We start from the raw sequence: 56762 nt of genomic DNA, 5'->3' as shown, positions 1-56762 counted from the left end.
CCGACGAGCGCAACCGGAACGGTCTGTGCTTGCACCGCAGTGAGGTTGACGGCGAAAAAGAACTCGTTCCAGGAGAAGATGGTGCAGATCAACGCCGTTGCTGCGATTCCTGGCGAGACCAGAGGCAAAATAACCTCGCGCACCGAGGTCCACAGCGACGCACCGTCCATACTGGCGGCCTCGAGCAGTTCGCTGGGAACTTCGAGGAAGAACGAGCGCATCATCCAGACCGCGATCGGGAGGTTCATCGCTGTGTACAGGATGATCAGCGCCCAGATGTTGTCGAGCAGACCGATGTCGCCGACGATGACGTACAGCGGCACGATCGCCGCGACGACGGGGAGCATCTTGGTCGATATGAAGAAGAACAGCACGTCTTTCGTCTTCTTGACCGGGCGAAGCGACAAAGCGAATGCAGCCGGAACACCGAGCAGCAGAACAAGAGACGTCGAGACGATCGTCGCGAACGCCGAGTTCAGCAGTGCCGTTCCGATGCCGCTGGACAGCACCGCGCTGTACTGATCCAGTGTCGGGGTGAAAAACAGCTTGGGCGGGTCGGAATAGGCGTCGCCCTCCTGCTTGAAGCTGGTGATGACCATCCAGAGCACCGGGAAGAAGAACCCGAGACCGACGATCCAGGCCACGACCGTCCAGATGGTTCCGGTGCTGAAACCTTTCTTGCGCTTGACTACCTGCGTGTCGGTGGTGGTGCCGGTATCTGTTGCAGTACTCATCAGGCTGCCTCCTCGTTCCCACTGAAGCTCTTGAATATCAATCGAAGTGCGAGGGTGCTGACGAGGATGGTGGCGATCACGGTCACCACACCCATGGCAGCGGCCTGACCGATGTCGAAGCCGAGGAACGCACGTTGGTAGATGTAGAACGGAAGGTTCGCCGAGGCAACACCAGGTCCGCCCGACGTCATCATGTAGACGGCGTCGAAGGTGTTGACAAGGTAGATCGCTCCGAGCACGGCACCGAGTTCGATGAATCGGCGCAGATGCGGAAGCGTCAGTTCACGAAACAGCGAGAACGCGCTTGCCCCGTCTACTCGGGCAGCTTCGGAGATGTCCTTGGGCATGGACTGCAGACCCGCGAGGATCAGCAGCATCATGAACGGCGTCCACTGCCAGACGAGATTCGTCATGACCGCGGCGAGCGGAAAGCGCGAGACCCAGTCGATCTGCCCGACTCCGAAAGGTGAAAGCGCGAAGTTGATCAGCCCGAAGACCGGATCGAACATCGTGGTCTTCCAGATCAGCGCTCCGGCTACCGGGGTCACGAGGAACGGCGTGATCAGCAAGGTTCGAATGAGGCTGCGACCGATGAATTTTCGGTCGAGCAACAACGCCAGGAACAGTCCGAGGATCACCGAGATGATGACGGTTCCGACGATCATGATGACGGTGTTGAGTGCCACCTCGCGGAACTGACTGTCCCTGAATACATCCACGTAATTGTTGAGCCAGTTGAACTTTCGTGATCCCGGGCGAACCAAGTTCCACGACTGAGTGGAGTAATACAGCGTGAACAGGAACGGGATCTGGGTGACGATGATTGCGAACACCATTGCCGGCAGCAGCGGGCCGCGGCGACGCCAGCCTTCAGCGCGCGTGATCGTGCGCGGACGCGGAACGAACTTCTCGGAATCGGTGTGCGTCAACCGTTCTTCGGTCGTGGTCATCGCTGGCCCTCCTGATACGTCTTACCGACCACTTCGGCGTATTGCTGCGCTTGTGCGAGCGCATCGTGGACGCTGACTCGTCCTGCCACTGCTGCACTGACCTGTTGACTGACGCGTGTGCCGAGGTCCTGGAACTCCGGGATCGTCAGGAACTGCACTCCGGTGTATGGGACCGGGTCGACCGTCGGGTTCTTCGGATCGGCGCCCTCGATGGACTCGAGCGTCAACGGACCGAAGGCCGCGGCTGCTTCCTTGTACTCGGGAATATCGTAGGTCGAGAGACGGCTACCGGGAGGTACACGCTCCCACCCCAGTTCGTTGCCGACCTTCTTCAGGTACTCCTTGCTTGTCATCCACGAGACGAATTTCCAGGCATCGTCGGGATGCTCCGAGGTCGTGGGGATGCCGAGTGCCCAGGAGTACAACCAGCCGTTGTCGCCCTTGACTTCACTCGGAGCCTTGGCATAACCGATATTGCCGACAACTTTGCTGGCGGTCGGGTCTTCGAGAACCGAGACTGCGGAGGTGGCGTCGTACCACATTGCGGTGTTTCCCTGCGAGAGCTGCGTGGCGCATTCGCTGAATCCACTGGTAGCAGCGCCGGCCTGGCCGTGCTCGCGCACGGTGTCCACGTAGAACTGGACGGCCGCCTCGACCTGCGGGCTGTCGAGCTGTGCGTTCCAGTTCTCGTCGAACCAGCGGCCACCGAACGCGTTGATGACGGTGTCCAGCGGCGCCAGAACCTCACCCCAGCCGGGCTTTCCGCGCAGGCAGATACCGGAAACTCCGCCGTCGGGATCGTCGAGCTTGGCCGCGGCGTCGGCGACCTGCTCCCACGTCGGCTCTGCCGGCATCGCGATGCCGGCAGCCGCCATGAGGTCCTTGCGGTACATCAGGAACGAGGACTCACCGTAGAACGGCACGGCATACATGCTGCCGTCGTAGGACAGCGATTCCTTGAGCGTCGGGATGAAGTCGTCTTCGTCGTAACCCGGCGTGGCATCGGCATATTCGGAGAGGTTGTCGAGCCAGCCGTTCGCGGCCCACTGCGGCGTCTCGAAGTTACTGATCATGACCACATCGAATTCACCGCCACCGGTTGCGACCGATGCGGTGATCTTGGCACGGGCTTCGTTCTCGGACAGCGACACGAACTTCAGATTGATGCCGGGATTGTCGGCCTCGAATGCGGGCGCGAGCGAAATCGCGTCCGTCATCTGCGAGTTCGACACGATGGCGACGGTGATGGTCGTGCCATCACTGCTGCCCCCGATCGAACCAGCGCCGGCGCAGCCGGACACAACCAAGGTCGTCGCGAGCGAGGCCGCGACGGCCACTTTCGGTAATACCTTCACTTAACTTCCTTCCTTCGTCTGCGCCAACAGCCAGCGCGCACTTTCGATGTCGGTAACCAGAACGGAAGCGAAGCCGCCGCGTAATGCACCGAGAATTGCCTGGTGCTTCTTGACCCCACCGGAGATCAACATTGCTCGGTCACAGTCGCGGATGGCATCGAGTCCGACCGATACCGTGCGCTCCGGTAGCGAGCCACCCGTCGGTGTCCCGTCAACCGAGAAGAACCTGCCTCCGATCTCTCCCACTGCGCCCAAATGCTGCAGTTCGTCGAGAATCTCGAGATCGATGAAGCTGCCCTCGAACAACGTCGTGGAGGTGGAAACGGGACCGAGGCCGTACATCATCACATCGGCCTCGGTCCCGGCTTGAAGGGCACGCGAGATCACCGAGTCCTGCTGCAAGGCAGTTACTGTCGCCGGATCGGCATACAGCGGTGCATTGAGCCGAACCGGTTTCGCCTGCAGGTAGTCGGCGCAGCGGCCGAGGGTGTACTCCACGCCAGTTTGGTAGTCGGCCGAACTCATCGAGCCGTCGAGTTGAACTACCTGAGCGCAACGCGCGCCGCGAGTCTTGAGCGAATGCGCGACGGCGACGGTTTCCGGACCCCACGTGAATCCCACAGTGTCCGCGCCCTGCAGTCGGCGCGAGAGCATCGCCCCCGCCGCGCGACCGAGCGATCCGTATCCGTTGTCGGTGCCGTCGATGACATCGGGAACGACGAGGGCCTCGGTGAGTCCGAACATTTCTTCCAGCCCGCGCTCGACATCGGCGTGGACGGTGCCCTGTAGCTCGTCGGGCACATGAATCTCGATGGTCACGAGCCCCTGGGTGCGCGCTCTGGCAATGAGCCGGCCTGCGGTCGGGCGTGAGACACCGAGTTTGACGGCGATCTGCGCCTGAGTGGCGCCTTCGAGGTGATACATCGACGCCGCGCGTAGGGCGAGCCGCAGGTCGTCGCTCGACTTGGACGAGCGGTGCGAGTCCGGCACCTCCGGAACCGATGTTGTCATGACGCCCCTCGTCGAGTGTGAGCATATGCTCACAGTGTGTTCTTCTGCTCATTAAGCTAACATTCAGGTGTGATCTACACAACACCCACCTCTCGCGAGTCGCCGCCGCCACAGACGATGCAGGCGAGCGTTCTCACAGGTCCCCACGAGATCCGCTTGGAGGAACGACCCGTCCCGACGCCTGCGGCCGACGAGGTTCTGGTCCGAGTCACTGCGGTCGGTGTCTGCGGATCCGATGCGCACTACTACCGCGAGGGACGCATCGGCGATCACGTCGTGGGTGGCCCACTCGTGCTCGGTCACGAAGCCGCCGGAGTCGTCGTCGCCGTGGGTTCGGGCGTCGCCGACACGCGCATCGGGCAGCGAGTCTCCGTCGAGCCGCAGCGTCCCGACCCGACCAGCGCCCAGTCCAGAGCCGGCCGCTACAACCTGTGCCCGGCAATGGAATTCTTCGCGACACCGCCCATCGACGGTGCGCTGGCAGAGTACGTGCTGATCCAATCGGTGTTCGCGCATTCGGTTCCCGACGAGATCTCCGACGAGGCAGCTGCCCTGTTCGAACCGCTGTCGGTGGGCATCGCATCGGCGCGCAAGGCCCGCATCACACCCGGCTCGAGCGTGTTGATCACGGGCGCAGGCCCGGTCGGACTGGTCACCGCGCAGGTTGCGCGAGCATTCGGCGCGACGACAGTCATCGTGAGCGACATCGACGAATCACGTCGAGTCAACGCAGCAACGTTCGGTGCAACCCAGGTGATCGATCCGGCCGTCGACGACGTGCGGGCACTGGAAGTCGACGCATTCATCGACGCGTCCGGTGCCGCGCGGGCCGTCGTCGACGGAATTCATGCGGTGCGGCCGGGCGGTACCGTCGTTCTGGTGGGAATGGGCGCGTCCGATTACGCCGTGCCGATCTCGCTCATCCAGAACCGCGAACTCGTCCTGACCGGCGTGTTTCGCTATGCCAACACGTGGCCGACGGCTCGCGAGCTCGTCCTCGCCGGTCTCGTCGACCTCGATTCGATGGTGACGGCTCGATTCGGACTCGATGGCGTCGAGGATGCCTTGAACGCAGACAAAGTAGCCGGAAGCATCAAAGCCGTGGTGATCCCGGGCTTGAAGAAGGAGACGAACGCATGAAGTTGAACGCACACACCCTCGACGACTTCATCGAAGACGTCGAGGTACCCACTTACGATCGCTCCGACGTGACCGTCGGCATCGTCCACTTCGGCGTCGGCGGATTCCACCGCGCACACCAGGCCATGTATGTCGACCGGTTGTTGCAGCAGGGCGAGGTGTCGGACTGGGGCATCTGTGGGGTTGGAGTTCTCGAACACGACCGACGAATGAAAGATGTCATGGAGGCACAGAACTGCCTCTACACGTTGGCGCTCAAGCATTCCGACGGAACCTGGGACACCCGTGTGATCGGCTCGATCGTCGAATATCTGTTCGCGCCGGACAACGCCGAGGCCGTCATCGAGAAGATGGCAGCGGAGACGACGAGGATCGTCTCGCTCACCATCACCGAGGGCGGTTACAACTTCTCGGCGACGACGGGCGAGTTCGACGCCGAGAACCCTGCCATCGTCGCCGACCTGGTCGACGGCGCGACGCCTGCCACCACGTTCGGTCTGGTCACCGAAGCTCTTGCGCGCCGCAAGGATCGGGGACTGAAACCGTTCACGATCATGTCGTGCGACAACATCGAGGGCAACGGCCACATGGCACAGTCGACGTTCACGACGTTCGCGCGCCTGAAGGACCCGTCGTTGGCAGACTGGCTCACCGCCGAGGGAGCGTTTCCCAACTCGATGGTCGATCGCATCACGCCCGTGACCACACCTGAGGTGGTGCAGGGACTTTCGGAGCGGTACGCGATCGACGATCAATGGCCGGTCGCGGCCGAGCCCTTCACGCAGTGGGTGCTCGAGGACAATTTCACCCTCGGCAGGCCGCCGTTCGAAGACGTCGGCGTACAGGTGGTGGACGATGTGACGCCGTACGAGTTGATGAAGCTGCGGTTACTCAATGCCAGCCACCAAGCTCTCTGCTACTTCGGCTACCTCAGCGGGTATCGGTTGGTGCACGAGGTTGCGCAAGATCCGTTGTTCGCCACATTCCTGTTGGCATACATGGACAACGAGGCAACCCCGACGCTGCAACCCGTGCCGGGAATCGACCTCGGCGACTACAAGAAGACGCTGATCGAGCGGTTCTCGAACCCGGAGATCCGCGACACCGTAGCGCGACTCTGCGCGGAGTCCTCGGACCGAATTCCCAAGTGGCTCTTGCCCGTGATTCGCATGAACCTCGACAGCGGCGGCGAGATCGTACTGTCCACCGCCGTCGTGGCGAGTTGGGCCCGCTACGCCGAGGGCATCGACGAGCAGGGTGAACCGATCGAGATCGTCGATCAGCTGAAAGACACACTCGTCCCGATCGCTCAGAAGCAGAAGGACGATCCGACGGCGTTCATCGCCAACCGCAGCGTGTTCGGCGACCTGATCGACAACGAGCGGTTCGTCGCCGAGTACACGAAGCAGTTGGCGTCATTGCACGAGAACGGTGCGCGGGGGACGCTCCGCGCCCTGTGAGTGGAAATACGTTGCAGGGGACGTATTTCCGCTCACGTGCGGGCGAAGCTCGCCGTCCCGACCGTCCAGTCCGCGGCCTGCTCGCTCAGCGTGAAGCCCAGGCCCGGGCGATCCGAGAGATGCATTCTGCCGTCACGGGTTTCGAGGTGCTCGTTGAATAGCGGGTCGAGCCAGTCGAAGTGCTCGACCCACGTCTGCAGCGGGTAGACCGCCGCCAGGTGCAGGTGGATCTCCATCGCGAAGTGCGGTGCGAGCTGCAGATTCTTGTGCTCCGCGAGCGCTGCAAGCTTTAGGAACTGCGTGATGCCGCCGATGCGCGGGGCGTCGGGCTGCAGGATGTCGACGGATCCGGCCTCGATGAGCCGCACGTGCTCGCCGACGCTGGCCAGCATCTCACCCGTCGCAATCGAGGTGTCGAAGTTGGTGGCGAGCATCGCATGCCCCTCGGCGTCGTACGCGTCGAGTGGTTCCTCGATCCACACGAGGTCGAACTGCTCGAGAATGCGGCACATACGGTTGGCGGTGGGGCGATCCCATTGCTGGTTGGCGTCGACCATCAGCGGCACGTCGTCGCCGAGGCGCTCACGCACAGCGGTGACGCGTGCAATGTCGGTACGCCAATCCGGTTGTCCCACTTTGATCTTGATGCCGCCGATACCCGCGGCGAGTGATGCCGTCGCATTGTCGAGTACCTCTTCGATCGGCGTGTGCAGGAATCCGCCCGAGGTGTTGTAAGTCTGAACCGAGTCGCGGGTCGAACCGATGAGCTTGGCCAGCGGCAACTGCGCACGCTTGGCCTTGAGGTCCCACAATGCGATGTCGATGGCGGCGATGGCCTGCGTCGCGACGCCGCTGCGGCCGACAGATGCGCCTGCCCATTGCAGCTTGGTCCAGATCTTGCCGATGTCGTTGGGATCCTCGCCGATGAGAACCGGGGCGATCTCCTGAGCATGAGCGAACTGGGCCGGCCCGCCCGCGCGCTTGGAGTAGCTGAAGCCGATGCCTTCGTGGCCCTGCTCGGTGCGGATCTCGGCGAACAGGAACGCGACCTCGATCATCGGTTTCTGGCGGCCGGTCAACACCTTGGCATCGCTGATCGGGTTCTTCAGCGGGAGCGTGATCGACGACAGCTTCACGTGAGCAATGCGATCGATCGTCGCGTCCCCGGCAGCGAGTGCCTTGATCGCGGCGTCGGGTGCAGTCAACCCGCTTGTCGGCTTCGAGCTCGCGGCGGTTTCCACAGCAGGTGGACGGAAAGAGGTGGACACTGCTCAGTCTCCCTTGATCAACGGTGTTGGTGCGCTACCTCACACGGTATTCCTCCGATCAATTCAGGTCCAACACCAATTGTGCATCCGCTGATACCTGAACTGCATCGACCGAGGGGCACGACCGGGCTCCTAGTCGACAAGTCGTTCACCGGTGACGATTCCGAATAAGTGAGTGCGCTCGGCGGCGTAGGACAGTGTCACTGTCTCGCCGCGCCGAGGAGGAGTGCGGCCGTCGGCGCGCACAACGATGGGCTGTTTGATGCCGTTGATATCGGCCTGGCCGTACACGTAGGCGTCGGCGCCGAGTTCCTCGACGACGTCGATGGTGACCTCGAGGCCTTCCCCGGTGGTGATCGCGAGGTCCTCGGGGCGAACACCGAGCGTCACCGAACTTTCACCGATGCCGGCGACGGCCGATCGCGGAACGGGGACAACCTGACCGCCGAATCGCACTCCACCGTCGACCAACGGCAGTTCGAGCAGATTCATCGCGGGTGATCCGATGAAGCCGGCGACGAAGACATTGTTGGGATGCTCGTACATGCGGCGCGGGGTGTCGCACTGCTGCAGCACTCCATCCTTGAGAACGGCCACGCGATCACCCATCGTCATGGCCTCGACCTGGTCGTGCGTGACGTAGACGGTGGTGGTCGCGAGGCGACGCTGGAGTGCCGAGATCTGCGCACGTGTCTGAACGCGCAATTTGGCGTCGAGGTTGGACAGTGGCTCGTCCATCAAGAAGACCTGCGGCTTGCGGACGATGGCACGGCCCATGGCAACACGCTGACGCTGACCGCCGGACAGCGCTTTGGGCTTGCGGTCCAGGAACTTGGTGAGGTCGAGGATCTTGGCGGCGTCCTCCACTCGGCGTTTGATCTCCGACTTGTCCTCACCGGCGATACGCAGGCCGAATCCCATGTTCTCGCCGACTGTCATGTGCGGGTAGAGGGCGTAGTTCTGGAACACCATCGCGATGTCGCGATCTTTGGGTTGGAAGTCGGTGACGTCCTCGCCGCCGATGGTGATGGCGCCGCGGTCGACGTCTTCGAGGCCCGCAAGCATGCGGAGCGAAGTGGATTTGCCGCAGCCCGACGGACCGACGAGGACGAGGAATTCGCCATCCTCGATCGCGAGGTCGAGGCTGTCGACGGCTGCCTTGTCGCCTCCGGGAAAGAGCTTGGTGACGTTCTGGAACGCAACGGTTGCCATGATGGGTGTCTCCTTCACCGGCAGGAACGTGCCGGACGATCCGAGTGGGAGTTCGAACGTAAAGTTCATGTATGTGAATGTGAGTCAAGATGGTGACTTCATTTCGAAGTATGTACTAACGTGATCCGCAGCACAAGAGATTCTGCGAAGAGAAACGAGCGAACATGACACGACTGTTGATCACCGGCGCCGCCGGCAATATGGGAAAGATGCTGCGGCCCTTGCTGCGTCGCCCGGACCGTACGCTGCGACTGTTCGACATCGCCGAGATCACCGACCTCGACGGCGACACCGAAGAGTTCGTCCAGGGCTCCGTCACCGACCGCGCTGCTCTGGCCGCCGCAGTCGAGGGGGTCGACGCAATCCTGCACCTCGGCGGGTTGAGCACTGAGGACTCGTGGGCCAACATCTTGTCGATCAACGTCGACGGCACCCAAGCGATCTTCGACGCCGCAATCGCCCACGGGGTCACCCGCGTCGTCGCCGCGTCGAGCAACCATGCCGTTGGATTCTGGACGCACGACGAGGCAGGTGGCGAACCGCTTGCCGGCGACGTCGCCCCGCGTCCCGACGGCTTCTACGGCTGGTCGAAAGCTGCAGTCGAGGCGCTCGGACGGCTGTACCACGACCGCTTCGGTATCGACGTCGTCAACCTTCGCATCGGATCGAGCTTCGAGAAGCCGCCGAACTACCGGGGCCTCGCCAGCTGGATGTCGCCCGCCGATACCGCGCGCCTCATCGAGGCGTCACTGTCCGACAGCGCAAAGGGATTCCACACCGTCTGGGGGATCTCGAAGAACTCGCGTGCCTGGTGGTCGGGCGCCGAGGGTGCCGCAATCGGGTACGAGCCGCGCGACGATGCCGAGCAGTTCGCCGAGGAATTCCTCGCCGCGCACGAGTGGAGCTTTTCGGATCCGATCCTCCAGCGGGTCGGCGGAGCGTTCTGCGACCAACCACTGGGGCAGAGAATGCACTGAGCTGGCTGGGGCTCACTTCGAGGTGACCGAATGCCCCATTCGGTCACCTCGCACTGTCCAAAACCCCGAAAATTACGACGAGTATTGCGCGATGATCGAGCCCAGCGCATCGAGCTGCGGCCGGTTGACGAGTCCGAGGTGGTACAGGTGCAATTCGTTCGCGCCCGCGGCTACGGTGGCCGCGACATGGGCTCCCACCTCGTCGAGCTTCTTTGGCGGCAGCACCGACACGTATGCACCGACAGCGACGTTCTCGCCGACGAGCGCCCGTGTCTTCTCTACCACCGCAACGGTTTCGGCTGTCCCCGGCCACGCGGAGACGAGGACGGCGTCGACCTCTCCCCTGGCGTTCGCGGTCAGGGCAGGCGAGGGTCCGGTCTTCCACGGATCAGGGTGGCCGTGGAGGGTGATGTGCACTTCGGAGGACTCCGCGCGCACCGCCGCGAGTACCTCACGTCGCAGGGTGTCGGAGTCTGCGTGGCGCACCGCGAGGACGGCGTCGGCTTCCTCCGAGCTCAGGACATCGGTAATCGAGGCACCAGGCAACAGCGTTCCGTCGGACAGGGCGTCGACCCCGTCCCGAAGTTTTGCGACGATCTTGTCGGCATCGACACCATGCTCTCCCCATGCTGCGAGCTCGCGTGCGGTGCAGCTGATCGACATCAGAGAGTCGCCGACGCCCGGGTACGCACCGTCGGTCTTCTCGTGCGGTCCGACGTGGGCGAATCCCAGCTGACCGGCGGCCTCGATCGAGACTCCACGGAGGTCGACGCCTCGAACAGCCTCGCCCGCGAGGGTGCGTGCGTACGCGACGATGTCGGGGTGACCGGGAGAAAGAGCGTACGGGTACCGGTCTCCGAAGCAGTTGACGACGGTGGCGTCGGGATGAGCGTGACCGACTATCGTGCTGTGCGACAGCACGATCCACGCGTGCACATCGATACCCGCATCGTTCAAAATTCTGGCGGCATCACCGAAGGCATCCTCGGATCCTCCCCAGGCGGCTGTGCGGGCGGCAATCTTCAGGCCGTCCCACGCCCCTGGGCGCAGCGGTCGATACAGCGCGGCGTGGTGGGCATCGACCACCTTGTGCTGCGGATGCAACGGCGTCGCGGCGCGAGTGGAGTGGTAGCTGGCAGCAAGGGCGATCTCGCGAATGCCCAGTTCCCGGGCCCGTTCGACGAAGCAAGGATCACCCAGCACGTCCCAGGGATAGGCGTGCGCAACGATGCGATCGACAGTGTTCTCGGACATGGATAGCCCCTCAGGATTAGTTCAACACACAGGACGGAGTTCACACATGGGAACACAACACGAGCCCAGCTGTCCACGGTCGGACCTGCGTCGCGACATCCTCCGCGCCCTCGGCATGCCCTCCCACCTGCACGAGAGCAGCCCAGGTGTCACCTACGGACGCGCCTGGACCCGCGACGGCATCGACGGCGTCGAACTGACCTGGAACTGCCAGTCCGGGCACCGCGCCCCCACCGAAGCCTGGCTCCTGACACCCGCCGGAACCACAGTCACCGAGCTTCATGCCGTCCTGCTGCTCCACGGCCACGACGGCATGAAGTTCTACGGCAAAGAGAAGGTCGCGGATGGACCGGACGGCATCACCCCCGGAGTCGTCGAGCTACGCAAACGCGGGTACGACGGCCAGGCCGTGGCCGCATCACTCGTCGGCGAAGGGTTTGCCGTCCTCGTCCACGACGTCTTCCCTTGGGGCAGTCGCCGGGTGCGCTGGGACGATCTTCCGGCCCGCGCTCGACAAGCGGACAACTACGAAGCCGCAGCCCGCGAACACGAGCACGGACTCGCCAAGGTCGCTGCCCTCACCGGCACCTCCTTGGCCGGCCAGGTACTTCAAGAAGACCTCGTCGCCCTGGAAGTCCTACGCACCCTCACACGTCGGAAAATTGCCGCGGCCGGCTTCTCCGGGGGCGGCGCACGGGTCGCGCATCTTGTTGCATCCGCGGACCTCGATGCAGCCGTGATCACGGCGATGATGAGCACGTTCGACGACATTGCGGCGGGTCACGCCGACGACACCACCTGGTTGATGATCACCCCTGGCCTGCCTGCGGTCTGCGATTGGCCGGACGTGGCAGCGTCAGCGTCGCCGATGCCGCTCTTGGTCCAATTCGCCCTGGCAGACACCCATTTCGGCCTCCAGGGAATGCGCGACGCGGAAAGCATGCTCCAGCGGGCCTACGACGGCGCCGCAACCCTCACCACCGAATGGCACGAGAGCTGCCATCGCTTCACTGCCGAGATGCAGCGATCGACCGCCCAGTGGCTTCGATCGACCGTGTGACTCGCCACGCTTGACATGTCTTGTGACTGCCGTCATAGTAAATCCAGTAATTCACATAGCAGACGCGAGTTCATATACGTGAACGGATGAGAATGAACGAGAAGAACCCGAATTGCGCGCGCACAGCCGGATTCACGCGGTTCGCTCAGCACTTCCCGTCACCCTGAATTTCGTCCCCACCGCATCTTCATCCCCACCGCATCTTCGTCCCCCGCATCTTCTCGCCCCATGAAACTTCCTGTCGGACCCAGACTCGTCGGCACCCGCCGGCCCCGAAAGCTTCGGAGCGTCAACCATGGTCACCACAATTCCCCCTCGCACAGGAGGGAAGCAGACACCCAGCGCCTCCCCCGCGCCGAGGACCCGTCGTCGACGCAGGATCTCGGCGCCCTACATCCTGATCGCTCCGGTCGTCATCCTGCTCGCCGTCTTCATCTTCTACCCCGTCGGCAGTGTCTTCTACTACAGCCTGCAGTACTACAATCCGACGACGCCGTGGGACAACGGTTTTGCCGGGCTGGAGAACTTCAAGCTGATGTTCGCCGACGACCTCTTCTGGAACAGTTTGGTCGTCACCGCCAAGTGGGTCGCGACCCAAGTCGTCTTCCAGCTGATCCTCGGGCTCGGGCTCGCGCTGCTGGTCAACGAGGTCTTCCGAGGCCGCGGATTGGCTCGTGCTCTGGTGTTCTCGCCGTGGGCAGTGTCCGGCGTTCTCACCACCGGCATCTGGCTGTTGATCTACAACCCGTCGACCGGTCTGTTCAAACTTCTCGGCAACATGGGCATCGGCGACGGCACGGCCGCTCCCATCGCAGACCCGGACACCGCGTTCTGGGCCACCAGCGTCGCCGAACTCTGGCGCGGCGTACCGTTCTTCGCGATCCTTATCCTCGCCGAGCTGCAGAGTGCGCCGAAGGATCTCTACGAAGCCGCGAACGTCGACGGCGCGAACCGGTGGCAGCGCTTCCGCTTCGTCACCCTCCCGCACCTGAGGGCAGTCATCATCCTCTCGACGCTTCTCCGCGGCGTCTGGGAGTTCAACAACGTCGACCTGCTCTACACACTCACCGCGGGCGGGCCCGCGGACGTCACGACGACGTTGCCGCTCTACGTCTCTCAACTCGCCACCACCGCACAGGACTTCGGATACGGCTCGGCGCTGACCACCGTGGCATTCGTAATCCTGCTCTTCTGCTCGATCCTCTACTTGCGCCTGAGCAAGTTCAACAGCGACAAGGCCTGAGAACATGACCACTACTGCCGATCGCCCGGTGATCCAGAAGCAGGACACCGAATCCTCCGACCAACAGCGCGTCTACAAGAAGAAGCCCCGAATCTTCAGCGTCGGACTTCCACTGGCGATCTACCTGCTGTTCACGCTGGTCCCGTTCTACTGGATGATCGTGTTCGCGTTCCGCCCCGCCGGGTCCAATTCGATGCTCCCCTGGCCCATCACGTTCGAGCACTTCGACACTGTCTGGAACACCCTCGGCTTCAGCTTCTTCTTCAAGAACAGTCTGATCGTCGCCGGCCTGTCGCTCGTACTGACCACCTTCGTGGCACTGGCAACAGGATATGCACTGGCACGCTTCAAATTCCGCGCCAGGATTCCTCTGGTGATGGCGCTGCTCTGCAGCCAGTTCGTCCCCGGCGCGATGCTGCTGATCCCGCTGTTCCAGGTTTTCCGCGAAATGGGTCTCGTCAACAACCTGTTCGGCCTCATCGTCGCCGATACTGTCTTCCAACTCCCTCTCGCCGCAATGCTCATGGCGGGCTTCATCTCTCAGATCCCGGTGGAACTCGAAGAAGCAGCGATGGTCGACGGATGCTCCCGGCTGAAGGCGTTCCGCATCATCATCATGCTGCCGCTGCTGCGTCCCGGCCTGATCGCTGTCGGATCGTTCGCCTTCATCGGTAGCTGGAACAATTTCCTGTTCGGCCTGATGTTCATCTCCAGCCAGGACAAGTTCACGCTCCCCGTCGGATTGAGCTACACCATCGGTTCCTACAACGTCGACTTCGGCGTATTGGCGGCCGGCGGCCTCATCGCCGCGGTGCCCGTCGTCGCAGTCTTCGCCGTCATCCAGAAATACCTCGTCCAGGGCCTCAGCGCCGGAGCGGTGAAGGGCTGATCATGAAGAACACCAATCTCACCCGCCGGACCTTTTTGGTCGGCGCCGTCGCTACCCTCGTCCTTGCCGGCTGCAGCTCCGAAACCTCCCTGCCCGACGGCGCCCTCGGCGACCCGAACAACGGCACCCTCACGTTCTGGGACAACAACGCCGGACCGGACCGGACTCCGTTGTACGAAGAACTGATTCGCCGTTTCGAAGCGGGGAATCCCGGGATCGATATCGAGTACGTGGGGCTTCCGTCGGACAGTGCGCAGCAGAAGTACCAGACCGCTCTTGCCGGCGGTTCCGCCCCCGACCTCGGCATCGTGTCGACGGCTTACCTTGCACCACTCGTTGCACAGAACGCCGTCATTCCGTTGGACGACTTCATGGCAGCCTCGCCTCAGACAGCCGACTACGACCCGAAAATCATTGCCTCGGCCATCGAATCCGGCGGCGGCGAGAACCTGTACGGCCTGCCCTACACCAGCAACAACGCAACGCTCTGGTACCGCGCCGATTGGTTCGACGAAGCAGGCATTGCACCGCCCGGTACCTGGGACGAGTTCTACGACGCCGCCGCCGAACTCACCGACAAGGACCAGGGCCGCTACGGGTTCACCATCCGCGGCGGCGGCGGTTCGATCTACCCGTTGCTGCAGCACATGTTCGCCACGACCGGTATCGAGAATTTCTTCGACGGTGGCGAGTCCACGGTCAACCGGCCAGAAATGGTCGAGGCCATCGAACGGTTCGCAGCGCTCTACGACGTCGACACCCCCACCGCGGATGTCAACAACGGCTTCCCTCAGATGGTTGCCAGCTTCGGCGGTGGTTCGGTGGCGATGATGCAGCACAACCTCGGCTCGCTCAGCAACCACAAGAAGGCGCTCGGCGACAAGGTCGGTGCCGTCGCACTTCCACTTGCGGACAACGGCGTTCGCACGGTCATGACCGATCCGTTTCCGTCGTACACGGTCTTCAAGAGCAGTCAGCACCAGGCGGCAGCGTGGAAGTTCCTGGAGTTCATGACCAATCCGGAGTCGCAGGCGTACTGGAACGAGAATGTCGGACAGATCCCGGTCAACACCGTTGCACGATCCGCTGATTCGTTCAAGGAGATGCAGTCCGTTCAGGCTGCGCAGGCAGCTCTCGATGATCCGAAGACCGTCCTCGTCACGCCGCCCGACTACCTGCCCGATTTCGGCAAGATCGTCCAGGTACAAATGCTCGGTCAGTGGCAGAAGGTTTTGATCGGCCAACTGAGCGCGCAAGACTTCGCTGACGACTTCGCCGAGAAGCTCAACCGCAGCAAGGCCAAATACGATGCCCGCCAGGGTAAATAGGGGATCAGACATCATGTCCAGCGTCATCACGGAAGTTGCCGTGCAGGTGTTCAAGACGGAGGCGCGCACTGCGGTCGACTCGTACGGACACCGTCACCCGGGACCATCGATCCAGACGATGCAGGCATTGCTTCGCATCACCGACTCCGACGGGGTCAGCGGTTACGCCGTCGGCAAGCCCAATTACCTTCGCCAGGATCAGGTGGAGCAGTCGTTCAGATCGGTACTGATCGGAGCCGACCCACTCGCCCGAGAAGCCATCGAGAAAAAGTTTGCCATTCGTCAGCGCACCAAGGCCGTCGAGCTCCCCGAGCACACGCTCAGCTATCTCGACCAGGCATTGTGGGATCTCGCAGGCAACAAGTTCGACACCCCGGTGTGGAAGTTGCTCGGCGGCGCTCGCAGCGAGGTCAAGGCGTACGCCAGCACGATGTGCGGTGACAACACCGAAGGTGGATTGTCCTCACCGCAGGACTACGCCGCCTTCGCCGTCTCCCTCAAGGAACGCGGATACAAGGGCATCAAGCTGCACACGTGGATGCCGCCGCTACCGGGCGCTCCCGACGTCAACCGCGACATCGAGGCCTGTGCCGCGGTGCGCGACGCCGTCGGGCCCGGTTTTTCACTGATGCTCGACGGCTACCACTGGTACTCCCGTACCGAGGCGCTCTCACTCGGGCGCGAGCTGGACCGGCTGAAGTTCGACTGGTTCGAAGAGCCGATGGACGAGTTCTCGCTGCGGTCCTACAAATGGCTCGCGGATCAGATCGACACCCCGGTGATCGGCCCGGAGACCACCCCCGGCCGGCACAAGTCGCGGTCCGAGTGGATCGTCAACGAGGCCTGCGACATCCTCCGAGTCGGAGCGATGAACGGCGGCGGCATCACACCTGCGCTCAAGACGGTGCACATGGCGGACGGCTTCGGTCTGAACTGTGAGATCCACGGCAACGGTGCACCCAACCTCGCACTCGTCGGCGGGGCATCCAACATCCAGTGGTACGAGCGCGGGTTGTTGCACCCGCACACCGACTACGACTGGGTCCCGCCCCACCTCGAGTCCATCGTCGACCCCATCGATGCGAGAGGAATCGTGCGCATGCCGGAGCGACCAGGATTGGGTGAGGAGTACGACCACGACTACATCGCCCAGAACCTCGTCTCCGAGTATTGATGTCTATAGGTGAAACTCGGTTCCAAATGAGGGACACTGTCATCATGGTGAACGATGTGAGAGACGGTCTACCCGCTACCGCCGCGCCGGAGAGCCAGCCGGTGAAGTCCGCGGAACGCACCATTCACATCCTCGAGACGCTCGCGGCGTCGCCGACTCGCATGAGTCTCGGCGAGTTGCAGGAGGCGTGCAAGTACCCACGATCGTCCTTGCACGCGCTCTTGCGCACCCTCAAGGAACTGCGGTGGATCGAAGCCGACGAATCGGGCTCGCGCTACGGCATCGGCACCCACGCGCTGCTGACCGGCACGTCCTACCTCGACAAGGATTCGGTGGTCGGGCGGGCTGCGGCAGTGCTCGAAGACCTGCGCTCGGATGTCCGGCACACCGTTCACTTCGCGCGCCGTGACGGAGACAGTGTCATCTACCTCGCCAGCCGAGGATCCAAACTCGAAGTTCGCCGCATGCACCGCGTCGGCCGCAAACTGCCGTGCCACGTCACTGCGTTGGGTCAGGCTCTGCTCGCGGAGCTCACCACCGACGAGGTCACGCAGCTGCTCCCGCAGAAGTTGGAGGCGTACACCCCCAACACCATCGTCGACCGCGGCGTTCTCATCGCCGAGCTGGCCGAGGTCCGCAGGCGCGGATGGTCCTTGGAACAAGAGCAGGGAACCGTCGGCGTCGTCTGTATCGCGACGGTGGTGCCGTACCGCATCCCCGCATCCGATGCGCTCAGCGTTTCCATGCCTGCCGAGGTGGCGTCGTATCCCGGCGAGCTCGAGCGTATAGCGGGGGTACTGACCAAGCACGCCGACGCGTGGGCGCGGGAGCTCCGGGCCGAAGGGGTGCGCTGACGCCTATGTGCGCGGAAATACGTCCCCTGCGACGTACTTTCACTCACATACGGGAGATGTTCCGAGCGATATCGCCCACCCGCCCGACGAACGTGTGGCGGGTAACTCCGGACGAGTGCGGGGTCATCAGAATATTCGCAAGGTCTTCGAAGGGAAGCGAACTCGGCTTTCCGATGCCATCCGACGTCGGGTACCGGTACCAGACGTCGATGGCCGCGCCTGCGATTGTTCGGTTCGACAGAGCGTCGAACAGCGCCTGCTCCTGAACCAGCGGACCGCGCCCGACGTTGACGAGAATGCCATCGCTGCCGAGTCTTCTCAATTCGGCGACGCCGATCATTCCTCGCGTTCGGTCGGTGAGCGGTGCGGACACGACAACGATGTCAGCCCAGTCCATCAGCGTTCCGAGCCATGACCCATCAGCCGACCATTCGAGGCTCGCGGACGATGCATTCCCGCTACCGGTCACGGCGGCCCCATGAGCGCCGTAGGCCTCGAAAAGCTGCCACGCGCGTTGACCGATGTGACCGAACCCGACGAATCCGATCCGCGCACCGTTCAGAGACAACGGTTGCGGAATGGACGGGTCATAGACCGAGGTTTTGAACACGGCCGTCCGCAAGGCTCGGTCCTGCTCCAAGAATCTACGACGCAGCATGACTGCGCTCGCGACGATGTATTCGGCGATGGAGTTCTCGTGGTGAAAGGTGTTGCACACCTGAACTTCCGGACCCAGAGCCGAGCGATCCACGTTGTCGGTTCCGGCACCGGCGACGTGCACCATTTTCAACCGAGGAGCAGCCTTGCCCATCGCGGCGCTGAACCGCCCGCCGACGTAGACATCGGCGTCGGCCAGCTCTTCGACCGCCAGAGTCTCCTCGAACGGCACCACCCACACGACCTCGGCATCATCCGGTAATGCAGTCTCGAACTGCTCCTTGTGCGGGAGGACATTCCGATCTCCGACTACTACTTTCATCGAAGGAGCGCGGGCCGCTTGCTGTCAAAGGCCCACCCGTCGATCAGGTACTGCATGCCGATCGAATCGTCGCGCGCACCCAGGCCCTCACGCTGGTAGAGCTCGTGCGCAGCATCCACCTGATCCCAATCGAGCTCCACACCGAGACCCGGCCTGTCGGGAACCGTCAGGTAGCCGTCTTCGATTTCGAACGGCGCCTTGGTGACGCGCTGACCGTCCTGCCAAATCCAGTGCGTGTCGATGGCGGTGATGTCACCCGGCGCAGCCGCAGCGACATGGGTGAACATGGCCAGCGAAACGTCGAAGTGGTTGTTGGAGTGCGATCCCCACGTCAGACCCCAAGCGTCGCACAGCTGCGCGACACGGACCGAGCCGTTCATCGTCCAGAAGTGCGGGTCCGCGAGGGGGATGTCGACGGCGCCGGATCGGATCGTGTGTCCCATCTCGCGCCAGTCGGTTGCGATCATGTTGGTGGCCGTCGGAAGTCCCGTGGCACGTTTGAATTCTGACATCACCTCGCGGCCGGAGAACCCGCCCTCGGGGCCGACAGGATCCTCGGCGTAGGCGAGCACGTCCCGCAGCCCGCGGCAGGTCTCGATCGCGTCCTTCAGTAGCCAACCACCGTTGGGATCCAACGTGATTCGCGCCTGCGGAAAGCGTTCGGCAAGTGCTGTCACAGCCAATGCCTCCTCCGCTGCCGGCAGAACCCCGCCCTTGAGCTTGAAGTCCGCGAATCCGTAACGGGCGTGCGCAGCCTCGGCCATCCGTACGATGGCGTCGGGAGTGAGGGCCTCCTCGTGGCGCACGCGCAACCACTCGTCGGCAGAAGCGCTTTCGTCGGTCGCGCTGCGATAGGCGAGATCGGTTTCGGCCGAATCGCCGACGAAGAACAGATAGCCGAGGGCTTGGACCTTCGCACGCTGCTGGCCGTCACCGAGCAACGCGGCGACAGTGACTCCGAGATGTTGGCCCAACAGGTCCAGCAGCGCGGACTCGACAGCAGTGACCGCGTGGATCGCAATACGAAGATCGAACGTCTGCGCCCCGCGCCCACCGGAGTCCCGGTCCGCGAACGCAGCCCGCATCGAACCCAACACCGCGTTGTACGTCCCGATGCTCGCCCCTTCGACGAGAGGTCGTGCATCTTCGAGACAGCGCCTGATCGGTTCCCCGCCCGGCACCTCACCCACTCCGACTCGGCCGTCCGAATCGGTGAGAACGACGAGGTTTCTCGTGAAGTACGGCGCGTGTGCGCCGCTGAGGTTGAGCAGCATGCCGTCATGGCCGGCGATCGGAACCACACGCATCTCGGTGACGACGGGGGCGACGTTTTGTGCGTTCATTGCTCGACCTTCTTGTCAGGAGACCTACCAGTGAGCGGGCTCACAAAACAGTAGAAGTCGAGACCAATTCCTGTCTAACACCAAAAGGGCATGGGTCGATTCACGATCGGTATCGGAGCACTTTATTGGAGACGGCAAGGTCACGAGCAACGATACCGAGACTGCATCGACAGCACGACATTTTGACTTGGACACGTATCAATCAGCCTTCTACCGTGGGTAGCTATGAGTCAGGTCACGCCACGAGCTGCTGGCCGATCGACAAGCACACGACAAGGAGTCACCCCATGACAGCATCACTGACGCAGTCCACCGAGCTCACCGGCGACATGATCATCGCGGGCAAGGCCGTGCGGGGTACAGGCGCCGAGGTGCGCGGGATCGACCCTGCTACCGGACAGACGCTGGAGCCGCCGTACCAGCACGGCGATATCGCCGACGTCGACGCGGCTGCCGCCGCGGCCGCAGCCGCTTTCAACGACTACCGCAGCACCACTTCGGAAACCCGCGCTCAGTTCCTCGAAGCCATCGCCGACAACATTGCAGCCCTCGGCGATACGCTCATCGAACGCGCAGTCGCAGAATCCGGTCTGCCGCTCGGACGCATCACCGGCGAGGTCGGCCGCACCACCGGCCAGCTGCGCCTCTTCGCCTCGGTGCTTCGCGACGGCGGATGGAACGGCGCCCGCATCGATCCGGCATTGCCGGATCGCACTCCGCTACCACGTGCCGACATCCGCCAGCGCAAGATCCCGCTCGGACCAGTCGCCGTGTTTGGCGCCAGCAACTTCCCGCTCGCATTCTCCGTTGCGGGCGGCGACACTGCGTCTGCTCTCGCCGCGGGTTGCCCCGTCATCGTCAAGGCACACGACGCTCACCCCGGCACCTCGGAGCTGGTCGGCCGCGCCATTGCCGGTGCCGTCGCCTCCACCGGAATGCCGTCGGGAACCTTCTCGCTGCTGTACGGCTCGGGGCCCACGCTTGGTACCGCTCTCGTCACCGATCCCCGCATCAAAGCCGTGGGGTTCACCGGATCACGTTCGGGAGGAACGGCTCTGGTCGCTGCTGCAGCCGGTAGGCGTGAACCGATTCCGGTCTACGCCGAGATGAGCTCCATCAACCCAGTGTTCGTTCTCGACAACGCCTTGCAGTCTCGCGGCGCAGATCTGGGACGGGCATTCGTCGCCTCGTTGACTCTCGGATCGGGTCAGTTCTGCACCAACCCGGGGCTGGTCATCGCTGTCGACGGGCCCGGGTTGAACTCGTTCGTCTCAGCAGCGCAGGAAGCAGTGTCCGAGTCGACCCCCACCACGATGCTCACGCCCAACATCGCGTCCACCTATGCGCGCGGCGTCGACGAGCTCGGCAAGTCGGCAACGGAGCTGGCTCGCGGCACCGAGACCGACGCGCCCCACGCAGGTCGCGCTGCCCTCTTCGTCACCGACGCGAGCAGCTTCGTCGCCTCGGAGGTCGAACAACAGGAGGTCTTCGGTGCGTCGAGCCTCATCGTGAAATGCACCGACGCCCAGCAGGTACGCGAGGTTGCGGCACTGCTCGAAGGACAGCTCACCGCGACCATCCACACCGACGGCGACGATCACACCGAAGCAGGCAAGCTGCTCTCGGTCCTCGAGCTCAAAGCCGGACGAATCCTGTTCGACGGCTGGCCCACTGGAGTCGAGGTCGGTCACGCCATGGTCCACGGCGGACCGTTCCCCGCGACGTCCGACTCACGCACCACCTCGGTCGGTTCACTCGCCATCGAGCGCTTCCTCCGACCTGTCGCGTACCAAGATGTTCCGAAGTCATTGCTACCCAGCGCAATCGCCGACGGCAACCCGGACAAGATCTGGCGCCGCATCGACGGCTCCCTCACCCAAGACTGACCTACCCCCTGCGCTGAAATGGAGATCGAAATGCTCGACGGAGTCCTCTTCTTCCCTGTCACCCCGTTCACCGGTTCAGGCGAGGTCGACTACGACCTCCTCGCAGCCCACGTCGCCAAAGGCGTCGACGCAGGCCCTGGTGGAGTGTTCATCGCCTGCGGCACAGGTGAATTCCACGCGCTCGAAGCAGAAGAGTTCGGCAGGATCGTCGCCGTCGCCGTCGACGTGGTCGCAGGCCGCGTGCCCGTTTACGCCGGCGCGGGCGGATCGGTCGCGCAGGCCAAGGCATTCGCCCGCAGCGCAAAGGCCAACGGCGCCGACGGAATCCTCCTGCTCCCGCCGTACCTCGTCACCATGCCGCAGGCCGGCCTCGTGGCATACACCAAGGCGGTCGCCGACGCCTCCGACCTGCCGCTCATCGTGTACAACCGCGGCAATGCGCGCTTCACCGAGGTATCGGCCGTCGAGGTATCCCAGTTTCCGACGGTAGTCGGATTCAAGGACGGCACAGGCGATCTCGATCAGGTCGGCCGCATCGTTCGCGCAGTAATCGACGCCCTGGAGCCGTCGGGCAAGCCTTTCCAGTTCTTCAACGGGCTGCCCACCGCAGAGGTCTCGCAACAGGCGTACCACGCGATCGGCGTGACGCTGTACTCGTCGGCGACGTTCGCCTTTGCACCGGAGCTCGCGCTCGCGTTTTACCAGTCCATCCAGACCGGCAACGAGAAGCTCACCGCCGCGCTGCTGCGCGAGTTCTTCCACCCGCTCGTGCGTCTGCGCGACCAGGTACCCGGATACGCTGTCGCGCTGATCAAGGCAGGCGTCACGATGGATGGCATCGCTGCCGGGCCCGTGCGTCCACCGCTCGTCGATATCAGTGCTCCCCACCTCGACGAGCTGACCCAGATCATCGCCGCCGGCCGCGCCGTACTCGCGAACGAGCTAGCGCTGCACTGATGTCCGAACCCTTCAGGCTGCGCGAGCCCATTCGTATCGCGGGGGCGCGCATCACACCGGTCGCGTTCGTCGACCCGCCCCTACTCAACACCGTCGGCGTTCACCAGCCATACGCGTTGCGCGCGATCATTCAGCTCGACACCGAGGCCGGCATCGTCGGCCTCGGTGAGACCTACGCGGACACGGCACATCTCGCTCGACTGGAGGCTGCCGCGGTCGCCATCACGGGGTTGGATGTGTTCGCACTGAACGAGATTCGCGCAGCCATCGACAACCAGTTGGCCTCGTCGACCATCACCGGCGGCGACGGTGTTGCCGGAATGATCACGACGGCCAGCACCACGGACCGTGTGTTCTCGCCGTTCGAGGTCGCTTGCCTGGATGTGCAGGGCAAAGCGCTCGGCCGTCCGGTATCGGATCTGCTCGGCGGCAAGGTACGGGACACGGTCCCGTTCAGTGCGTACCTGTTCTACAAGTGGGCGGCGCACCCCGGCGCTCGGCCCGACGAGTGGGGCGAGGCCATCGACCCGGACGGACTCGTGCGTCAAGCACAGAAGATGATCGGCGAGTACGGCTTCGGTGCCATCAAGGTCAAGGGTGGCGTGTTCCCACCGGACGAGGAGATCGCCGGCATCAAGGCGCTGCGTGAAGCATTCCCCGAGCTCCCGCTCCGTCTCGACCCGAATGCCGCGTGGACCGTCGACACGTCGATCCGCGTCGCATCCGAACTGGACGGCATCATTGAGTACCTGGAGGATCCGACACCGGGTCTCGACGGGATGGCCGAGGTTGCCCGCGAGGCGAAGATGCCGCTCGCGACGAACATGTGCGTCGTTGCCTTCGATCAACTCGAGCCTGCGGTGGTGAAGAAATCAGTGCAGGTCGTGCTGTCCGACCATCACTACTGGGGTGGGTTGCAGCGATCCCGGTTGCTCGCGGGGGTGTGCGACAACTTCGGTTTGGGTCTGTCGATGCACTCCAACAGTCACCTGGGCATCAGCCTCGCCGCCATGGTGCATCTGGCCGGTGCGACACCGAACCTCACCTACGCGTGTGACACACACTGGCCGTGGAAGAACGAAGACGTGGTCGTCCCCGGAGTGCTGAAGATCGTCGACGGCGCCGTCGCCGTTCCTACCGGTCCCGGCCTCGGCGTCGAGATCGACGAGGACGCGCTCGCCTTGCTGCACCAGCAGTACCTCGACTGCGGTATCCGCGACCGGGACGACACCGGCTATATGAAGAGCATCGACCCGACCTTCAAGAATACCTGCCCTCGCTGGTAGACCAGCTTTCGCTGCTGACGCCTCGCGAATTTTGGTTCGGTGGGCGCGTGCCTTGCGTTAGATTGATACTCGCTTAACGTGTTATCGATCAGGTGCGATTCAAGGAGTGAATGAGTTGTTTTCGCTCAACCGGCTGACCTGCTTCATCGCCGTCGCCGAGGAACTCCATTTCGGTCGCGCCGCCGAACGATTGCACATGACGCAGCCACCGCTGAGCCGGCAGATCCAGCAGCTCGAGAGCGAAGTCGGCGTGGGGCTCATCGACCGAACAAGCCGGTCGGTCACGCTGACCGCCGCGGGGCTTGCGTTTCTACCCGATGCCCGGCGCATTCTCGATCTCGCCGAAGGCGCTGTCCTCACTGTCCGCCGCGTCCCCACCGGCGACCTGGGGACGGTCGTCGTCGGGTTCACGGGAGCATCCGCGCACGCGGTGCTGCCCCAGTTGCTGGAGAAGGCCCGCCAGGAGCTGCCGGATGTGAAAATTGTTCTACGCGAGATGGTCTCGGCAGTTCAGATGGAATCACTTGCCATCGGCGACCTCGATCTAGGGCTCGCCAGGCCGCCCTTGAAGCGACCAGGGATCGCCTCGAGACCGGTGCTTCACGAGGCACTTGTCGCTGCGATTCCCGTCGACCACCCACTCGCCGAGCTCGAATCGTTGACCATTGCAGATTTCGACGACCAACCGATCATCATGTATTCGCCAATTGATGCACGCTACTTCCACGAGCTGCTGATCAGCACGTTCACCGTTGTCGGCGTACGGCCTCGTTACGTGCAGTACGTGACGCAGGTGCACACCATGCTGGTTCTGGTTCGCTCCGGCATCGGTATGGCGCTGGTGCCTGCATCAGCGAAAACCCTGCAACCGGACGGCGTGGTCTTCCGCAATATCGCCACGACCCCGAAGCGGCCCGTGGAGCTCGATGCCGCGTGGCGTATCGACAACGAAAACCCGGCGCTGCACCGCTTCATGGCTGACGTCTTGCCTGCGAGGGAGTGGACCTGAGCTCCGCTCTGAATGTCTCCCGCCGAGATCGAGGCTATGTCGCGATTTGGGTGGATTTCGCCGCGTAACTTCGATCTCGGCTGGAGTAGGTGAATCGCCGTCTCGATACACGACGTCATAGTCCAGCGCGAGACAGGTTAGAGCTGGGCGCCGCTCATGTCAGTCCGAGGTGATGCACGAAGAACCGGGCCGTGCTGTCGTGCACATATTCGGGAACTGGGTAGCGTGCGCCCGACCTGAAGTGCAGCGTTTTCTCGGCCGAGGCGAAGGCATCGAACAGCGCGATTCCGGCTGCATTGTCGACGTGCTCCCCGCCCCACGGCATCGAAAACTCCAGCGGGACAGTGACTTTTCCGGACACCTCGAGAAGAGTGTCGTCGACGAAGACTTCACCGAGGCTCAGGGCGCCGATGCGAGGTTCGACCGCCGACAGCATCAACCCGGTCACAACGCCCAGGTTGACGCCTCCGAAGGCGACGGGTGCGTCGGCGTTGATCCCGCCGAGCACTTGGAGGGCATGGAGTGTTGCTCGCCATTCGGGTACCGCCTGCTCGGCTAGCGCGGCGTTGTAGCTGCTGACGATCGGCGCAATCGTCTCGCCCACCGCCTTGGCCGTATGAATCGCTTCGCGCCAGGCCAGATCTTGCTGGTTCGGCGGCCGCTGACCATGCCCGGGCGCGTCGATGGCGGCAACGGTGAACCCGTAATTTTTGACGCAGTGAAGCGCAGAAGCAACCAGCCCGGGTGCCTTCTTGTGCATGCCGCCTGAATGGCCCAACAGGATCAGGGGCGATGCGGCCGTGTCGGTGTCGGCGGTCGGCGACCAGAGCACGCCGGGAATGCCGTCGAGCAGGAACTCACGTTCGGTGACGCCGGCCGACGATGTATCGGATATGAAGTGCATGATGTTGCCTTTCGGATTGCCTTGTTCGAGGCGCTCCCGGCGACACCTACTTCAGTCGCCGAACCGTGAACTCCGAGCGGGAGCACCCACATGTCCTTGCGTTCATGGGTCTCACCTCCTCCAGCGAAGTCACCGTCACGCGAACGGTACCAACTCCGGAGGCGTGGGGTCCAATACTTTTTCGGCTCGCCCTGCCGCTTGGCGAACCACCCCCCACCGTCGGCCTGGGTCACCTGGCGGCGTTGGGTGTCGACCGATAGGACGGCCAGAACTTCAGGACGGCGAGCATTCCGGTTCTGGCCGTGCGTGACGCGGGCTGCCAGCCGCCTGGCTCGGGATAGATATACGGTCTGGGCATGACTGTAGGCGGCACAGGTATTCCTGTGCCGCTTGCGGTTTGGGGTTCCCGGATTACGGCTCGGGGTCCTCGGGGTCGTGGTACAGGTATTCCTGTGGATGATGAAAATGATTCACTACCCCGCGGCGATCGGGATCGACACTCCCGGGGGGATGCCACTGAGTACGCCCAGGAGTGGGATGTCCTGGGCCGGTGGTGGTGGTCGCCCAATCATGGGAGCCATCCCCGACGAGGGCGTGGTGGATATCGCAACCGAAGGTCATCGCATCGACGTCGGTGTTGCCCCCGGAGGCCCACTCGTCGATGTGGTGGACCTGCGACCAGGTGGCGGGGCGGGTGCAGCCGGGGAAGCTGCACCCGCGGTCGCGGGCGATCAGCACGATCCGTTGATCGGCGGTAGCGATGCGTTTGGTGCGACCGAGGTAGAGAGCGCGGCCGTCGGCGTCGTCGAAGACCGCGAGGTACTGATGGGCATGCGAGGCCATCCGGATCGCGTCGCGCATCGGGATCAACGATCCGGTACCGGTGACAGCGTGCCCGCAGGCAGTTTCCAGATCCTGGGCGGTCATGGAGATGATCGCGGTGACGGGCAGGCCGCGGTGTTCACCGAGGGTGCCGGAGGCGAGCATCTGGCGTAGGACAGCTTTGACGGCGTCGTGGTTGCGTCGCCCCTGGGTGCGGGTATCGCGTCCGGCGCGGCGTTGCATGTCGGGATCGGTGACGGTGTCGCGCGGAGTGGTTCCCGACTCACCGCTGCCGGGTCCGCCCGAGCCGCTGCCGTCGGAATCGCCTGTGCCGCCGGAATCGCCGCCGCCAGGACCGGGACCGGGACTGGGACCGTCGAACAGTGTCGGATTCCCCGGCTTCGCGTCCGGGCGATCACCTGAACCACCGTCCGGCTCATGCTCGCCCGGCTCGTCCTCGACCACAGGCTTCGGCTCGTCGGGGTTGCAATTGCCCGGCTTGGCGAGTTTGGCGAGCAGCGCTTCGAGATACGCCCGGAACTCGGCGTCGATGAGGAAACTGCCCTTGCTCAACCCCTCGGCATCCTGCTTCCCCAACCGGAAGAAACATTTCGCGATCGGATCGGGCTCATCCCTGAGCGACCCATCCGGATCCAAGAGAGTCTGTAGCCGGTCCGCAGCAACCTGCAACTGCTCCGGCGACACCTGCTTCGCCAACTCCGAGAGCAGAAACTCCGACTGCACCCGCGACTCGTGATCGACGCCTTCGGGCAGATCGCCGAAGAATTTGTCGATGATCGTGACATGCGCGGCATCGATCTCCCCGCTGGTATGCGCAACTGCCGTCGTCGGCAACACCGGATCCAACTTTTCACCCGTCATCGCCCGCCGCACCGCGATCTTCGCCGCGATCCTGATGCGTTTACCGGCGACCCCGGCATTGATCCGCAACAGAGACGCCAGACGAGACGGATTCTTCTTCTCCGGCATCACCGCCAACCCATCGGAATCGATCAGTTCGGTCAACCAGGTATGCGAAGTGCCGTACATCGCCCGCGACAACGTTTCCATCCGCACCATCAAGGCCCGCTTGTCGGCGTCGAGCAACCCGATCGACGCCACCGCAGCGACGCAGACCCACGCCGACTCCATCGACACCACCGCATCGAGCAGACACGGGTCGGCGATCGGCAGCACACCACGCGGTGTGGCGACCCCTAGGTCGTCGGCGAGGCCGGCGACGTTCTCCCCCGAAAGCATGCGATCAACATAACCGCACCCACCGACAGAAACTCGAACACCAGTTCGATTCCGAAACCGCGCAACTCGTGGCCGCCCGGATGCAGCAGCACTGCACCACTTGACCTTCGAGTAGGTCGAGGCCCGATGATGACGAGGTGCCCAATTCCGAGTTGATGTCGATCGGTTCCTTCTCCCGACAATGCGGTCTGACGACGAGCGCTCTACGCTTCTATGACGATTGCGAGCTCCTACCGCCGGCGGAGGTCGACCGGGCCACCGGGTATCGGTTATATCGCGAAGATCAACTCGATCGCGCAATCTTGCTCCGACGGCTCCGCGAGATCAGTATGCCGCTCACCGCCGCCAAAACCACGCTCGAGAGTGACCGCAACGAGATCATCCGCGCCGTCGACGAACACGTCGGCACTGTACTCGAGGACGCCGCCGAAGCTAGGCGTCTGGCCGCGGTCATCAAGGCCTCTCTGAATCCCAGGACCACCGAGTACGTGACCACCCTGCGCGGACCTGTTCTGACGGCCGCGATCGAGCAGATCCTGACCGCCACCACGGATGAACCGGGCAGGGCAGCCCTCAATGGCATCCGCCTCGAAGTAGAGACCGGCACAGTAACTTTGACCGCGACAGACCGATATCGATTGTCCACGCGATCCCTGAAGCCCGTCGATCAGTCCGCCGACAGCTGGTCCGGAACCATCGACGCCGACGATCTACGAGGCTGCCTGGCTGAGCTTCGCCGGTCCACGCTGGTCCGAATCGACGCCGGCGAGCACGAGGTCTACTTCCAGATGGCACAACGCGGTACACGCCGCTGCCGATTGCTGACGGAAACCTTCCCCGACTACAAGCTCATGCTCGACGCCCTGCCGCCGGCGGCCACTCGCGTCGCGATCTCCAAGGCTTTCTTCCTCCGGGCGTTGGAAGAATGCCCGGCCGATCAAATCCTGCTCCGCGTCGGCGAGTCCACAATAACGCTCGCGGACAACGAGATAGACCTTCCAGCGCACATGACCGGCCCACCGATCGACATCTGGTTCGAGATGACAACTCTGTACCCGGCTGTCAGCACCGCGATCGGAGCGGACGTCCTGATCGACCTGCGCGCACCCGACCAGCCTGCGACCATTCGGTCCGCCGACCACGGCGATCTCACCACGCTCGCCATGCCTACCGAAGGTCCCGGGGAGATCCGCGAATAACAATCATGGACGCAATCACCGATGCCGTCGGCGCCCGGCAGAGGAAAACACCGTCTCGGCCCGAGCGTAGAGCATCCGTCGTGACGCATGGCCTTCAAGTGACGAGGCGTAGTCAGAATCGACAACGCTGCAGGAGATCGACACCATTGCCGATTGCCAACACACTGGTGGCGTCGCCCCCGCGCATCCGACAGAGGCGAAAAGCTGTTCTGAGCAACCTATTCGAATCACCAGACAGGGCGTGGTGTGCCGCCTTTCCCAATCTCCTCGAGCGCGTGCACCAACGATGCCATCGTGTCTGCACCCAGCGTCGTGCTCGCTGCGTTCCAAAGGAAGAGGGCTGCGTCTGTAGCTGCTGCGGTCACGTCGGCACCGGCGGAGGTAAGTCGCACTAGTTGCGAACGGCGATCGTACGGGTGTGGGTGTTTGCTCAAGTACCCGGATGCGACCAGCTCGTCGACGATCACAGCTGCGGATTGTTTCGTGATGCCCAGGTAGGCGGCAATTTCGCTAACGGTTGCCCCGTCGCCGGTCACTCGCAAAAGTACTAGACCATGCGCCGGACGTAGCGTCGGATGGCCATCCGCGACGACGGCAGCGTTGATCTGCTCGGCAAGGGCTGACGCGCTGCGCATCAGCAACATCAGCAGATCGGCACGTGGTTCGTTCCTTGACATATGGTCAGCCTACCTGTCCAATTAAGACAGTTGAACTGACGAAAGGAACTCGACATGCCGATCCGAAAAAGTGGGGACCATCGCACCCACCAACTGCACGGCACACAATTTCACTCCTATGTAGCTCCCTCCCTCGGCAGTCGACAGCTGTGCGCTTGGCGCACAGATCTCGGACCCGGCACTGTCGGTGCGCCGCATGCCGTCTCGCACGAGGAAGTCTTTCTCGTGCTCCAGGGTTCACCCGCGATAACCCTGGATGAGCAGCGATTTCAACTCTCGTTTGGAGATGTTGTGTTGGTTCCGGAGGCGGCGACAGTCCAGCTCGACAACCCGGGTATCACTACCGCCTCGCTATGGGTGACGACATCGGCGGGCTTGACCGCCATCACTGCCGACGGCGGAACCATAACACCCCCATGGACGTGTTAAACATGTTTTAGTTCAACGACTTACGGAAATACTCGTGCAGTTCGATCTCAGTCCGGCCACCCGCCTGCGGTGGACACTCGCGGCCCACGCGCCCGCTCCGAGCCCGCCAACGATCAAGTTTCTGAGCAAGCGGGTCAGTCATTTGATCAACGTCGATTTGCGAAATGCGTTGGGACCATCATGCATTGTGCCGGTCTCGGAGTCGAGCATGCGGCTGGGCCAGGAGCGGCGGCGCTAGAATCGCGCGACGACTGGAAAGCATGTGAGACCGGCGCCAATCCGGACACGGCCCACTACAGGCTGGCTCTCGACACCCCGGAGCGTCGACAGGCCTCCGCCGTGCTCCCCGGCCGGATACTCGCCAGCCGAGAGTTCTTCACCGCGCTGGAGGCGGGCCTCCCCGACCTTGCCCAACTACCGACCTTGATCGTGTGGGGTGATGCGGATATCGCGTTTCGCCCGCAAGAGCGTGAACGACTGGAAGCGACGTTCCCCGAGCGCAAGACCGTGATCGTCGAGGGTGCAGGCACCTACATGGAGTCGGACGCACCGGAGGAATTCGTTGCCGCTATCCGCGGCTGGCACACGACCTGAAACGACGAAATCGAGGTTGTGCATCGAATTCGACAAAGATCCGCGCATAACCTCGATCTTGACAAGGGTACCTACTTCGGCAACCCCACCGGCGGCTTGACGGCGGCCACCGGGCATTGGGCCTCGAGTAGAACCCGCTGAGAAACACTGCCCATGAACAGCTTTCCGACGGGAGATCGTCGACGAATCCCGATCACGACAAGCTGAACACCTTCACCGAACGACAGATCGATCAGATTGTCGGCGTGGGAGCGCCCCTTCTCGTTGTCCTGCACCTGCACCACAACACCGGCGGCGCCTGCCTCTTCGCGCGCAGATTCGATCACGGCGTCGAAACCGGCATCGGATGCACTGTCGTCCTCGGCCACGATGATCAGATCGGTTCCGCGCTGCAAGGCTTCCCCGAACGCGAAGGGCAGTGCGCCTTTACCTTCGGCGGTCGGCGAGTAGCCGACTACGACGCTCATCGCGTCACCGGCGTCGTCAGGGTGCCGTCGGCGAGGAACTGGTCGAGATTCTGCAGCGTCAGCGCCTGCATGGCAGCACGCGTCTCGACGGTCGCGCTGCCCACGTGTGGCAGCAGGACGACGTTGTCGAGACCGAGCAATGCGTCGGGCACCAGCGGTTCGCCGGCGAAAACATCCAGGCCCGCCCCGGCGAGCCCGCCACCGGAAAGCGTCTCCACGAGAGCATCCTCGTCCACGACGCTCCCGCGAGCCACATTGATGAGGTATCCCTGCGGTCCGAGGGCGTCGAGCACCTCACGGTCGACGAGGTGGCGAGTGCCCGCACCGCCCGACGCCGCCACGATCAGCACGTCCACGCCGCCCGCGAGAGCCTTCGGCGTCGCCGCGTACGTGTATGGGGAGCCGTCGATCTCGTTGCGGTTGTGATAGCTGATGGGGCAGCGGAAACCATTCAGCCGGTCGGCAATTGCCCCGCCGATACGCCCGAGTCCGATGATCCCGACTCGCATGCCGGTGACCTGACGCGCAAGCTGCGTGTTTCCCTCGGAGACCCACCGGCCCTCACGGACGTACCGGTCGTTGTACGACACCTGACGAACAGTGTCGATCAACAAGCCGATGGCCAGATCTGCAACGCAGTCCGTCAGAACATCCGGGGTATTACTGACGCCGATGCCTCGCTCGACCGCAGCGTCGACGTCTGTCGTGTCGTACCCGACGCCGAAGTGGACGATGGCGCCGAGGTTGGGGAGTTCGGCCATGAGCTGCGCATCGACGCCGGTGCGGCCGGAGGTGACGGCAGCAGTGATCGACTCACCGTGCAGAGCGAGGAAGTCTGCGCGGTCGTCGCCGTCCGGAAGCACGAGCGCGTCGTAATTCGCGGCCAGTGCCTCCATCAACGACGGCTTCAGCGGCCCCACTCGTAAGACGCGTCCGGTTGCCACCGAGTCCCGTTGCGCCCCTGCAGATTTCTCCGAGCCAATCGTCGTCATCGTCCATCTCCTCACCCTCGGTGACGCATGCGCGTTTGCGAGTACGTTATGCCGCTTCTTGATACCTGTCCAACACGTAAATAACATGGATTGATACCGAAACGGCATTGCAATGCAGTCAAAGGGGAACCCTTCATGGCTACTCGAGCCCCATTTCACCAGGTCAGACGTGCACCAGTGTGATTCAAAGTTGTAATTATCACCGACTGTGACCCACAGAACTGCCCGAATACGGCCGTAACCCCAGTTGACGGCGCAATCCACCACTCCTACCGTGTGTCTACCGTCACAGACTTGAGCGCCGCTCAACAGCTGGCGCACATCACATTCCCCTTGGAGGTCACCATGAGCCCTGCACGAGCAGTGCAGCAGGGACAGACCAAGCGTGCAGCGATCATCCTCGCTGGCGCACTTAGCTTTTCGTTGATCGTCAGTAGTTGCTCGGTCGCGAACTCGAACCACGGTGATGCTGCAAGCGCTGACACGCTGCGCATCGTGCTGCAAGAGGAACCGCCGACCCTAGAGGCCTGCGACGTGTCGATGACGGCGATTGGCGTCGTCACCCGGTCCAACATCACCGAGCCGCTCATGGAACGCAATCCCGCCACCGGCGATCTCGAACCGAAGCTCGCAGACTCGTGGGAACTGACTTCCGACCGGCAGTGGACGATCAAGCTTCACCCCGGCGTCACCTTCAGCGACGGCACGCCTTTCGAAGCCGCAGACGCGGCGCACTCCATCGAACGGACCGTCAATTCGGACCTCGCGTGCAACGTGGAGGGCTACGTGTTCGGCGATGCCAACCTCGACGTCCAAGTGATCGACCCGCTCACCCTGACGGTCGCATCACCGGAGGCAGACCCGATCCTGCCGCTGCGTGTTTCCTTCATCGAAATGGTGCCGCGAACCACCAGCATGACCGAACGAGTTCGGGAGCCCGTCGGCACTGGCCCCTACGCGATCGACTATTGGAACGCCGGCCAGCGACTCTCGCTCGTCCGCAACGACACCTACTGGGGCGAGGCACCCGAGTTTTCACGCGCCGATTACCAGTGGCGTAGCGAGGGCAGCGTCCGCGCCTCGATGGTGCTCAACGGCGAAGCCGACCTCGCGACATCCCTCGGGCCCGAGGACGGGGCGGGCGACCTCGGCGTCGCCTACCCGAACAACGAGACCACGGCCGTGCGCATCCAACTCGAGGAACCACCTCTCGACGACATTCGCGTGCGGCAGGCGATCAACTATTCGATCAACCGCAACGGGATCGTCAAGGCACTGTTCCGCGGTCTGGGAACGCCTGCGGAGCAACTGATCTCCAAGGGCGTCATCGGTTTCAACGAGGATCTGCAGCCCTGGCCATACGACCCGGAAAAGGCACAGCAGTTGATCGACGAAGCGCGAGCCGACGGAGTTCCCGTCGACACCGAGATTCGGATGATCGGTCGAACCGGGCAGTTCCCCAAAGTCAACGAGACCTTGGAGGTCATCCAGAACGCATTGTCCGAACTGGGCATGAACGTCTCGATCGAGATGACGGACTCGGCCGGGACCGCGGAATACCAAGAACGGCCTTTCCCCGATGTAGGCCCATATCTACTCATCATTCAGCACGGCAACCAGGCCGGGGACGCGGCATTCACCGCAGACCAGTACATGCGCAGTGACGGATTCCAGAGCGCTGGCGGCACAGCAGAATTCGACGAGCGCGTCAACGACGCCGGGGAGAAGACCGGTGAGGCACGTCAGGAGGCGTACGGACAATTGTTCGCCGACGAGCCGAAGGACATCATGCAGATGGCGTTCATTGCACACATGAACGGTGTACTCGCCAAATCCGCGTCGGTGGATTACACGCCGAACTCCGCGACCGTCGACGAGATGCATCTCGCAGCCATGACTCACGCCGACCCCACCGAAACCGATTGAGGCACCATGACCACATCACTCACCGGAAGGCGTTGAGAAGATGTTCCGTTTCCTTCGTCGCCGGATCTACACCAGCCTTGTCCCGCTTCTCGTCGTTCTCATCGGTGTCTTCTTTCTCGCCCGCCTCACCGGTGATCCCACCAGCCTGTACCTTCCGGAGTCCGCGACGCAGGCACAGCGTGAGGCGTTCCGGGCGAGCAACGGTTTCGACGACCCGCTCCTGACGCAGCTCCTCGATTACTTCAAGGGCGTCATCCATCTGGACTTCGGAACCTCCTTGCGTACAGGCGAAGCCGCGTCGGCGATGGCACTGCGCGCCTTCCCCGCGACACTGCAGCTCGCCTTCATGACGATGTTCCTCGCGATCGTCGGCGCCATCGTCATCGGCTGCTGGGCTGCGTACCGCCCGAACTCGCTGGCCGACCGAATCTCCAGTCTGCTGTCGATGACGGCCGCAAGCATCCCTGACTTCTGGTTCGCGATCATGGGCGTCTATGTGTTCGCGATCCTGTTCGGCTGGCTGCCCACCTCGGGCGTCGACGCAGGCATGCTCTCGTGGATCCTGCCCATCGCAACCCTGCTGATCCGCCCACTCGGTGTGCTGACGCAGGTGGTCCGCGGCGCGATGGTCTCGGCGCTGTCCGCACCGTACGTTCGCCTCGCCCGCAGCAAGGGCGCGGGGGACCTGCGCGTGGTCACCCACCACGCGCTTCGCAACGCTGCCGCTCCCGCGCTCACCGTCGCCGGTGACCTCATGGTCGGCCTGGTCAACGGAGCCGTCGTCGTCGAGGCGATCTTCGGATGGCCCGGTATCGGCAAGCTGATGATCGACGCGATTCTGCAGCGCGACTTCGCGGTTCTGCAGGCAGCCGTATTGCTCACCGCCGTCAGCATCTTCATTCTCAACATCGCTATCGATGCCTGTTACGCACTGCTCGATGCTCGCGTTCGCGACAAGGTGAAGGTCTAGGAGATAAGCACATGTCACTCGACTTCGAAGCACCCAAAACATCCGAGCCCGAAAGTGTTCCACCTACCCAGCCGGTCGCGCGGAAAAGTTCGGCGCCCTTGTGGAAGCTGCTGCTGCGTGACCGCGTCGCTACCGTCGCCGCCGCGATCCTCGTTCTTGTCTTCCTGACGGCGATCTTCGGTCCGATGCTCGTCGGCGACGCCGCCACCGATCAGGACCTCGACCGCTCCAATCTTCCGCCGTTCGATCTCGACACCGGATGGATGAATGTGCTGGGCACCGATCCGCTCGGTCGCAGCATGTTCGCCCGTCTGGTCGTTGCCTGCCGGACGACACTGTCTGTCGCGATCCCCGCCGTCGTGCTGTCCGCGATCATCGGGTCGGTCATTGGAATGTGGGCCGGTTATCACCGCGGCTGGCGTGAGACCTCCGCGATGCGAGTCGCCGACGTCATCATGAGCTTCCCGTCGCTGCTCATGGCCGTCGTCGTGCTGTACGTCTTTTCACCGAGCGCCGCGAACATCGTGCTCGTACTGGCCATCACCCGGATCCCAATCTATCTGCGCACCGCGCGCGCCGAGTCCGCAGAATTACAAAGCAGATTGTTCGTCGACGCCGCCCGCACGTTCGGGGCGTCGAGCGGCGCTGTGATCAGGCGCCACGTCGCACCGATTCTCTTACCGACATTGCTCACCGTCGCCACCCTCGACTTTTGTTTCGTCATGCTGGCCGAGTCCTCACTGAGCTTCCTGGGCATCGGAATTCAGCCGCCGGATGTCAGCTGGGGCCTGATGGTCGCGCAGGGTCGGACGTATCTGCAGACCGCGTGGTGGCTGTCGTTTTTCCCCGGCCTGGCCATCGTGCTCACCACGGTGTCCGCGACGGTACTCGCCGCGTGGGCGCGTATCGCTACCGATCCAGCTCAGCGGTGGCGACTGAACGTCCCCCGCTCCAAGAAGTCTCGCCTCCTTCCTGTCCGAAAGGTCGTCTCATGAGTGCACCTGCAGTCGCCAGGGAGAAGAATCCCGATACCGACCGAGTCGCGATGCAAGTCCGCGATCTGACGGTCGACCTCCGCACGCCGTCGGGAATCATTCGGGCCGTGGACCATGTGTCGTTCAATGCCCGTCGCGGTGAAACCCTCGCACTGCTGGGAGAATCAGGATGCGGGAAGTCGATGACGGCGCAGGCCGTCGTCGGACTGCTGGAGCCAATCGCCGACATCACCGAAGGCTCGGTTGAACTGGGCAGCGATGAACATGGCCGAGTCGACCTCGTGACCGCCAAGAAAAAGATCAGACGCCACCTCGCCGCCAACGAATTGGCCATCGTCTTTCAGGATGCACTGACCGCGCTGAACCCCGTGTACACCGTGGGAACGCAACTGGCCGAACCGTTCCGGATCCATCGCGGTATGAGCGCCAAAGAGGCCAAGCGGGAGGCCATCTCGCTGATGACACGTGTCGGGATCCCCGAGCCGGAGTCCCGCGTCGACTCGTACCCGCATCAGTTCTCCGGCGGTATGCGTCAGCGACTCCTCATCGCGATGGCAGTGGCACTGAGTCCTTCGGTTCTGCTCGCCGACGAGCCGACAACTGCTCTCGACGTGACGGTGCAAGCACAGATCATGGCGCTGCTGCGCGATCTTCGGACCGAGCACGACATGGCCGTTGTGCTCATCACCCACGATCTCGCACTCGTCGCCGAGGAAGCCGACCGCGTCGCGATCATGTACGCCGGCAATATTGTCGAGACCGGCCTGGTGTCCGAGGTGTTCGCCGAGCCACGCCATCCGTACACGAAGGGGTTGCTCGATTCGGTGCCCGTACATGCGGTGCGAGGCGAGGACCTCGCGTCCATCGGGGGCACCCCTCCGGACTTGCACTCCGTTCCCTCGGGGTGCGTGTATCAGGCTCGTTGCCCGCTCGTGCAGGACATCTGCATCAGCACTCGTCCAACTCTCGAACCAGTCGGCGACGGAAGATTCTCCGCTTGCCACTTCTCGAACGAGGTGTCCCATGTTTGAAACTGCAGAATCCGAACAGCTGTTGACTGTCCGCGGCATGAACAAGACGTTCAAGACCGGCGGCGGCGATCTGCGCGCACTCGACGCGATCGATCTGGATCTTGGGCGCGGCGAGACGCTCGGACTCGTCGGCGAATCCGGCTGCGGAAAGTCGACGCTCGCACGCACGCTGATGATGCTCGAGCGACCCGACTCGGGAACCGTGGACTTCGACGGCGTCGACCCGTTCTCGTTGCGCGGCAAAGACCTTCTCGGCTTCCGTCGCCGAGTGCAAATGGTGTTTCAGGATCCCTACGGTTCACTGAACTCGCGGATGAATGCATCCGACATCATCAGCGAGCCGTGGCAGACCCACAAGACCCTTTACAAGACTCGACGAGACCGCGCCGCACGCGTGCGTGAGCTGCTGCATCTGGTTGGTCTGCGGCCCAGTGACGAGCACCGATTTCCTCAGGAATTCTCGGGCGGTCAGCGTCAGAGAATCGGGATCGCCCGGGCCTTGGCTCTGAACCCGGACGTCATCATCTGCGACGAACCGGTCTCCGCTCTCGACCTGTCGGTACAGGCCCAGGTTCTGAACCTGCTCAACGATCTGCAGCAACAACTGGGCATTTCGTACGTCTTCATCTCGCACGATCTATCTGTCGTCCGGCACGTCGCCGACCGGGTCGCCGTCATGTACCTGGGCCGCATCGTCGAGTCGGGAAACACCGAGTCGGTTTTCGACCGTCCGAGACACCCGTATACGGCCGCCCTCATGTCCGCGGCTCCCAAACTCGACGCGGCTTCGCGCGGTGAGCGCATCCTGCTGAAGGGCGAGGTGCCGTCTCCCCTGAATCCGCCGTCGGGCTGCCGTTTCCGTACGCGGTGTTGGAAGGCAACCGACCTGTGCGCATCCGAGGCACCACCTGTTGGGAAGGACCGCAACGAGGCCGATCATATGGCTGAATGCCACTACCCGCTGGTGAGCAACGACCTGGGACTGGTGGCAACGGCACCGTGATTGCCGTGCGTGGAGCCTGCGGAATGCACCGATGATTGCCGTGCGTGGAGCCTGCGGAATGCACCGATGATTGCCGATCTGTCGATTGCTGGCTTCGCGGTCGTCGCGTTCGCCATCTTCTTCGCCTCGTGCATGCAGGCGTCGATCGGATTCGGGATGGGGATGCTGGCGGCACCGATCGTCGCCATCGTCGACCCCGCGTTGGTACCGGGCACGCTGATCATGTTGGCGACGCTCGTCAGCGCCTTGGTGCTGCTGCGCGAGGGCGCAGCATTGGACTTCTCCGGCGCCGGCTGGGCTTTGGCGGGCCGCGTGCCGGGCACCATCGTCGGCGCACTGCTGCTGGTGGCGCTTCCCGAAGAAGGGCTTGCGCTGATGCTTGCAGGCGTTGTCCTGCTCGGCATCGTGTTGACCTCCCTCGGCTGGGTTCCGTTACCTCGGAAACGGAACCTGCTGGTGGCCGGAGCCGCCTCCGGCATTCTCGGCACCGCTACCTCGATCGGCGGCCCACCGATGGCACTGGTGTGGCAGCGCAACACCGGAGCCAAGCTGCGCAGCACCATGAGCGCATTCTTCTTGGTCGGTTCGATACTGTCGTTGATCACGCTTGCTGTGGCCGGCGCGGTCGACTGGCACACCGCGTGGTTGTTCGTTCTGTTGGCTCCCGCAACGATCCTCGGTTATGTACTGTCTCGTTTCGTGAATCGCGTGATGGATCGTCGCCGGCTGCGGATTACCGCGATCTCGGTCTCCACGGTGGGCGCAGCTGTTCTGGTCATCCAGCAGCTCGCAACATTCCGATGAACCCGGCGAGACGTTTGCAGCGCGCCACACTGGTTAGTCGTATCGGATGAGTAGTAATAGCAACACAGCTCCCCGCGTTCTGGTCGTCGGTGCCACTGGCATCTCCGGACAAGCACTGTGTCGTCGCACTCTGGACGCCCGGTGGACCACCTACGGACTGAGCCGGAGCGGAAAGACCCCCGTCGATGGAGTGATCCCCGTGGCCGCCGACCTGCTCGATCGACAGAGTCTTTCCGATGCGTTGTCCGAGATTAGCCCCGACAGGGTGTTCTTCACCGCCTGGATGAAAAAGGACTCCGAGCAGGAGAACATCGACGTCAATTCAGCCACCCTCCGCAATGTTCTCGACGTCCTCGGACCAGGCGGATCCGTCGAACACGTGTCTCTGATGACTGGGCTGAAGCATTACCTCGGCCCGTTCGACGCCTACGGCAAGGCCGTCATGGCCGAAACACCGTTCCACGAATTCGAACCACGTCTCGACACGCCGAATTTCTACTACGCGCAGGAAGATGAATTATTCGCCGGAGCCGCGAAATACGATTTCGGATGGAGTGTGCATCGGGCGCACACGATCTCCGGATTTGCCGTTGGCAACGCGATGAACATGATCTTGACTCTGTCCGTGTACGCGTCCATCTGTGCCGAACTCGGTACCCCGTTCGTCTTTCCCGGCTCGGCGACCCAGTGGAATGGGCTGACGGACCTCACCGACGCTGATCTGCTGGCCGAACAGATGGTCTGGGCCTCGTCGGACGCAGCCGGCCGGAACGAGGCGTTCAACATCGCCAACGGCGATGTCTTCCGCTGGCGATGGATGTGGCCTCGGTTCGCCGAACTGTTCGGCGTCGAACCAGAGGGCTACCGCGACGAGCCGCGCCCGCTCGAGCCCCGGATGTCCGACGCGGCGCAGGTCTGGAAGGGCATCGCGGACACACACGATCTGGTCGAATCCGACGTCGTGAAGTTGGCTTCATGGTGGCACACCGACGGCGATCTCGGCCGCGACATGGAGTGTTTGACCGATATGAACAAGGCCAAGAAGGCCGGATTCCTCGGATTTCGATCGACCCCGGACAGCATCGCCTCTGTTGTTCAGCGCTACCGGGAGGCTCGAATCATTCCCTGACCAAATCTGGGTCGCTGGGTCGGTCGATACCGAAGCTGCATCGAAGGATGCACAAATACGCTTGGACGTGCATGCATGCCTGTGCGTAGTGTCGTTTTCGCGAACGAATGTGACACCGGACACTCCGCTTCCGGTCAATCGCGCCCGTCCCTGAAAGCGAGAAGTTTCATGACCACAGCCAGGCCCGCCGAGAAGTCGGTGGTGACGTCAGTACTGAGTATCGGCAAAGTCCGCTACACCATTCTGGCCATGATCTTCGCGGTGACGGTGATCAACTACGCCGATCGTGCGACGATCTCGATCGCAGGCGATGCCATCCAGACCGAGTTCGGAATCAGCTCGGTCACGCTCGGTTACATTTTCTCGGCATTCGGCTGGTCGTACCTCATCGGCCAGATCCCCGGCGGCTGGCTGCTCGACCGATACGGTTCGAAGAAGGTCTACGGCTACGCGGTGCTCACTTGGTCGAGTTTCACTGTGATGCAGGGCTTCCTGGGCAACTTTTCGATGGGAACGGCCATCGGTCTGCTGTTCTTCCTGCGCTTCATGGTCGGACTGACCGAGGCTCCGGCATTCCCGGGCAATGCCCGCATCGTTGCCGCGTGGTTCCCGGCGAAAGAGCGCGGGATGGCGTCGGCTGTCTTCAACTCGGCCCAGTACTTTTCGACGATCGTGTTCGCCCCGCTGATGGGGTGGCTCGTCACCGCATGGGGATGGGAGCACGTCTTCATCGTCATCGGCGGCATCGGCATCCTCTTTGCGCTCATCTGGACCAAGGTCATCTACAGCCCGAAGCAGCACCCTCGCCTGACGAAGTCCGAGCTCGAGTACCTCGAAGAGGGCGGCGCACTCGTCGACATGGATCAGCCCGAGGCAAAGCCGCAGGCCGACGGCAATTCTCAACTGCGCTACATGAAGCTGCTGCTCACCAACCGCATGATGCTCGGTGTCTTCTCCGGCCAGTTCTTCATCACCACGATCACCTGGTTCTTCCTCACCTGGTTCCCGGTGTACCTGGTTCAGGAACGCGGAATGACGATCCTCGAGGCCGGCTTCATCGCCGTTCTACCCGCCATCTGCGGTTTCGTCGGCGGACTGAGCGGAGGATTTGTCTCCGATGCCCTGCTTCGCCGCGGCGTATCGCAGACGGCAGCACGCAAGATTCCGATCATCGCAGGCCTACTCCTGGCCAGCACCATCATCGTCTGCAACTACGTCGATGCATCCTGGATGGTCGTAGCCTTGATGTCACTGTCGTTCTTCGGCAAGGGATTCGGCGCACTCGGCTGGGCAGTCATGTCCGACATCTCGCCCAAGGAGATCGCAGGCCTCGGCGGTGGGGTGTTCAACACGTTCGGCGCCGTTGCAGCAATCACCACTCCCATCGTCATCGGCTACCTCGTCGGCGCGACCGGAAGCTACGAGTGGGCGTTGATCTTCGTCGGAGCCTGCGCCCTGGCAGCAGTAGTGTCCTACACCTTCATCGTCGGACCGATCGAGCGCGCCGACCTCGAGCAGATGGAACAGCACGCCACAGCGAAGAAGCTCGCGAAGAGCTGATCCCGCAACAGACTCCCTGGCCTCGACCCTCCACACGGAGGGTCGGGGCCAGGATGCGTATGCCGCCCAGTCAGAGCCCTTCGGTCAGATCCCGCACCTCGGCGTAGCGCTCGCGGATGGCCGGAGTCGGATCCGCTTCATAATTTCGAGCAGGCGCCGACGCCCACTGTGGGGGCTCCGGAGTCCGTGCCAACGCCCATGCAGCCTGACGCGCTGCCCCGTCCGCGACGTACTCCCCCGGCTCGGGAACCACCACCGGCACACCGAGAATCGCCGGTGCCAGCTCGCGAAGCGCCGCGGACTTCGCACCGCCGCCGACGAGGAGGACGCGACGAGTCTCGATTCCCTGGGCTCGTAGTGCGTCGATGCCGTCTGCGAGGCCGCAGAGCAGACCCTCCACTGCGGCCCGTGCAAGGTGAGCGGGTGTCGAATTACCAAGCCGTAGACCGTGAATGGCGCCAGAGGCAGCCGGACGATTGGGAGTGCGCTCACCCTCCAGATAAGGAACAAGCACCAAACCCTCGCTGGCAGTGGACAACGCGAGTGCCGACAACGTGTCGTGATCGACACCGAGAAGCGAAGCCGTCGCATCCAGCACCCGCGCGGCATTGAGCGTGCACACGAGCGGAAGCTGCCTGCCGGTGGCGTCGGCGAATCCCGCGATGATTCCCGACGCGTCCGCGGCTGCTACGTCGGTTACCGCGGAGACGACGCCCGATGTGCCGACGGAGACGACGACATCGCCCACCCCGGCGGCCAGTCCAAGTGCGGCTGCGGCGTTGTCACCCGTTCCGGGTCCGATGAAGGCACCCGAGAACATCTGACCGATTCGATCCGAGGGACCCACCACGCGCGGCAGCCGCGGCGAACGGCCTCGCATGCCGAGTTCCAACAAATCCTGTCGATAGCTGTTCGAGCCTGCCGAGAAATATCCCGTTCCGCTCGCGTCACCACGATCGGTCGCAAGAGTGTCGAGTCCGGCTGCGCCGCCGAGTTGCCAGCTCAGCCAATCGTGCGGAAGACACACCGCTGCAGTGCGATCCGCGTTCTCCGGTTCGTTGTCGACGAGCCATCGGAGCTTCGAGACGGTGATCGACGCGAGCGGCACAACACCCACTGCGTCGGCCCAAGCCCGCGCGCCGCCGAATTCGTCGATCAGATCTCGTGCCGACGACGCCGAGCGAGTGTCGTTCCACAACAGAGCCGGGCGTACGACGTCTCCCGACTCGTCGAGACAGATCATTCCGTGCTGCTGCGCACCGACGGCAACTGCATCCACGTCGTCCATGCCGCCCGCATCCGCGATCGCAGACTCGAGTGCGGATTTCCACAGGTTCGGGTCGACCTCGGTACCGGCGGGGTGGCTCGCACGCCCGCTACGTACCAGTTCACCCGAATCAGCATCGCGCACAAAGACTTTGCACGATTGAGTAGACGAGTCGATTCCTGCAACGAGCGCCACGGCGAAGGACCTTTCGGGGAGTGCATCCTGGTTCTCGCAGACTACCTTGGCGGCCTCCATGGACTACGTTGTTCGCTATGCGCGACACCGAGGACCCCGACGCCTTCCGCCTCGCTGTGGCCAAGGAGGCCCTCGACCTGTTCGCCGTCAAGGGCTACGACGCGACGTCCGTGGACGACATCGCGGAGGCGTCGGGCATTTCGCGTCGTACATTCTTTCGTCAGTTCCGCGGCAAGGACGACGTCATCTTCGCCGATCACGAAATTTTGCTCGCCCAAGCAGCAGAATTCCTGTCCGGGACCCATCCCGATCCGTGGATTGCAGTCTGCGAGGCCGCGCAACTGGTGTTCGAGCGTTTCACCGGCTGGAAGGAGTACGCCCGACTCCGCTACCAGGTGGTACACGACAATCCGGCTCTGCGTGACCGCGAGATCGTGACAGTCTTCCGCTACGAACGGCTCTTCGTCGACTACCTCCGTGAGGCGATCCCCGAGCACTCGCATCTCGAGACCATCCAGTTCTGCGCATCGGTGACGGCAACCCACAACTACGTTCTACGGCGGATGATCCGCGACGGCGTGGACACCGCTACCTCGGACCTGCAGGCGGAGTTGGCCAAGGTCAGAGCGGGCTTCGGTTCCGCCTCGGGCGAAGTCGTGGTCGCAGTGTTCCCGCGCGGGGCCTCCCGCGATGCCGTCGCCGATGCTTTGGCTGCACATTTGGACTGACCCGCATCTGGCACTCGGTGCCTTCAGGTTCCTTGTTATCGCGCAGCATAGTCGGTATCGTCAGTTCGAACGTGGCACCGAGTGCCGCACCTGCACGACGAGCCTCGAGGAGAGTGGCACCCATGGCCGGAAATCCGGACTTCGATCTTTTCCAGCTTCCAGACGAGCACAACGAATTGCGGTCGGCGATTCGTGCGCTGTCGGAAAAGGAGATCGCTCCGTACGCCAAAGCCGTGGACGAGGACGCGCGCTTTCCCGAGGAAGCCCTCACCGCGCTCAACAACTCCGGCTTCAACGCCATCCATGTTCCCGAGGAATACGACGGTCAGGGCGCAGATTCGGTCGCGACCTGCATCGTCATCGAGGAAGTTGCTCGCGTCTGCGGTTCGTCCTCACTCATTCCTGCCGTCAACAAGCTCGGCACCATGGGACTGATTCTGAAGGGCTCCGAGGAGCTCAAGAAGCAGGTCCTCCCATCGTTGGCGGGCGGCGCGATGGCGTCGTACGCACTGTCCGAGCGCGAAGCCGGCTCCGATGCCGCAGGCATGCGCACCCGTGCGGTAGCCGACGGTGACGGCTGGATCCTCAACGGCTCCAAGTGTTGGATCACCAACGGTGGCAAGTCCGATTGGTACACCGTCATGGCCGTCAGCGATCCCGACAAGGGCGCCAACGGCATTTCCTCGTTCATCGTGCACAAAGACGACGAAGGATTCGTCGTCGGTCCCAAGGAAAAGAAACTCGGCATCAAAGGCTCTCCGACGGCCGAGCTGTACTTCGAAAACTGCAAGATTCCCGGTGATCGCATTATCGGCGATCCCGGCACCGGCTTCAAGACCGCCCTCGAGACGCTCGACCACACCCGCCCCACCATCGGCGCGCAGGCCGTCGGGCTGGCTCAGGGCGCACTCGACGCCGCGATCGCCTACACCAAGGACCGTAAGCAGTTCGGGCAGTCGATCAGTAGCTTCCAGGCGGTGCAGTTCATGCTTGCCGACATGGCCATGAAGGTCGAGGCAGCCCGCCTGATGGTCTACACCTCGGCAGCTCGCGCCGAGCGCGGCGAGAAGAACCTCGGCTTCATCTCCGCAGCGTCGAAGTGCTTCGCTTCCGACGTCGCGATGGAGGTCACCACCGACGCCGTTCAGCTGTTCGGCGGAGCCGGTTACACGACGGACTTCCCAGTCGAGCGCATGATGCGCGACGCCAAGATCACCCAGATCTACGAGGGCACCAACCAGATCCAGCGCGTCGTCATGTCCCGGGCGCTGCTCAAATGAGCACCATCGAATTGGTAGGAGTCATCGGCGGCGGCACCATGGGCGCCGGTATCGCCGAGGTAGCTGCTCGCGCAGGTTCGTCGGTGATAGTCCTGGAAACCAGCCAGGCCGCTGTCGATGCAGCCGAAGCTCGGCTGGACAAGTCCTTTGCCCGCGCGGTCAAGTCGGGGCGTATCGAAGCAGATGCCGCCGAAAAAGCCCGTGCAGCAATCACATTGACGCTCGACATCAATGACTTCGCAGACCGCGACCTCGTCGTCGAGGCAGCCCCCGAAATCGAGTCGCTGAAGCTCGAGTTGTTCAAGTCGCTGGATTCCATCGTGAAGCCCGAGGGGATTTTGGCGACCAACACGTCGTCGATCCCGGTCATCAAGATGGCCAACGCAACGCAGCGCCCGGACAAGGTCGTCGGAGTTCACTTCTTCAACCCGGTGCCGGTGTTGCCGCTCGTCGAGATCGTCGTCAGTCTCGTCACCAGCGAAGAGACAGTAGCGACCGTCACCTCGTACGCCGCAGATACGCTGGGCAAGAAGACGATTCGCTCGGGCGACCGAGCCGGATTCATCGTCAACGCATTGTTGATTCCGTACCTGGTCTCGGCCATCCGAATGCTAGAGACTGGCTTCGCGAGCGCCGAGGACATCGACGACGGCATGGTCAACGGGTGTGCGCACCCGATGGGTCCGCTTCGCCTCACCGACACCGTCGGACTCGATGTCACTCTGGCAGTAGCGGAGTCGCTGTACGCCGAGTTCCGTGAACCGCACTATGCGCCACCGCCCTTGCTACAGCGCATGGTCGATGCGGGCATGCTCGGCCGCAAGACGGGTAAGGGTTTCTACTCGTACTGATCTACAGCATGAATGGACCATGGCAACGGTTGGACGGTTGCGGTGGTCCATTCATGCGTTACGGGCCTGCGTATCAGTCCTTCGGGCCGCCGGCTGCGTAGACGACCTGGCCCGAGATGAAGCCCGCGCCCTCACTGATGAAGAAGGACGCGAGGTGGGCGATGTCGTCGGGATGCCCGACGCGATTGACCGGAATCTGCGACGCCGCAGCCGCTTTGAAGTCCTCGAACGACATTCCGACGCGTTCCGCGGTGGCTGCCGTCATCTCGGTCTCGATGAATCCGGGAGCAATTGCGTTGGCGGTGACGCCGAACTTGCCCAGTTCGATCGCCAGAGTCTTGGTGAAGCCCTGCATGCCGGCCTTGGCGGCCGAGTAGTTCGCCTGTCCACGGTTGCCGAGTGCGGATGTACTGGACAGGTTCACGATGCGGCCCCACTTGGCGTCGATCATGTGTTTCTGGACTGCGCGTGTCATCAGGAACGATCCGCGGAGGTGCACACCGAGCACCGAGTCCCAATCCTGGACGGTCATTTTGAACAGCAGGTTGTCGCGGGTGATGCCCGCGTTGTTGACGAGCACGGTCGGCGCACCGAACTCGGTCGCGACGCGGTCCACTGCCGTCTGGACCGACTCCTCGTCAGCGACGTTGGCGCCTACCGCGAAGGCCTGGCCGCCCGCGGACTTGATGGCCCCGACGGTGTCTGCACACGCTGCTTCGTCGAGGTCGAGAACTGCGACACCGAAACCGTCTTTGGCCAGGCGTTTCGCCACGGCAGCACCGATTCCTTGGGCGCTTCCGGTCACGATGGCGGTCTTCACTGAATCACTCACGCGCTTCTCCTGAATGTGCGATAGACGACAACTCTTCCACTGTTTCTACCAACACCGGCCTACCGGTCAGTAGGCGGCTACCGCACCGTCCAGCGCATTCTGCATTCCAGTCGCCACAGTGCGCGCGATCTCGATGGGTTTCTGCGGGAGTTCGGTGATGGGCATGTCGATGTAGACGCTCGCGGACTTCAGCTTTTCCGATCCAGGTCCATAACTGAGGCCGATGCAGACCAGCACCGGTTCCACGCCGAGCTTGCGTACCCGCGCGGCGATATGTCCGATTCCGCTTCCCACGTGCTGGACCTGCGTGGGATCTTCGAGGTTCAAGGTGCCCTCAGGGAACACGGCGAGGTCGTCTCCGCGTCTCATCCGCTCGGCACTGACGTCCATCATCCGGTTGCCTGCGGCGCTGACTGCGCGCATCCCGTGGTTCTTACCGCGGAACACGGGGATTCCGCCCATCATGTCGATTCGTCTGCGTTGCTTGGGTTCCTGGAACAGTTCATCTTTCGCGAGCACGCGTGTCCGGCCGATCACCGGACGCAGCGGCGACGCCCATGCCGCGGCGGCAACGGTGTATGGATCGGTTTCCGTCAAATGATTGACGGCGAGAATCAAGCGAGTGTCGTCGTAGACGAGCCGACGGAGCTCTTCACGGGCTCCATCGGGGTAGCTCACCCTCGGTTTGAATTTTCGGGCGAGCGTTGCGTAAGCCAACCTTGCCACTTGCCGATTCTGCTGATGCTGCAGATAGAAGTCGTAGACGGTGGCGTCGTTATCGAGAATTACCGCGGGTCGATCCATGATGCGAGCTTAGCCGCCCGGGCTCGGACGCCGATGTAGGAAATGCCGAGCAACCCGGCGACCTTGTCCTCGTACTTCGATGGCGAGATGTGGCGCGCGGCTGCGGAAAACGAAGTGGAGTTTCCTGCGCCACACTTCCGAGCGGTTGGTGACGACGAGCCGGTTCGATTGAAATGGTTCATTATGTGAGTCGGCACCCGAAAGTGCTCAGGGACAGAAGTCAGCGTAGTGACCTGCAACACTCGACGGCGTTACCGAATCCAACTGTGAAGCGTTTCACTGGTTGGTGATGGCATAATTCTCGAGCACGGGGATATGGGGAGGTAGGGCAGGCCGATGGCAGCAAGCATGCGCGAGGTCGCAGCACTCGCCGGTGTATCGATGGGCACGATCAGCAACGTCCTCAATCGGCCCGACATGGTCTCCGAAGCTACCCGCGAACGCGTCGTGGCCGCCATCGCTCAACTTGGCTTCGTTCGCAACGACGCCGCACGCCAGCTACGCGCAGGCCAGTCGCGCATGCTCGCCGTTGTAGTGCTCGACGCCCGAAATCCCTTCTTCCTCGACGTCGCCGCAGGCGCGGAATCCGTCGCAGACAGCAACGACCTGCTGATGGTCCTCGTCGGCAGCGCCGAGTCGGAAGAGCGCGAGAACCGGCAATTGGGACTACTGATGGAACAGCGCGTTCAGGGCATCCTGCTCAGCCCTGTCGGTGAGAACATCCCGATGCTCGAGAAACTGGACCGTCAGGGCACACCCGTCGTCTTACTCGATCGTGGATCCCGCACGCCGGGGCGTTCATCGGTAGCAGTCGACGACGTACACGGTGGACGCCTCGCCGCCCGGCATCTGATGGACCTCGGCCATCGCAGTCTCGTCTACGTCGGCGGCCCGGAAAGCATCAGGCAGGTTCGTGATCGACGGTCTGGCGCACTCTCGGCGGTCGCAGAATCCGCAGGCACCCGCATGTCCACCATCTGGGCGCCATCCCTGACCATCGAGGCAGGCGCGAAGGCCGCCAGCGAGATTCTCGACATGAGCGACGAGCCTCCCACCGGTGCGGTCTGCGCCAACGACCTCCTCGCGCTCGGCGTACTGCAGGAATATGTCCAGCGGGGCCTGCGCGTGCCCGACGACCTGGCGATCGTCGGCTACGACGACATCGACTACGCCGCGGGCGCAGCGGTGCCGCTGACCTCGATCGCGCAGCCACGCAAAGAACTCGGCCACGCTGCCGCGGAACTGCTTATGGAACAGGTCAATTCGCCTGCAGAGTACGAATTTCGGCAGCTCACGTTCACCCCAACACTGGTAGTCAGGGGATCGACGGATCACCGTTGGCGAGGGCCCGGAACCTAGGAACCGCGCGGCACGTGTGAATCCGCACGCCCCGGGTATCCGGAGTCGGTAACGACGAAGGGATGCATCCATGCCCGATAGAGAGAACACACCAGGGCCTGATAAAGAGAACACGACAGGTCCGCGTTGGATCAAAACTGCGGAAAACCGCAGCGGGGTCGTGTTGATGATGGCGGGAATTGTCGCGGCAGCTTTGTTCATCACCGCTTTGGCAGGCGGATTCGAGGGCTGGGTATGGATCGCGGCCGGCGCCACCGTCGTTCTCGTAGTCGGCGGCTTTCTATCGCTGCGAGCGGGCGCACGGCGAGCCGTCGAACAGCGGCCGATCGTCTACCATCCCGACTCCCCCGACGTCGCAATCGACATCGATCCCGACACCGGAAAACGGTCCCCCCACCGCGACTGAATGAGATGGTCGACGAATGCCTCTCGATCCCGACGCGCTCTTGGACGCTGCACTGACGCAGGCCCGACTCGGCAACCAAGAGGGCGGCGTACCCATCGGCGCCGCGTTGTTCTCCGCCGACGGGACCCTGCTCGGCGCCGGACGGAATCGTCGAATTCAGGACGATGACCCATCGGTGCACGGCGAGACCGACGCGTTCCGCAATGCAGGTCGACAGCTCGACTACCGTTCGACGACAATGGCGACGACGCTGTCACCCTGCTGGTACTGCAGCGGATTGGTGCGTCAGTTCCGCATCGGGTCGTTGATCGTCGGCGAGAACGTCACGTTCGACGGCGGCGGCCACGAATGGCTCCGCGAGCACGGTGTCGAGGTGATCGTTCTCCGCAACCAGGAATGCATCGATCTGATGACCGAGTTCATCGCGCGGGAACCAGCCGTGTGGAACGAGGACATCGGGGTCAGTAGTTGACGGACGACTTCATCCGCACGTTTCCGAGCACCCGTCCCGAGATCAAGACGCCGATCCGACGTGTCACTGCCCTGGTGCTGATCGAGCGTCGAAACGGCTACTCCCACAACCTGTTGTGCAGTCTTCATGCGGCCGACAGCAGCATCCTCGGTGCAGGCCGCCTCGGATCTACTGTGGACCGGATTGACGTCGTAACGTTGCCGCGACCCGGGCGACGTGCGCCCGCACTCCGGCCACGATGTCGACCTGGCCATCGCTGATCACCCATTGAAGTTGCAACCCGTCGCTGATCGCGAGGCACTCGCGGGCGATCGCCTCGTAGTCTGCCTCCGGATCCATGCCGTCGTGGTCTACACCTGCTCGAAGCCGCGCGCCCAGCGACGCCACGGCCGTGCGATACCTGGTCGCATAGACCTCGTGCGCCGGACTCGACGGATCGGCAGCTTCGGCGCTGACCAGAACTACCAGCTGAATGAGTCCCGGCTCTGCCAGGTACCGCCGCGTGGCATCGACCATGAAGTCGAGAGTCGCAAGCCCTACCGCATCGGCGGGCAACGAGTCCCACCACTGGGCTGAGGCTTCGAATCGATGCTGCGCCACGGCCAGCAGCAGGTGCCGCTTGTTCGGAAAGTGATGCAGTAGACCACCTTCACTGATGCCGACATCCGAGGCGATGGTCGTCATAGCTGTCTTGTGATACCCATCGGCAGCGAATCGGTCGGACGCGGCGTCGACGATCCGCTGTTTCCTCTCGGCCCCAACCGAATATGTACCCCTGATCGCCATGCCGCCAACTTACTGGATCGGGTTTTCACGAATAAACAAAGGATCCTCTTTTTTCATGTACGGTGACAATCATGGACATCCTCGACGTCGAGTACGCACCCGACCTCTACCTCGACGTAGTCGCGCCGCCGGACGCATCTGAACCGCTGCCCGCAATCGTTTGGCTCCATGGCGGCGGGTGGCGTCTGCAGGACCGAAAGGCTCGCCCCGATTTCGCCCGCCACTTCGCCGAGCGTGGTTTCGTCATGGTCTCCATCGACTACCGCCTGACTCCCGATACGATCTTCCCCGGCCAACTTCACGACGTGCGAAAAGCACTGCGCTGGATCAGGAGCCATGCCGAGGAGTACGGAATCGACCCCAGCCGCATCGGCCTCTGGGGGTCCTCGGCAGGCGGCCATCTGGCGGCCCTCGCCGGAGCGCACTCCTCGCGCATGCAGTTGCCGGGCGAGGAACCGAGCGAGATCAGCGCCGCCGTCCAGGTGGTCGCCGAGGGCTACGGGCCGGTGTTCTTCGACGACCAGCGAGACGACTCACCGGAGGCATTCCTGCTCGGTGGACCGATCCGCGACAACCCCGAACTGGCACGGGCTGCCAATCCCGCCAAGCAGGTAAGGCCCGGCATGCCGCCGTTCCTGATACTGCACGGCACCGCAGACACGATGGTCCCCCACACGAACAGCATCGCCCTGTTCGACGCGTTGGCGGCAGCGGGCAACGAGGCCACCCTCTATCTCGTCGGCGGCTTCGGGCACGGCTTCCTCAACCCTGGGGACGTTCTCGAACTCGGTCCAGGGGTGTTCCTCGACCAGGGCCGATTGGAAGCGAACCCCGACTCTCCCGCCGAAATCCATTCCACCACAACCACAACAAGACACGGCACGGTCTCGATGGGCACCATCGCAGATTTCTTCACCGTTCACCTCGGACAAGGAAGTCCCTCATGAGCACGTTCGACATCCCGACCATCGACATCACGCACACACTCGCGCCCGAGGTCGACCAATTGCCAGGACGATGCGCCCCGTACTACCTGGCGTCCGGTGAGGGTCTGCGGTACGACTTGGACGACCAGCTCGTCACGGTCATAGCGCGACCCGAGGATACCGGCGGTCAGTTCGGTGCAGCCTTCGTCTACGGCGGAAAAGGCGCTTCTGCACCGTTTCTCGCGCACGATCGTGAGCACACGTTCCTTTACGTGTTCGAGGGCCAAATTCAGCTGTGGCTGCCCGGTGAGACGCAGATTCTGGTTCAGGGTGACTCCGTCGCCGTTCCGCCTGGCATCCCGTACGCCTACCGAATGTTGGCCCACACGAACCGTTTCCTCAGCTGGACCACAGCCGGTGACGGTCATGCGCTTGCAGCGGCGTCGGGTTCGCAGACTCAGTCCCACGTTTTCGGCGGACAGGGTTCGCCGACGAGAGATTCCGAGCTTGCCGAGCAGTTCGGCGTCCGTTTCCTCGATGTGGAAAAGATGGATCTCGACAACGTGGATCGGCCCCCGCTGACCGGCGTTGGACTACCCAGCGGCGTCAGCCCGTTCGTGTTGAAGGCAGGCGAGGGCGATCGGTTGAAGAGCCTCGGCCAGCTCAACACCTATCTCACGCGATCGCGGAACACCGAGTCCACCTACTTCGCGATGCACTCCCGGGGCGCGAAGAGCCAGTACATTCCGAGGCACTTCCACCGCAAGCACACCGAGAACTTCTTCTGCGTCGAAGGCCGGATTCTGTTGCACGCGAACGGTCAGCAGATTCTGCTGACGAAGGGCGATTTCCTGCATGCGCCCGCCGGAACCATTCACAGCTTCGCCTTCGAAAGCAATACCACTCAGATGCTTGGGCTCCTGACCACCGGAATCTTCGAGAAGTTCTTCGAGTACATGAACACCCCCACCGACGACCACATCCACGACGAGGGCGGCGACATGACGTTCCCGGGCGAAGGATTCGGCCGAGCACGCGCCGAACTGGACCTGGAGGTGGTCGGACCGCCTCCGGAGAGGGAGTGAACCGGCTGCTCCACACCGGACATCACTGCACCGGAACAAGAATCCGCCACGCGCCCACTGCAAGAGAGCCAAGCGTAACCAGCAGGAACAGACCCACCCAGACGATTCCTGGCAGGAACGTCAGCCTGGCCAACTGATCGGCATCGGAGTCCCGCGCCCGTCCGCCGCTGCGAGATCGCTGCAGTTCGAGTACGGGCCGCGGGCCCGCGATCAGCAAGAAGAACGTGATGAAATAGGCGGCTGCCACCTGCTGTTCGCCGGTACCCCACCAGGACACTGCGAACAGCAGAGCACCGACGAGAACAAGCGACAGCAATCCGTAGAGGTTGCGAATCATCAGCATCATCAAGGCGATCGAGATCACCCCGATCCACAGCACCGCAATGGCGTGCTGGGTACCGAGCACAAACGCATACGTCAGACCGAGCAGCGAGGGGCCGACATAGCCGGCGAACGTCATGACGATGACGCCGAGACCCGTCGGCTTGCCCTTCGAGATCGCGACACCGGACGTGTCGTGGTGCAACCGAAGACCCATCAGCTGTCGACCCGTGATCAGCGCGAAGAACAGATGCGATCCCTCGTGCGCGATCGTCACGACGTTGCGAGCGATCCGCCAGGTCTGCGGAATCAGCACTATCGCCAACGCGATCAGTGCTGTCAGTTGGACGATCCACACCGGAGGATCAGGACTCACCGCGGATATGCGGTCCCAGAATTCAGACACGACTGAGTATGGCGCCTTCGGCGCATGTGAGCGAAAATACGTCCTCCACGACGTATTTCCACGCACGTGCGCCGGAGGCGCTTACGACGCCCTACGCTCGGCTTTCGCTGCCTCACGCGCCAGCGAGCGATCGCGCATCTCTTCGAACTTGGTCGCCTGCTTCTCGAGATCCTCGAGGAACACTGCCAACTCTTCGCGCTTGTTCTCGCCCTGAGCGGTGAAGTCCTCGCGCTCGAAGACCCTCCACTTGCGCAGAACGGGCCAGACGACCTCCTCGAGGTGCTGGCGCAGATCGTAGATTCCGTGCTTGGCCATCAGCACACCATTGCGACGGAAGTTGGGCATCCCGGCACCGGGCATCTGGAAGTTCATCACGATGTCCGCGACGGCATTGATCGTCTGGTCGGGCGAGAGGTCCATTGCCGCGCCACAGATGTTGCGATAGAAGATCATGTGCAGGTTCTCATCCGCTGCGATGCGCTGAAGCATGCGGTCGGCGATCGGGTCCTCGCACACCTTGCCGGTGTTGCGGTGCGACACACGCGTCGCGAGCTCCTGGAACGTCACATACGACACCGAATGCAGCAGACCCGTGTGCGAACCCGCGGGAGACGCGAACCCGTTGGTCATGTGAATCATGCGTGCCTGCTCCAGCGCGACAGGATCCACCCCCCGGGTAACGACGAGGTAGTCCCGCATCACGATGCCGTGGCGATTTTCCTCGGCGGTCCACCGGCCGACCCAGGTTCCCCAGGCACCGTCCTGCGAGAAATTTTCGGCAATCTCGCGGTGGTAAGAGGGCAGGTTGTCCTCGGTGAGCAGGTTGGTGACCATGGCCGCCTGCGCGACCTCGTTCAGCTTGCTCTGCCCGGGGTCGTAGTCTTTTCCGCCGAGCTCGGCGAAGTTACGTCCTTCGTCCCACGGCACATAATCGTGCGGGTGCCATTCCTTCGCCATGGACATGTGCCTGTTCACGTTGTCCTCGGCGACCGGAACGAGCTCGTGCAACAGCTCCAGTTGGGTGAGTTCCCGTGCCATGGGCGTGCCTCCTCGTGTCGATTACGTACGACAGCGTAGGTGCGCTCTCCTGATCCGATAGCCGGTGAGCCGAGATTCTGTTAGAAGTAGCAATCCGGGCCGGACCGACTTGTCCCTGTTCACAGGTGTTCGGCGGACCCGATCTGTGCAACGGAGTGGTCCCAGTCCGCCAGCAATGTGAGCAGGCCGGACACCAGCGGAAGCGGCTGATCGAGCATGATGTGATGCCCCGCGAGCGGAATCTCGACGACGGGCGCCGTTCTACCGAACAGTGCGTACATCTCGGCAGCGACATCGGTCGTGACCAGGCCTCGCTCGGCACGAAACAGCGCTGCACGGCACCGAACGGACTGGAGTAACTCCGGCGTGGGACGCGCACTGCCGAAGATCCGCGGATCGAACTTCCACGACCAGCCGCCGTCGACCTCGCGCAGTGACCGTCGAGCAACGTGGTCCATGACGAACGGCAGCGAGTCGGCTTGATCGGGAACCGTGCGGAAATGGGAGATCGCGTCGATCAGCGTCGGGTAGACCTTCAGCGGCCCGAACGCCCGCTTGTCGCGTGCCGCTGCCTGTTCCGGGGACAACGAACGCAACGGCGTGTCGAGGACGGCCACGCCTGCCACGCGCGCATCGTCCGTCGCCGCCGCCATGGACACCCAGCCGCCCATACTGTGACCGATCAGCACCGGCGGCCTGACGAACTCCGACGCCTCGACAACGGCGAGAACCTCTGCTGACCAGAATTCGAATCCGTATCCCTCGCGGCTCCCCGAATCACCGTGCCCGCTGAGGTCGAGCGCCACGACGCGATGCCTGCGCGCGAGGAACGGCGCGATGTGGTCCCACCAGCCGGCGTGCGCCGCCCCGCCGTGTACCAACACCACGCCGGGCAGTTCCGGCTCGCCCCAGGATTTCAGGTGGATCGACGTCCCGAGCACTTCGATATCCCGTTCGACGGGGACCCAGGATACGGAATCGGAAAACCACTGCGGCGCAGCCATATTCGGCTAAACCTTCGGTGCAGCGACCAAGGGGACCACGGCTTCGCTGGTATAGGCGAGGAAGGTCAACGACTCCTGGAAGTACAGCTCGACCGTCGTGGCGTCGTGTGAGAGGTAGCCGATGGACAGGTCCTGACCGAGGTGTAGTTCATAGTCACCGCCGCGCGTCGTCAGCAGAAATGCACCGTCGATCGCAGGGGCCCAGATGATCTCACCGTCGAGAAGCCGTCTCAGGTGCTCGCGAATGGGGTAGCCGTGGTCCGAGGTTTCGTTGATCGCGGTGAAGGCATCGGCACTGAGCAGCAACGAATACGGTCCGTTGACACCTGCAAGCCGCAGCGCCGTTATCGCCTGGCTGATGACCTCCGGGTACTCCCGTGGGTCGGCGGGAAGCTTCAACTCGGGGTTCGATGCACTCTCGCGCAAACCGGTGATCCCGGCTGCCGAATAGCCTTCGAACACCGCACGGTCCTCGGCGAACGCAATCTGGGTGGCCGCGTCCTTGACGGGCTGCCAATCGGAATCGCTTGCACCACGGTCGACGTCGTCGATGGCACTGCGGCTGACGGTGAACGGAACCCGCAACTCCACCACCGGCTGAGACACCCGCGCATGGGCGATGACGCCGTCGGCGATCGGCGTAATCAGGCTCTGGTGGCCGGTACCGACCGCAGCAAGGGTGAGTCCGGACGGCCCCTTGACGTCGACGACGCGGCGGCCGGCCACGTTGCGCTTGAACGTTCGAGTCGCCTCTTCCTCGATCTCGGCCCAAGCCGCTGCCGAAATCGGCGCGAGTTCGCGATGCAGATTACTCATTGGACCGATACTCCCTTATTGAACGAACTTCGAAGACTTCCGATTCCGAGCGAAC

The 56762-nt window shown here is 63.1% G+C and carries 56 protein-coding genes and 1 pseudogene (2 of these 57 cut by a window edge); 32 read left to right on the top strand and 25 right to left on the bottom strand.

Annotated features, from left to right (window positions below; genetic code table 11):
• The 4 genes in view from QMK17_RS15275 to QMK17_RS15260 are tightly spaced (each overlapping or abutting the next) and all read right to left on the bottom strand, a layout consistent with a single transcriptional unit that may run on beyond the window.
• Window positions 1–734, bottom strand: partial view of a carbohydrate ABC transporter permease gene (locus tag QMK17_RS15275; RefSeq protein WP_283510115.1) — the 5' portion only. It extends 136 nt beyond the left edge of the window; 734 of the gene's 870 nt are visible here — the first part of the coding sequence; its start codon is at window positions 732–734; the stop codon falls past the left edge of the window.
• A complete protein-coding gene (locus QMK17_RS15270) occupies window positions 734–1684 on the bottom strand; it encodes a carbohydrate ABC transporter permease (protein WP_283510114.1) in 951 nt (316 codons plus the stop codon). Before QMK17_RS15270 ends, QMK17_RS15275 begins: the two co-directional genes overlap by 1 nt.
• Window positions 1681–3039 carry an ABC transporter substrate-binding protein gene (locus tag QMK17_RS15265; RefSeq protein ID WP_283510113.1) on the bottom strand — a complete coding sequence of 453 codons (1359 nt, stop codon included), beginning with the start codon at window positions 3037–3039 and terminating at the stop codon, window positions 1681–1683. The genes QMK17_RS15270 and QMK17_RS15265 overlap by 4 nt, the downstream gene beginning before the upstream one ends.
• A complete protein-coding gene (locus tag QMK17_RS15260) occupies window positions 3040–4050 on the bottom strand; it encodes a sugar-binding transcriptional regulator (RefSeq protein ID WP_283510112.1) in 1011 nt (336 codons plus the stop codon). It abuts the gene before it with no gap.
• Window positions 4051–4167: 117 nt separating this feature from the next.
• On the opposite strand from QMK17_RS15260, the gene QMK17_RS15255 reads away from it, so the two are divergent.
• Together QMK17_RS15255 and QMK17_RS15250 are read left to right on the top strand one after the other, a co-directional pair.
• Window positions 4168–5190: an NAD(P)-dependent alcohol dehydrogenase gene (locus QMK17_RS15255; RefSeq protein WP_283510172.1), complete on the top strand. Its 1023-nt coding sequence runs from the start codon at window positions 4168–4170 to the stop codon at window positions 5188–5190.
• Window positions 5187–6650 carry a mannitol dehydrogenase family protein gene (locus QMK17_RS15250; protein WP_283510111.1) on the top strand — a complete coding sequence of 488 codons (1464 nt, stop codon included), beginning with the start codon at window positions 5187–5189 and terminating at the stop codon, window positions 6648–6650. The genes QMK17_RS15255 and QMK17_RS15250 overlap by 4 nt, the downstream gene beginning before the upstream one ends.
• A 32-nt stretch (window positions 6651–6682) precedes the next feature.
• Here QMK17_RS15250 and QMK17_RS15245 read toward each other — a convergent pair whose 3' ends face one another.
• Window positions 6683–7834: an L-talarate/galactarate dehydratase gene (locus tag QMK17_RS15245; RefSeq protein WP_336620155.1), complete on the bottom strand. Its 1152-nt coding sequence runs from the start codon at window positions 7832–7834 to the stop codon at window positions 6683–6685.
• 216 nt (window positions 7835–8050) lie between these two features.
• Window positions 8051–9130, bottom strand: a complete 1080-nt coding sequence (locus QMK17_RS15240) for an ABC transporter ATP-binding protein (protein WP_283510171.1) — start codon at window positions 9128–9130, stop codon at window positions 8051–8053.
• A gap of 164 nt (window positions 9131–9294) precedes the next feature.
• On the opposite strand from QMK17_RS15240, the gene QMK17_RS15235 reads away from it, so the two are divergent.
• Window positions 9295–10107 (top strand): NAD-dependent epimerase/dehydratase family protein, encoded by an 813-nt coding sequence (locus tag QMK17_RS15235; RefSeq protein ID WP_283510108.1) that lies wholly within the window; start codon window positions 9295–9297, stop codon window positions 10105–10107.
• A 72-nt stretch (window positions 10108–10179) separates the two neighbouring features.
• On the opposite strand, the gene QMK17_RS15230 is transcribed toward QMK17_RS15235, so the two are convergent.
• On the bottom strand, window positions 10180–11361 hold the full coding sequence (locus QMK17_RS15230) for a hypothetical protein (RefSeq protein WP_283510107.1): 1182 nt from the start codon (window positions 11359–11361) through the stop codon (window positions 10180–10182).
• 46 nt (window positions 11362–11407) lie between these two features.
• On the opposite strand from QMK17_RS15230, the gene QMK17_RS15225 reads away from it, so the two are divergent.
• From QMK17_RS15225 to QMK17_RS15200, 6 genes are all read left to right on the top strand, one after another.
• Window positions 11408–12421: a hypothetical protein gene (locus QMK17_RS15225; RefSeq protein WP_283510106.1), complete on the top strand. Its 1014-nt coding sequence runs from the start codon at window positions 11408–11410 to the stop codon at window positions 12419–12421.
• A 295-nt stretch (window positions 12422–12716) separates the two neighbouring features.
• The gene (locus tag QMK17_RS15220; protein ID WP_283510105.1) at window positions 12717–13664 is read left to right on the top strand and encodes a carbohydrate ABC transporter permease; all 948 of its coding nucleotides are present in this window, start codon (window positions 12717–12719) and stop codon (window positions 13662–13664) included.
• 4 nt (window positions 13665–13668) lie between these two features.
• Complete coding sequence (locus QMK17_RS15215) at window positions 13669–14553, top strand: carbohydrate ABC transporter permease (RefSeq protein ID WP_283510104.1); 885 nt, start codon at window positions 13669–13671, stop codon at window positions 14551–14553.
• 2 nt (window positions 14554–14555) lie between these two features.
• The gene (locus QMK17_RS15210) at window positions 14556–15881 is read left to right on the top strand and encodes an ABC transporter substrate-binding protein (RefSeq protein WP_283510103.1); all 1326 of its coding nucleotides are present in this window, start codon (window positions 14556–14558) and stop codon (window positions 15879–15881) included.
• A 13-nt stretch (window positions 15882–15894) separates the two neighbouring features.
• Window positions 15895–17055, top strand: coding sequence for an enolase C-terminal domain-like protein (locus QMK17_RS15205; RefSeq protein WP_283510102.1), 1161 nt, complete (start codon window positions 15895–15897; stop codon window positions 17053–17055).
• Window positions 17056–17099: 44 nt separating this feature from the next.
• Window positions 17100–17909: an IclR family transcriptional regulator gene (locus QMK17_RS15200; RefSeq protein WP_283510101.1), complete on the top strand. Its 810-nt coding sequence runs from the start codon at window positions 17100–17102 to the stop codon at window positions 17907–17909.
• A gap of 43 nt (window positions 17910–17952) precedes the next feature.
• Here QMK17_RS15200 and QMK17_RS15195 read toward each other — a convergent pair whose 3' ends face one another.
• Window positions 17953–18888 carry a 2-hydroxyacid dehydrogenase gene (locus QMK17_RS15195; protein WP_283510100.1) on the bottom strand — a complete coding sequence of 312 codons (936 nt, stop codon included), beginning with the start codon at window positions 18886–18888 and terminating at the stop codon, window positions 17953–17955.
• A complete protein-coding gene (locus tag QMK17_RS15190; RefSeq protein ID WP_283510099.1) occupies window positions 18885–20231 on the bottom strand; it encodes an enolase C-terminal domain-like protein in 1347 nt (448 codons plus the stop codon). The genes QMK17_RS15195 and QMK17_RS15190 overlap by 4 nt, the downstream gene beginning before the upstream one ends.
• Before the next feature lie 287 nt (window positions 20232–20518).
• Here QMK17_RS15190 and QMK17_RS15185 point away from each other — a divergent pair, with 287 nt between their 5' ends.
• From QMK17_RS15185 to QMK17_RS15170, 4 genes are all read left to right on the top strand, one after another.
• Window positions 20519–22117: an aldehyde dehydrogenase (NADP(+)) gene (locus tag QMK17_RS15185; RefSeq protein WP_283510098.1), complete on the top strand. Its 1599-nt coding sequence runs from the start codon at window positions 20519–20521 to the stop codon at window positions 22115–22117.
• 18 nt (window positions 22118–22135) lie between these two features.
• Complete coding sequence (locus QMK17_RS15180; RefSeq protein ID WP_283510097.1) at window positions 22136–23074, top strand: 5-dehydro-4-deoxyglucarate dehydratase; 939 nt, start codon at window positions 22136–22138, stop codon at window positions 23072–23074.
• Entirely contained in the window at window positions 23074–24360 is a 1287-nt protein-coding gene (locus QMK17_RS15175; protein WP_283510096.1) for a glucarate dehydratase family protein, read from the top strand. The genes QMK17_RS15180 and QMK17_RS15175 overlap by 1 nt, the downstream gene beginning before the upstream one ends.
• 115 nt (window positions 24361–24475) lie before the next feature.
• Window positions 24476–25369: a LysR substrate-binding domain-containing protein gene (locus QMK17_RS15170; RefSeq protein WP_283510095.1), complete on the top strand. Its 894-nt coding sequence runs from the start codon at window positions 24476–24478 to the stop codon at window positions 25367–25369.
• A 154-nt stretch (window positions 25370–25523) separates the two neighbouring features.
• Here QMK17_RS15170 and QMK17_RS15165 read toward each other — a convergent pair whose 3' ends face one another.
• The 3 genes from QMK17_RS15165 to QMK17_RS15155 form a co-directional block, all read right to left on the bottom strand.
• A complete protein-coding gene (locus tag QMK17_RS15165; protein WP_283510094.1) occupies window positions 25524–26273 on the bottom strand; it encodes an alpha/beta hydrolase in 750 nt (249 codons plus the stop codon).
• A gap of 229 nt (window positions 26274–26502) precedes the next feature.
• On the bottom strand, window positions 26503–26631 hold the full coding sequence (locus QMK17_RS15160) for a hypothetical protein (RefSeq protein ID WP_283510093.1): 129 nt from the start codon (window positions 26629–26631) through the stop codon (window positions 26503–26505).
• A gap of 53 nt (window positions 26632–26684) precedes the next feature.
• Window positions 26685–28355: an HNH endonuclease signature motif containing protein gene (locus QMK17_RS15155; RefSeq protein ID WP_283510092.1), complete on the bottom strand. Its 1671-nt coding sequence runs from the start codon at window positions 28353–28355 to the stop codon at window positions 26685–26687.
• A 137-nt stretch (window positions 28356–28492) separates the two neighbouring features.
• Between QMK17_RS15155 and QMK17_RS15150 the strand changes: the two genes are divergently transcribed.
• Window positions 28493–29554, top strand: coding sequence for a DNA polymerase III subunit beta family protein (locus QMK17_RS15150; RefSeq protein ID WP_283510091.1), 1062 nt, complete (start codon window positions 28493–28495; stop codon window positions 29552–29554).
• 227 nt (window positions 29555–29781) lie between these two features.
• On the opposite strand, the gene QMK17_RS15145 is transcribed toward QMK17_RS15150, so the two are convergent.
• A complete protein-coding gene (locus tag QMK17_RS15145; RefSeq protein WP_283510090.1) occupies window positions 29782–30231 on the bottom strand; it encodes a MarR family winged helix-turn-helix transcriptional regulator in 450 nt (149 codons plus the stop codon).
• A 54-nt stretch (window positions 30232–30285) separates the two neighbouring features.
• Between QMK17_RS15145 and QMK17_RS15140 the strand changes: the two genes are divergently transcribed.
• The gene (locus QMK17_RS15140) at window positions 30286–30660 is read left to right on the top strand and encodes a cupin domain-containing protein (RefSeq protein WP_283510089.1); all 375 of its coding nucleotides are present in this window, start codon (window positions 30286–30288) and stop codon (window positions 30658–30660) included.
• A 180-nt stretch (window positions 30661–30840) separates the two neighbouring features.
• Window positions 30841–31254 carry a hypothetical protein gene (locus tag QMK17_RS15135; protein WP_283510088.1) on the top strand — a complete coding sequence of 138 codons (414 nt, stop codon included), beginning with the start codon at window positions 30841–30843 and terminating at the stop codon, window positions 31252–31254.
• 71 nt (window positions 31255–31325) lie between these two features.
• On the opposite strand, the gene QMK17_RS15130 is transcribed toward QMK17_RS15135, so the two are convergent.
• Both QMK17_RS15130 and QMK17_RS15125 read right to left on the bottom strand, forming a co-directional pair.
• Complete coding sequence (locus QMK17_RS15130) at window positions 31326–31721, bottom strand: universal stress protein (protein ID WP_283510087.1); 396 nt, start codon at window positions 31719–31721, stop codon at window positions 31326–31328.
• Complete coding sequence (locus QMK17_RS15125) at window positions 31718–32713, bottom strand: 2-hydroxyacid dehydrogenase (protein ID WP_283510086.1); 996 nt, start codon at window positions 32711–32713, stop codon at window positions 31718–31720. The genes QMK17_RS15130 and QMK17_RS15125 overlap by 4 nt, the downstream gene beginning before the upstream one ends.
• A gap of 345 nt (window positions 32714–33058) precedes the next feature.
• Here QMK17_RS15125 and QMK17_RS15120 point away from each other — a divergent pair, with 345 nt between their 5' ends.
• The 8 genes from QMK17_RS15120 to QMK17_RS15085 all read left to right on the top strand — a co-directional run bounded on the left by QMK17_RS15120 (window position 33059) and on the right by QMK17_RS15085 (window position 42131).
• On the top strand, window positions 33059–34639 hold the full coding sequence (locus tag QMK17_RS15120; protein WP_283510170.1) for an ABC transporter substrate-binding protein: 1581 nt from the start codon (window positions 33059–33061) through the stop codon (window positions 34637–34639).
• Between the two features lie 40 nt (window positions 34640–34679).
• Window positions 34680–35609, top strand: coding sequence for an ABC transporter permease (locus tag QMK17_RS15115; protein ID WP_283510085.1), 930 nt, complete (start codon window positions 34680–34682; stop codon window positions 35607–35609).
• A gap of 11 nt (window positions 35610–35620) precedes the next feature.
• Window positions 35621–36604, top strand: a complete 984-nt coding sequence (locus QMK17_RS15110) for an ABC transporter permease (protein WP_283510084.1) — start codon at window positions 35621–35623, stop codon at window positions 36602–36604.
• A complete protein-coding gene (locus QMK17_RS15105) occupies window positions 36601–37635 on the top strand; it encodes an ABC transporter ATP-binding protein (protein WP_283510083.1) in 1035 nt (344 codons plus the stop codon). The genes QMK17_RS15110 and QMK17_RS15105 overlap by 4 nt, the downstream gene beginning before the upstream one ends.
• The gene (locus tag QMK17_RS15100) at window positions 37628–38638 is read left to right on the top strand and encodes an ABC transporter ATP-binding protein (RefSeq protein WP_283510082.1); all 1011 of its coding nucleotides are present in this window, start codon (window positions 37628–37630) and stop codon (window positions 38636–38638) included. Before QMK17_RS15105 ends, QMK17_RS15100 begins: the two co-directional genes overlap by 8 nt.
• Window positions 38639–38716: 78 nt before the next feature.
• Window positions 38717–39442: a sulfite exporter TauE/SafE family protein gene (locus tag QMK17_RS15095; RefSeq protein ID WP_283510169.1), complete on the top strand. Its 726-nt coding sequence runs from the start codon at window positions 38717–38719 to the stop codon at window positions 39440–39442.
• A gap of 46 nt (window positions 39443–39488) precedes the next feature.
• Window positions 39489–40571, top strand: a complete 1083-nt coding sequence (locus tag QMK17_RS15090) for an SDR family oxidoreductase (protein WP_283510081.1) — start codon at window positions 39489–39491, stop codon at window positions 40569–40571.
• 168 nt (window positions 40572–40739) lie between these two features.
• Window positions 40740–42131, top strand: a complete 1392-nt coding sequence (locus QMK17_RS15085; RefSeq protein WP_283510080.1) for an MFS transporter — start codon at window positions 40740–40742, stop codon at window positions 42129–42131.
• Between the two features lie 70 nt (window positions 42132–42201).
• On the opposite strand, the gene QMK17_RS15080 is transcribed toward QMK17_RS15085, so the two are convergent.
• Window positions 42202–43593, bottom strand: coding sequence for an FGGY family carbohydrate kinase (locus tag QMK17_RS15080; RefSeq protein ID WP_283510168.1), 1392 nt, complete (start codon window positions 43591–43593; stop codon window positions 42202–42204).
• Window positions 43594–43670: 77 nt separating this feature from the next.
• On the opposite strand from QMK17_RS15080, the gene QMK17_RS15075 reads away from it, so the two are divergent.
• The 3 genes from QMK17_RS15075 (at window position 43671) to QMK17_RS15065 (ending at window position 46452) form a co-directional block, all read left to right on the top strand.
• Window positions 43671–44321 carry a TetR family transcriptional regulator gene (locus QMK17_RS15075; RefSeq protein ID WP_283510079.1) on the top strand — a complete coding sequence of 217 codons (651 nt, stop codon included), beginning with the start codon at window positions 43671–43673 and terminating at the stop codon, window positions 44319–44321.
• 113 nt (window positions 44322–44434) lie between these two features.
• On the top strand, window positions 44435–45601 hold the full coding sequence (locus QMK17_RS15070; RefSeq protein WP_283510078.1) for an acyl-CoA dehydrogenase: 1167 nt from the start codon (window positions 44435–44437) through the stop codon (window positions 45599–45601).
• 5 nt (window positions 45602–45606) lie between these two features.
• On the top strand, window positions 45607–46452 hold the full coding sequence (locus QMK17_RS15065; protein WP_283510167.1) for a 3-hydroxybutyryl-CoA dehydrogenase: 846 nt from the start codon (window positions 45607–45609) through the stop codon (window positions 46450–46452).
• Window positions 46453–46525: 73 nt separating this feature from the next.
• On the opposite strand, the gene QMK17_RS15060 is transcribed toward QMK17_RS15065, so the two are convergent.
• Both QMK17_RS15060 and QMK17_RS15055 read right to left on the bottom strand, forming a co-directional pair.
• Window positions 46526–47284 carry an SDR family oxidoreductase gene (locus QMK17_RS15060; RefSeq protein ID WP_283510077.1) on the bottom strand — a complete coding sequence of 253 codons (759 nt, stop codon included), beginning with the start codon at window positions 47282–47284 and terminating at the stop codon, window positions 46526–46528.
• 66 nt (window positions 47285–47350) lie between these two features.
• Entirely contained in the window at window positions 47351–48088 is a 738-nt protein-coding gene (locus QMK17_RS15055; protein ID WP_283510076.1) for a lysophospholipid acyltransferase family protein, read from the bottom strand.
• A 336-nt stretch (window positions 48089–48424) separates the two neighbouring features.
• On the opposite strand from QMK17_RS15055, the gene QMK17_RS15050 reads away from it, so the two are divergent.
• From QMK17_RS15050 to QMK17_RS15040, 3 genes are all read left to right on the top strand, one after another.
• Window positions 48425–49447, top strand: coding sequence for a LacI family DNA-binding transcriptional regulator (locus tag QMK17_RS15050; RefSeq protein WP_283510075.1), 1023 nt, complete (start codon window positions 48425–48427; stop codon window positions 49445–49447).
• Window positions 49448–49517: 70 nt separating this feature from the next.
• Window positions 49518–49853, top strand: a complete 336-nt coding sequence (locus QMK17_RS15045; protein ID WP_283510074.1) for a hypothetical protein — start codon at window positions 49518–49520, stop codon at window positions 49851–49853.
• Between the two features lie 16 nt (window positions 49854–49869).
• A complete protein-coding gene (locus QMK17_RS15040) occupies window positions 49870–50325 on the top strand; it encodes a nucleoside deaminase (RefSeq protein ID WP_283510073.1) in 456 nt (151 codons plus the stop codon).
• Here the strand turns inward: QMK17_RS15040 and QMK17_RS26390 are convergent.
• Both QMK17_RS26390 and QMK17_RS15035 read right to left on the bottom strand, forming a co-directional pair.
• Window positions 50315–50477, bottom strand: a pseudogene (locus QMK17_RS26390) (SDR family NAD(P)-dependent oxidoreductase); the annotation flags it as partial. The gene QMK17_RS15040 and the pseudogene QMK17_RS26390 overlap by 11 nt on opposite strands.
• A gap of 16 nt (window positions 50478–50493) precedes the next feature.
• Window positions 50494–51111, bottom strand: coding sequence for a TetR/AcrR family transcriptional regulator (locus tag QMK17_RS15035; RefSeq protein WP_283510072.1), 618 nt, complete (start codon window positions 51109–51111; stop codon window positions 50494–50496).
• A gap of 71 nt (window positions 51112–51182) precedes the next feature.
• On the opposite strand from QMK17_RS15035, the gene QMK17_RS15030 reads away from it, so the two are divergent.
• Window positions 51183–52058, top strand: a complete 876-nt coding sequence (locus QMK17_RS15030; RefSeq protein ID WP_283510071.1) for an alpha/beta hydrolase — start codon at window positions 51183–51185, stop codon at window positions 52056–52058.
• Window positions 52055–53122 carry a quercetin 2,3-dioxygenase gene (locus QMK17_RS15025; RefSeq protein ID WP_283510070.1) on the top strand — a complete coding sequence of 356 codons (1068 nt, stop codon included), beginning with the start codon at window positions 52055–52057 and terminating at the stop codon, window positions 53120–53122. The genes QMK17_RS15030 and QMK17_RS15025 overlap by 4 nt, the downstream gene beginning before the upstream one ends.
• 22 nt (window positions 53123–53144) lie before the next feature.
• Here the strand turns inward: QMK17_RS15025 and QMK17_RS15020 are convergent, their stop codons facing one another.
• The 5 genes from QMK17_RS15020 to QMK17_RS15000 form a co-directional block, all read right to left on the bottom strand.
• Window positions 53145–53849, bottom strand: coding sequence for a M50 family metallopeptidase (locus QMK17_RS15020; protein WP_283510069.1), 705 nt, complete (start codon window positions 53847–53849; stop codon window positions 53145–53147).
• An 81-nt stretch (window positions 53850–53930) separates the two neighbouring features.
• A complete protein-coding gene (locus tag QMK17_RS15015; RefSeq protein WP_283510068.1) occupies window positions 53931–54887 on the bottom strand; it encodes an acyl-ACP desaturase in 957 nt (318 codons plus the stop codon).
• Window positions 54888–55006: 119 nt separating this feature from the next.
• Window positions 55007–55891 carry an alpha/beta fold hydrolase gene (locus QMK17_RS15010; RefSeq protein WP_283510067.1) on the bottom strand — a complete coding sequence of 295 codons (885 nt, stop codon included), beginning with the start codon at window positions 55889–55891 and terminating at the stop codon, window positions 55007–55009.
• 6 nt (window positions 55892–55897) lie between these two features.
• Window positions 55898–56707 carry a family 1 encapsulin nanocompartment shell protein gene (locus tag QMK17_RS15005; protein WP_283510066.1) on the bottom strand — a complete coding sequence of 270 codons (810 nt, stop codon included), beginning with the start codon at window positions 56705–56707 and terminating at the stop codon, window positions 55898–55900.
• Window positions 56704–56762 carry the 3' portion of a Dyp-type peroxidase gene (locus QMK17_RS15000; protein ID WP_283510065.1) on the bottom strand. The gene runs 1000 nt beyond the window's last position, so the window shows 59 of its 1059 coding nt (coding positions 1001–1059); its start codon lies off the right edge, out of view — the gene reads right to left on this strand; it ends in the stop codon at window positions 56704–56706. Before QMK17_RS15000 ends, QMK17_RS15005 begins: the two co-directional genes overlap by 4 nt.

It is taken from the genome of Rhodococcus sp. G-MC3, from assembly GCF_030063335.1.
Taxonomy (GTDB): domain Bacteria; phylum Actinomycetota; class Actinomycetes; order Mycobacteriales; family Mycobacteriaceae; genus Rhodococcoides.
This window is presented reverse-complemented; position numbering and strand designations above follow the sequence as displayed.

Coding starts and splice junctions, on each gene's coding strand:
- QMK17_RS15270 (WP_283510114.1), bottom strand. CDS start 1,684: ATGACCACGACCGAAGAACGGTTGACGCACACCGATTCCGAGAAGTTC.
- QMK17_RS15260 (WP_283510112.1), bottom strand. CDS start 4,050: ATGACAACATCGGTTCCGGAGGTGCCGGACTCGCACCGCTCGTCCAAG.
- QMK17_RS15255 (WP_283510172.1), top strand. CDS start 4,168: ATGCAGGCGAGCGTTCTCACAGGTCCCCACGAGATCCGCTTGGAGGAA.
- QMK17_RS15250 (WP_283510111.1), top strand. CDS start 5,187: ATGAAGTTGAACGCACACACCCTCGACGACTTCATCGAAGACGTCGAG.
- QMK17_RS15240 (WP_283510171.1), bottom strand. CDS start 9,130: ATGGCAACCGTTGCGTTCCAGAACGTCACCAAGCTCTTTCCCGGAGGC.
- QMK17_RS15235 (WP_283510108.1), top strand. CDS start 9,295: ATGACACGACTGTTGATCACCGGCGCCGCCGGCAATATGGGAAAGATG.
- QMK17_RS15230 (WP_283510107.1), bottom strand. CDS start 11,361: ATGTCCGAGAACACTGTCGATCGCATCGTTGCGCACGCCTATCCCTGG.
- QMK17_RS15225 (WP_283510106.1), top strand. CDS start 11,408: ATGGGAACACAACACGAGCCCAGCTGTCCACGGTCGGACCTGCGTCGC.
- QMK17_RS15220 (WP_283510105.1), top strand. CDS start 12,717: ATGGTCACCACAATTCCCCCTCGCACAGGAGGGAAGCAGACACCCAGC.
- QMK17_RS15215 (WP_283510104.1), top strand. CDS start 13,669: ATGACCACTACTGCCGATCGCCCGGTGATCCAGAAGCAGGACACCGAA.
- QMK17_RS15210 (WP_283510103.1), top strand. CDS start 14,556: ATGAAGAACACCAATCTCACCCGCCGGACCTTTTTGGTCGGCGCCGTC.
- QMK17_RS15205 (WP_283510102.1), top strand. CDS start 15,895: ATGTCCAGCGTCATCACGGAAGTTGCCGTGCAGGTGTTCAAGACGGAG.
- QMK17_RS15200 (WP_283510101.1), top strand. CDS start 17,100: ATGGTGAACGATGTGAGAGACGGTCTACCCGCTACCGCCGCGCCGGAG.
- QMK17_RS15195 (WP_283510100.1), bottom strand. CDS start 18,888: ATGAAAGTAGTAGTCGGAGATCGGAATGTCCTCCCGCACAAGGAGCAG.
- QMK17_RS15190 (WP_283510099.1), bottom strand. CDS start 20,231: ATGAACGCACAAAACGTCGCCCCCGTCGTCACCGAGATGCGTGTGGTT.
- QMK17_RS15185 (WP_283510098.1), top strand. CDS start 20,519: ATGACAGCATCACTGACGCAGTCCACCGAGCTCACCGGCGACATGATC.
- QMK17_RS15180 (WP_283510097.1), top strand. CDS start 22,136: ATGGAGATCGAAATGCTCGACGGAGTCCTCTTCTTCCCTGTCACCCCG.
- QMK17_RS15175 (WP_283510096.1), top strand. CDS start 23,074: ATGTCCGAACCCTTCAGGCTGCGCGAGCCCATTCGTATCGCGGGGGCG.
- QMK17_RS15165 (WP_283510094.1), bottom strand. CDS start 26,273: ATGCACTTCATATCCGATACATCGTCGGCCGGCGTCACCGAACGTGAG.
- QMK17_RS15160 (WP_283510093.1), bottom strand. CDS start 26,631: ATGCCCAGACCGTATATCTATCCCGAGCCAGGCGGCTGGCAGCCCGCG.
- QMK17_RS15155 (WP_283510092.1), bottom strand. CDS start 28,355: ATGCTTTCGGGGGAGAACGTCGCCGGCCTCGCCGACGACCTAGGGGTC.
- QMK17_RS15145 (WP_283510090.1), bottom strand. CDS start 30,231: ATGTCAAGGAACGAACCACGTGCCGATCTGCTGATGTTGCTGATGCGC.
- QMK17_RS15140 (WP_283510089.1), top strand. CDS start 30,286: ATGCCGATCCGAAAAAGTGGGGACCATCGCACCCACCAACTGCACGGC.
- QMK17_RS15135 (WP_283510088.1), top strand. CDS start 30,841: ATGCATTGTGCCGGTCTCGGAGTCGAGCATGCGGCTGGGCCAGGAGCG.
- QMK17_RS15130 (WP_283510087.1), bottom strand. CDS start 31,721: ATGAGCGTCGTAGTCGGCTACTCGCCGACCGCCGAAGGTAAAGGCGCA.
- QMK17_RS15125 (WP_283510086.1), bottom strand. CDS start 32,713: ATGACGACGATTGGCTCGGAGAAATCTGCAGGGGCGCAACGGGACTCG.
- QMK17_RS15120 (WP_283510170.1), top strand. CDS start 33,059: ATGAGCCCTGCACGAGCAGTGCAGCAGGGACAGACCAAGCGTGCAGCG.
- QMK17_RS15115 (WP_283510085.1), top strand. CDS start 34,680: ATGTTCCGTTTCCTTCGTCGCCGGATCTACACCAGCCTTGTCCCGCTT.
- QMK17_RS15110 (WP_283510084.1), top strand. CDS start 35,621: ATGTCACTCGACTTCGAAGCACCCAAAACATCCGAGCCCGAAAGTGTT.
- QMK17_RS15105 (WP_283510083.1), top strand. CDS start 36,601: ATGAGTGCACCTGCAGTCGCCAGGGAGAAGAATCCCGATACCGACCGA.
- QMK17_RS15100 (WP_283510082.1), top strand. CDS start 37,628: ATGTTTGAAACTGCAGAATCCGAACAGCTGTTGACTGTCCGCGGCATG.
- QMK17_RS15090 (WP_283510081.1), top strand. CDS start 39,489: ATGAGTAGTAATAGCAACACAGCTCCCCGCGTTCTGGTCGTCGGTGCC.
- QMK17_RS15085 (WP_283510080.1), top strand. CDS start 40,740: ATGACCACAGCCAGGCCCGCCGAGAAGTCGGTGGTGACGTCAGTACTG.
- QMK17_RS15075 (WP_283510079.1), top strand. CDS start 43,671: ATGCGCGACACCGAGGACCCCGACGCCTTCCGCCTCGCTGTGGCCAAG.
- QMK17_RS15055 (WP_283510076.1), bottom strand. CDS start 48,088: ATGGATCGACCCGCGGTAATTCTCGATAACGACGCCACCGTCTACGAC.
- QMK17_RS15050 (WP_283510075.1), top strand. CDS start 48,425: ATGGCAGCAAGCATGCGCGAGGTCGCAGCACTCGCCGGTGTATCGATG.
- QMK17_RS15045 (WP_283510074.1), top strand. CDS start 49,518: ATGCCCGATAGAGAGAACACACCAGGGCCTGATAAAGAGAACACGACA.
- QMK17_RS15040 (WP_283510073.1), top strand. CDS start 49,870: ATGCCTCTCGATCCCGACGCGCTCTTGGACGCTGCACTGACGCAGGCC.
- QMK17_RS15035 (WP_283510072.1), bottom strand. CDS start 51,111: ATGGCGATCAGGGGTACATATTCGGTTGGGGCCGAGAGGAAACAGCGG.
- QMK17_RS15030 (WP_283510071.1), top strand. CDS start 51,183: ATGGACATCCTCGACGTCGAGTACGCACCCGACCTCTACCTCGACGTA.
- QMK17_RS15025 (WP_283510070.1), top strand. CDS start 52,055: ATGAGCACGTTCGACATCCCGACCATCGACATCACGCACACACTCGCG.
- QMK17_RS15015 (WP_283510068.1), bottom strand. CDS start 54,887: ATGGCACGGGAACTCACCCAACTGGAGCTGTTGCACGAGCTCGTTCCG.
- QMK17_RS15010 (WP_283510067.1), bottom strand. CDS start 55,891: ATGGCTGCGCCGCAGTGGTTTTCCGATTCCGTATCCTGGGTCCCCGTC.
- QMK17_RS15005 (WP_283510066.1), bottom strand. CDS start 56,707: ATGAGTAATCTGCATCGCGAACTCGCGCCGATTTCGGCAGCGGCTTGG.